We start from the raw sequence: 45,482 nt of genomic DNA, 5'->3' as shown, positions 1-45,482 counted from the left end.
CAATCTTGGCTCATCAATTTTCTGACAAATTCTCTCAAATAAACTTCGAGTAATTTAAACCAATCAATCAATGATAATATTTCGATCAATCAACCAGTAAAAATCCACACAAGTTGTTCTTCATAATCTCTTAATGATCTTTCTAATACCTCGTCAGTATTAGATGCTGGACTTCGACAATCCCAAACAACTCAACGCTTCGCGCTTCGTTCGTTCCGGTTATCTCGTCGGTATGAGGCTCATTATAGGGCAATTTCTTACACGTGCAAGTGCTTTTAACTCACAAGATTCACGACTGTTTTATTTTTATGCACCAAATTGGTTCACTTTCCCACCAATATTTACATAAACTTATAATATTAAACAAAAAATATGAACAAAATATTTCTATTTAGTTTTATAGTTATTTGTTCACGCTTGGTGTTTTAATCGTCACACTTTTAATTTGTACTGCTGTAACTGGTACATTCTGATGCATTCCATAATTACGGGTCGGGACTTTGGCAATTTTATCTACAATTTCCATACCCTTCGTTACTCGCCCAAACACCGTATAGCCTGCATTCATGGCTGAACGATCCAGAAAGCTATTATCAACCAAGTTTATAAAGAACTGAGCTTTTGCAGAGTCAGGCTGATTGGTACGTGCCATAGCCAAGCTACCGCGTTTATTTTGCAAACCATTATAGGATTCATTTTTAATCGCCGCTTTAGCATTTGGCTTTTCTTGCATCGCTGCATCGAAACCACCACCCTGAATCATAAAGCCAGGAATCACACGGTGAAAAATAGTGCCGGTATAAAAGTTGCTTTTGACATAGTCTTCAAAGTTTTTGCTTGAGATCGGTGCCTTGTCATTAAAGAGTTCAATTTCGATATTGCCAGATGAAGTCTGCATCTCAATCAGGGTATTTGCAGCAAAGCCCGGTAAGCTAATGGCAGCTAGTACGATGGCAGACAATGATTTTTTTAACATTTTTTAACTCATCCTTTATATAGATCCGCTTTGGAATGACGGTATATTAAGCTTTTATGTCCAATAATAGCAGTTGTCTGCCAATCAAATACAAGAGAATAATAATGAATTATGCATTTGCACAGGAACAAAATATCAATCAGTTCCCACCTTGGCATTTGCAAGGTGAAGGTTTTATTTTAAATTACTGGCTGACGCCCAGTTTTATCCAGCAGGCCAAAGCGTTTCGAGTTGCGCCTTCAGCATTGGGCCGCGTTGTTCAGGTCCTCTTAATACGTTACCAGAGTTCACCGGTGGGTCCTTATGATGAGCTGCTGATTTTAGATCATCCTCTAATCAGTAAGCGGCGCTTAAGCTCCATTCCCAAAATCTATGTATCTACTCATGAATCTGTAGCACATGGTCAGGCTTTATGGGGGATTCCTAAAGAATATGCTGAATTTGAGTGGGAGGAGCATCATCAGGACACGATTTGCCGTATCAGCCACCAAGGTCACCAGATGAGCCTCTCTATTCGCAAAACCCGCTCACCGCGCCAGTTCTATATAAATAGTCATCATATCCCTGCCTCAATGCTGAGAATCCAGCAGGCCTGGGAAGGGCAGCGTTTTGACTTTAGCCCTCAGTTCCGCGGTTATCTCAGCAAAGTTTTACAGGTAGAATGGCATAATACCGGAGATATTTTTCCCGACTTTTCCAAAGCCAAATATTTACAAAGCTTTTATATCCCGAAATTTAATTTAATTTTCCCTGAAGCTCAAATCTCTTCCAAATAAACAGTATTCATAAGCAGAATAATGATCTCAAAATATAAAAGGTGTTTTAGCAAACACCTTTTAAAATTGGCCCAGCCTAATTGCGTTTATCCCAAAATTTTCGAAAATCCCGAGCGATCTCGATCACATATTTTTTGGCCCGTTTAGAAATCGGGCTTAAATTAATAAACCCATGCGTCTGATCGACATAGTTTTTATGATAGACCCGTACACCATGCTGGCGCAATTTATGAGCATAAATAGAGGCTTCATCATGTAATAGATCATGCTGTGCGGTAATAACATAAGTCGGCGGCAGCTGTTTTAAATTACCATAAGTCGGTGAGACCAGTGGATCATCAAGCGCCATCTGGTGGTTTTCCACATATAGTCGGCTAACCAGATTAACATCCTCTTCAGACAAGACCAGCCCCTCTTTATAGGCATAAAAAGAAGGATGACGGCTCTTGAAATCGAGCACAGGATATAATAGTAATTGCGCCCGTGCTGCATAGCTCTTGCCAACACTGTGCTGTGCTACAACAGTTGCCAGATTACCACCGGCACTATCCCCCGCAACCGCGATCCGGTTTTTATAGATTTTGAGAGTTTTACTGTTCTGATGTGCCCAGGCCAGTGCATCTTCACAGACCTGCACGATTTGTAGCGGGCTATATTCCGGAGTTAAAGGATAGGCCACACTGAGTACCTGTACTTTGGCATGCACAGCCAGTAAACGGCAGAACTCGTCATGGGTATCCAGACTGCCGACCATAAAGGCGCCACCATGATAAAACATGATCATAGGCAGCTTTTTCTGCGGCGCAGGATGATAGTGCCGAGCCATAATGGTTCCGCTATGTAAGGGCAGACGGATATCTTCAACCATTTTCAGTGAAGTCGGCTTGCCCTGAATCGCTTTCATCTGCTGAATAAAATCGACCCGTGCCTTAGCTACATCCTCATGAATAAAACTGGACTTTCCCTGCTTGAGCTGAATAGCCATTAAACATTTAACAAATGGGTCCAGATCCGGATAGATATAAGGATAGTCCAATGCCTTGGCTAGAGCCTCCTGTGCCATACCAGGCATATGGTTCAGCATCCGTGCGCCGAATCCTTGTCCCTTTTCTTGTACATATTTCATTACCGGGTGAGTTTGACTCATGCTTTTCTGCCCCTTTTCTCTTAATTCTTCATATTTTCTACATGATCAGAAGTTTAGTGACCATTCTGTTATAGAAACCTTAATATCTAGGTACACAGAGGTTCTATGCAATACGCTAACCTGCTTTATAAAAGATGTCATTGACAATTTTCTTAAGATTTCTGATGTTTTTTGCGAGCTTAATTGTATTTTAAAGAAGGAAGCCTATGGCCACTAAAGTAATCACGCTAGCTCTTGCAACTGCATTTTTAGCTGTAGGTTGTGTGGCATTTCCGGAAAATGACCATTATGACGGCCGTTATGATCGGCGTGGTTATGACTATCACTATGATCAGGATCATCGTTATAACCGGCAGCGTTGGCAATATGAACAGCAACGCAAGCGTCTGGAAATGGAGCGGCGCAGACAAGAAGTTCGACACCGTCATTGGGAACAGGAGCAGCAACAGGATCTGAAACAGCAGCGCAAAAGTATATCAGCACAACGTCAGAAACAGACTGAAGCGCAACGCAAACGTCGCCAGGCAGCTGAGCAGCAACGTAAAAAAGCCCAGCAGAACCATTCTGGGCATCGAAGCTGGAATGATCGCCATCGCCCGCAACAGCAGTCTCACCGCGGGCATCGCCGCGATTGAAGATTCAAGCGCAAAAACTCAATATCAGCTATGCAATTTAAAACAGACGAAAAAAAGGCTTATCCAGAGATAGATAAGCCAGAAAAACAAGAAACTACAGCGGTAAAATCTGAGTTAGATCCTATTCATTTAAGGCTGAATTGTGAAATACTTTATTGATTGGTTATTAATCTTTTTTAAGTATAAAAAACCAGCAACCCAAAACCAAGCTTGAATAATTTTTCAATTAAAACAGCCAGCTATAATCTAAGCTAAAAGTGACTTTATTCGGCTCTCTCTTCGGAGTAAAGTCACTATTGACAAGGCAATCATACATTTTCCTTCAGCCTATTGGAAACAGATAAAATTTATCCTCTTCATCTAAAATTACGATTGAGCAATAGAATTTGTAATGAGGCAATGCATAGAAAATCCGGATTTAAGCCCACATCATTCGACTAAAGTCTACAATTGTTTAAAAAACCTCGGGTTTGTTAAAAATAACTTAAACTTAAGGATAAATTACGGTGCTTTTATTCTTGGCGCTGAGCTGTACTCAAGAGCTACTAGACGATAAAAGCTGTGCGACTTTTATGAATTTTTCAGACTTTGCTATAAATCCTAAAATTAATCCGTACTTGCGCTTGAATTTTTTGGGCCTGCCCCTATTTCTAAAGTAATTCAGTATTTCAATCATGGCAGTTCAGCATTAACTTGGTTAACACTGATGCCCAAAGGACTGTACATGTTTAAAAACCCATTTAAACGGAGTAAATCAATGGCAACTGAGCAAAACCAGCAGGCTCAAGAACTTGAGCAAGAGCAAGTGGAACAAGACACAGCACAAACTCAAGCAGATACTGAGCAGGCGGAGGTTTCCGTTGAAGCTTTAGAAGAGAAAATTGCCCAGCTTGAAGGCGATCTGAAACTAGAAAAAGCCCGTACGGCCAATGCAGTCTATGAAGCACAAAAAAGTGTGGAACGGATTCAACGCGAATCTGAAAAGCATAAAGATACGGTGCTGGAAAAATTTGCCAAAGAGCTACTGGAAACCGTTGATAACCTTGAACGCGCAATTGCCGCAGTGGGCGAGGAAAAGACTGCTTTTTCTGAAGGAGTTGAGCTTACCCTAAAATCTTTACTGACAACTTTGGAAAAATTTGGTGTGGTGGTGGTGGATACCGCCAATGGCTTTAATGCAGACCTGCATCAGGCAGTAGGTATCGATCCAAATGCCAAAACCAATGAAATTGGCAATGTGCTGCAAAAAGGCTATACGCTGAATAGTCGTTTATTACGTCCAGCAATGGTCATGGTTGGCGCCTAAAGCTAAGTATTTCGGGAGTTTGTGAAATTTTTTCTAAAAATTAACTTGAAAAAATTTGAATGGCTCTCATATCGGATAACAAGTGTAAATCACAAAAAAATTATTGAGGAAACCTCCAAATGGCTAAAATCATTGGTATTGACTTAGGTACAACTAACTCTTGCGTAGCTGTACTTGAAGGCGACAAAGTTAAAGTAATTGAAAACGCGGAAGGTGCGCGTACCACCCCATCTATTATTGCGTATAAAGATGGCGAAATTCTGGTAGGTCAGTCTGCAAAACGTCAGGCGGTAACTAACCCGAAAAATACCCTGTTCGCAATCAAGCGTCTGATTGGTCGTCGTTATGAAGATCAGGCCGTACAAAAAGATATCGGTCTTGTACCTTATAAAATCATTAAAGCAGACAATGGCGATGCTTGGGTTGAAGTAAACGATAAGAAACTTGCTCCACAGCAAATCTCTGCAGAAGTTCTGAAAAAAATGAAGAAAACTGCGGAAGATTATTTAGGTGAAACAGTGACTGAAGCTGTGGTAACCGTGCCTGCTTATTTTAACGATGCACAACGTCAAGCAACGAAAGATGCCGGTAAAATTGCTGGTTTAGATGTGAAACGTATCATCAACGAACCAACGGCAGCTGCCTTGGCATTCGGTATGGACAAGAAAGAAGGCGACCGTAAAGTGGCTGTCTATGACTTGGGTGGTGGTACTTTCGACGTTTCAATTATTGAAATTGCCGACCTGGATGGTGACCAGCAAATCGAAGTATTGTCGACCAATGGTGATACATTCCTGGGTGGTGAAGACTTCGACAATACCCTGATCGACTATCTGGTTGAAGAGTTCAAGAAAGAACAAAATGTGAATCTGAAAAATGATCCACTGGCATTACAACGTCTGAAAGAAGCAGCAGAAAAAGCCAAAATCGAGCTTTCTTCTTCTAACGCAACTGAGATCAACCTGCCATATATCACGGCTGATGCGACTGGTCCTAAGCACTTGGTCATCAATATTACCCGTGCAAAACTGGAAGGTCTGGTAGCTGATCTGGTTGATCGTACGATTGAGCCTTGCCGTATCGCCCTGAAAGATGCCGGTCTGTCAGCTTCTGATATTTCTGACGTGATTTTGGTAGGTGGTCAGTCGCGTATGCCACTTGTACAACAAAAAGTACAGGAATTCTTTGGCCGTGAACCACGTAAAGACGTGAACCCGGATGAAGCAGTTGCAATGGGTGCAGCGATTCAAGGTGCCGTGCTTTCAGGTGACAAGACTGATGTTCTGCTGCTTGACGTCACTCCGTTGACACTGGGTATTGAGACCATGGGCGGTGTGTTAACTCCAATCATCGAGAAAAACACCACCATTCCGGCGAAAAAATCTCAAGTATTCTCTACTGCTGCGGATAACCAGCCTGCTGTAGACATTTCGGTTTACCAAGGTGAACGTAAAATGGCTCAACAAAACAAATTGTTGGGTAACTTCCAGTTAGGCGACATTCCACCAGCGCCACGTGGTGTGCCGCAAATTGAAGTATCGTTCGACATTAACGCTGACGGTATCTTGAAAGTATCTGCAAAAGACAAGAGCACAGGTAAAGAGCAATCAATTCAAATTAAAGCAAACTCAGGTTTGAGTGATGCTGAAATTGAAGCGATGATCAAGGATGCGGAAGCGAATGCAGAAGAAGACCGTAAGTTTGAAGAGCTTGCCAAAGCACGTAACGAAGCAGACGCACTGGTTTCTTCTGCTCAAAAAGCAGTGAAAGATCTGGGCGAACAAGTGACTGCGGATGAGAAAACTGCGGTAGAAACAGCGGTTTCAGAGCTTGAAACGGCTACGCGTGAAAATGATGTAGAAGAGATCAAGGCGAAAACTGAAGCGCTGCAAAACATCATCATGCCGATCACGCAACGTGCTTATGAAGCAGCTCAAGGCCAAGCTGGTGCACAAGGTTTCGACCCGAATGCATTCCAGGGTGGTGAGGCTGGTCAATCACAAAAAGCGGACGATGGCGTTGTAGATGCTGAGTTCACTGAAGTAAAAGATGACAAAAAATAATTTGTCAGCTGACACCTAAAAAACCGCGCGCAAGCGCGGTTTTTTATTCCCTGCATTTTATAAAAAGAAAATGTCCATATTGATCATATTTTTTAGCTCGTCCGTTGAGTGTCTGCGACGACTTAAAGGCAGATAGATAAAACCAGACTTGTCGCTGCTATGCCTTTCAAAGTGCAGTTCTTTTGGAAAAATTAAAATAGTCAGCTAGATTATGTATAAACAATAATTTTAAAATCAAAGACCTATTCTGATTTTCTAAGTATTTTAGGCAGGAGACTCAGTATTGCAGGCTATGTAGACCCCGCCAATCCCATCCACCATTACCCTATAACTCGCTTAGTGAGCGGCTGACTCACTTCCTGGATACCCGTTTGCATTGAGTCCAGCTATTTGCATCACGAGAACAATTTAACCGCCTCACAAAGCTATCTTGCAGATCAGCAACGTTATCTGATCAGTCAGAAAAGCCAGATTGAAACGGAGTTTCCGGCATTGTCATAACGCAAAAATCAGCCTGATTTATTTGAACATGAACGTGAAAAAATTGCGACAGAGTCTCAAGATCTAGAGGTACAGGCAACCCGTTTTCAGTAAGAATACCCGTCTTTGCAGCAGCAACAGCAGACTGACTTTAATCTGCAACTGCCTGCCCATCAAAACGGCTTATAGCAGCAAAATATTCTGCACGCCCAGTAGCGTTCTCCTCCACGCGAATTTGATAAAGGCGTATGTACGGCCAGCCAGATGCAGATTTATCAGTTGGAAGCACAAGATGTTGGACGGCTGACCCTGGCACATGGACTGGGCCATGCTTTGGGACTTCTGCCTCCTCATGGTCTGAAAGCCCTGAGGTATCCGGTTTTGGGTTAGCAAACAAGGTAGGATTTTCAACTGCGACCTGCCGATAAAACCCTACTCTATCGCCGTTAATCTGGCTGAGCCAGAGGATATATTTATCGGCAGATGGACAATTAAGCAGCAGATAAAGGCATTTCATGCTATGGTGAAGGGTAGTATAGTGTTTTAAGCCATCTCTGGAGATTCGTGTGAGTTACTACCATATTTTAATTGAAGTAAAGGATCACATTAGTACGATTGATGAAACCCGTGATGTTGAAATCTTCGATATCAAGGAACTTCAACCTTATCTCCATTCGATTTTATTACCTTATTTTAATGAACAGTTAATTGAACTGGATGATGAAAATCTGGAATACAAAGATATTCTGCATCTAGAAATCAAACAGACCATTTTACCGATCAATGATCTCATTGAAGAAGAACAGCGACTATTACCTAGCGATACTGATATTACCATCAGTGCTTATGAGATTTTTAATAACCGTGACCTCAGCCAGGATGTCACTTCGGTTATTTTCGATCTGCTGGAAGCGGTCAAACTAGAAAACTAGGTTTAAGCGGGTATAAAAAAGTCCTCTAGATGAGGACTTTTTTATTATTACGAAACTTAGATCGAGAATGAAGAACCACAGCCACAGGTTGTGGTTGCATTCGGGTTTTGTACCACAAAGCGTGATCCTTCTAGACCTTCGATATAATCTACGACCGAACCTACCAGATACTGATAGCTGAGTGCATCCACCAGAACTTTCACGTCGCCATTTACAAATTCTGCATCATCTTCATTCTGGCTATCTGCAAAGTTAAAGCCATAAGAAAAGCCTGAACAGCCGCCACCAGTGACATAAACACGGAGCATTAAGTCTTGGTTACCTTCACTGTCACGCAACTGGCGTACTTTATTTGCGGCATTGTCGGTGAGCACAAGCGCTTGAGCATTCATGGCAGATCCTCTATTGAATAGTATGTCTTTAAAAAGAAAAGACCATATTTCAAGTATAACACTCAATATATGGTCAGTCTCTTGAGATTAAAAGTCAAATCTGACTTATTTTATCAGGATTATTTATAGTTCTCATCCTGTAAGGCACATTCGAAATTTTTTGGGTTCTGCTTACAGCGGAACTGCCAGAGCAATTTCATCATGCGTTTGTCATAAATCCCGCGCTTGGTCAGGTCAATTCGGGCATCACGCATCATTTTCTGATAGCCCGGCTTGTCAGCAGCAGGAATATCCATCCAGTATTTTTGCGGAATATCCGCCTTCATCTTACCTAAAATACCAAAAGCACGCGGCAACTGGCCCTTGACCCATTCACGTGATTTTTGTCCATAACCTGCCGGGAATTTGTCCGGGCGAATAATAATATTGCCGGTCACCTGCAAAATTGGGTAATTGACGATTGCACCTTTATTTCCTAGGCCTTTATGCAGCTCAAGTGGCTTAAAAGCAGCAGCTGGTGCTCCAATAATATCGACTTGACCATTATTAAACATGCTGGCAAAGTTGCTGATTTCAGCACTTACGGCTTGCGCACCGACCTGCTGTACCATAATTTTCTGTGCTTCATCATAGCTCAGTACCGCAATTTTTTTACCTGCTGCTTTGGCCACGGTATTGATACTGCGATCATTGACCAGCAGATAAGCGTCCCCGACCGGAATCACGCCGGCAATTTCATATTTCCCCTGTAGCATATGCTTGGCAAAGGTCGGGCTGGCCAGCCCCTGCATGACTTTAACGGCCAGCTTCAGGTCAGTGATGGCACCAATTGCATCCAGAGAACCAGTGAAATTATTAAACTGGCGGCCACGCATTCCGGTAACACTGATTGCATCACATTTACCCGCTTTAAAGTCTTCGGCCACCACGGCCTCATTGGTATTCACGCGCAGCTCAATATCGCCTCCCCAGTTTTTAGCAGCCAGCTGATAGTCTTTCATTAGGCTATATACATCGCCATTTTTACCGACCAGGTCAAATACACATACTACCTGTTTGGCCTGCGTCAGTCCCGAAATCCCGAGCAGGGCCGTACCCAGCATGAGCGCCTTCCATCCTTTTTTCATTCTGCTGTTTTCCTTATCAGATTGTTTTTATTTTTTCATATTGCATGTTCTTGTTTTTAGAGGAACATGTGGGGTGTCTCCTCTTCAGTCTAACGATTTTTTAATAATCTGCAATCGTATAACTGACGGCGATGCTACAAAAAAAGCCTAGACGAATCTAAGCTTTTTTTTCTTCCAGAAGCAGATTATTCACCCGATAATGAACATTCAAAGTTGGCCTTATCTATAGAGCAGCGTGCACGTTTCAGAACAGACATCATGCCAGCATCATAAATACCCCGCTTGGTCATATCCATACGTCCATCGCGTAACAGTCTTTGATACTTGGTTTTGTCTTCTGCGCTGAGGTTCATTTTGTATTTTGCCGGAATACCGGCTTCCAGACGGTTAATCATTGCAATACTTTTTGGCAGATTTTTCACAAACCAGTCACGGGATTTCTGGCCAAAGCCGGCCGGGAATTTCTCTGGACGAATCACTAAATCTGCACTTACCTGCAAGACCGGGAAGTTAAACATAGCACCATTACTGCCCAGGCCCTTATAAATCTCCAGCGGCTTATAGGCATAAGCCGGCGCACCGACCATGTCGACCTGACCATTGTTGAATTTCGCCACAAAGTTCGACACATCTGAAATAACAGCTTGAGCCCCAACACGCTGAACCATGATTTTCTGGGCATCGTCATAGCCCAGCACGGCGAATTTTTTACCGGCCGCTTTTTCAATCGAATTAATATTTTTATCACGCACGAAAATAAACGCTGAACCGAGTGGGGCGATACCGGCTATTTCATATTTTTTGCCCCCCAGATTACTGACCATTTTAGCTGCATTACGTTTGTCGAGCGCAAAAGTAATGGCACGCTGGGCAATGGTATTGCTTGGAGCACCGCCCAAGGCATCAATGGAGCCAGCAAATTTATTATATTGACGGGCACGCATCGCAGTCATAAATACAGCATCACACTTTCCTGCCTTAAAGTCATTATCCGCAACGGCCTCGTCCTGACGTGCAATCAGATTCACCTCAGCGCCCCAGCCTTTTGCAGCCAGTGCCCATTCCTGTGCCATCTGATAAGACTCTCCAGACTTACCCAGTAAGTCAAAGATACACACATCCACTTTTTCCGCAGCAGCCGTACCCGCAAAACCAAATGCAGAAAGTGCAACCAACGATAAAACTGCTTTTTTCATTCTATTCATCCTTTTGAAATCTTGTTGTTAACTGAGTGTCCATACACATCATAAATCTTAGCAAGTTTATTAAAAAAATAGAGCAATTACTCAAATATGGCATGTCATTTCAGGAAATTTATATGTCTTTTCATGCATATATTTTTTTATTACCCATTTAAGTTATTTAATTTCAAATACTTATATTATATAAATTCATCTATATTTTTATATATCTGAAAAGACAATTACAAAATAAAACATACTGTTTTTATTCACCGCTAATTGAACACTCAAAATTGGTTCTTTCCACCGTACAGCGCGCCCGCTTGAGCACGGTCATCATCATCGGGTCATAAATCCCCTGCCTGGTCAGATCCATACGGCCGTCACGAAGAATCTTTTGATAATTCAGCTGCTCCTCCCGGCTCAGGTTCAGAATATATTTGCTCGGAATCTCTGCTTCCATACGTTTTACCATAGCAAAACTGCGCGGCAGCTGCTTGATAAACCATTCCCGAGATTGAGCCGCAAATTGAGGCGGAAATTTTTCCGGACGGATAATCAGATCTGCTGTGACATTAACCACGGGAAAATTAATCATGGCTCCTTTGCTGCCCAAACCTTTGGACATTTCCAAGGGTTTAAAGGCATAAGCCGGCGCAGCGACGATGTCGACTTCACCCTGATTAAATTTACGGATAAAGTTAGAAATGTCCGATTTCACCGGAATGGCTTCAATACGTTTGACCATGCTGGTTTGGGCATGATCATAGTGCAGCACCGCAAACTTTTTATCTTTGATATGTTCCAGCTGATTCATGCTGCGGTCACGGACAAAAATATAGGCCGGTCCAATCTGGCCAATGCCTGCGACTTCAAATTTTTCCTTGCCATTTTGGCTGACAAGCCGTTTGCTATTACGCTTGTCCAGTACATAACTGATGGCCTTCATTGCAATATCATTGCTCGGTACACCACCTAGCGCATCAATCGAACCGGCAAATTTGTTATAGGTTCGGGCGCGCATGGAGGTCATGTAAAACGCATCGCATTTTCCAGATCTGACGTCCTGATCCACTTTGGCTTCATCCTGATAGCCACGTAGCTGAACGCCCGCCCCCCACTGTTTACTGGCCAGCGCCCATTCTTCAATCAGCTTGTAAGATTCGCCCGACTTTCCGAGCAGATCAAATACGCAAACTTGCTGCGGCGTGGCAGAAGCAGTTGAGGCCAGTATTGTCATGAGCGATAAAATCAAAAATTGTTTTTTCATTTTTATTGAACTCGCTGTAATCCGTTCATTAAAATAAACAGCAATCTATTATTTTTAAAAAATTAGAGTAATTATTCTAATTATTTCTATCATAACCAAATTTAAAGTTTTTAAAAGACAGGTCATCTGCAAATTGCGATGGAAGTCTTTTTTGTTTTCAGCGAGCTTTCTATTAGAATAGCGCTATTATTTTTTGCCCGTGTTAGTAAGTTCAATGATTCAGTTTGACCAAGTTTCCTTACGCCGTGGTGGGCGAGTATTATTTCAAAAAGCGTCCATGCAGCTGCATCCTGGCTGGAAAATTGGTTTAACCGGAGTCAATGGCGCAGGCAAGTCCACCCTGTTTGCCGCGCTACTCGGAGAGCTGGGAGCTGATGAAGGTTCACTGAGCCGTCCATCAATATGGACCGTAGCGCATATGGCACAAGAAATTAAAGCGCTGGACATGCCAGCCATTGATTTTGTGCTGTCAGGAGATGAAGAATACTGGCATATCCAGCAGCAGCTGGCACAGCCTGAACAGCTTTCTGATACGGAGCTGGCCCAGCTACATGGCCGTTTTGACGAGATTCATGGTTATTCGGCACCGGCCAAGGCGGCACAACTGATGGCTGGCCTCGGTTTTATGGATCACCAGCTTGGTCTAGCGGTGTCCAGTTTTTCTGGTGGCTGGCGGATGCGCCTGAATCTGGCACGGACCCTGATGAGCCGTTCAGATTTACTATTACTCGATGAGCCGACCAACCATTTGGACCTAGATGCGATTCTGTGGCTAGAAGACTGGTTAAAAGCTTATGAAGGGACTTTGGTACTGATTTCGCATGACCGCGATTTTCTGGATGCGGTGATTGATCATATTCTGCATATCGAGAATCAGGAACTGACGCTTTATACCGGTAATTACTCGACCTTTGAAGTGACCCGCAGTGAACGCCTATCCCAGCAGCAACAGGCCTTTGAAAAGCAGCAGGAAACACGCGCTCATCTGCAAAAATTTATTGACCGTTTCAAGGCGAAAGCAACCAAGGCCCGCCAGGCCCAAAGCCGGATCAAAATGCTGGAGCGTATGCAGGAGCTGGCACCTGCCCATATCGATACGCCATTTACCTTCAGTTTCCGTGAGCCGACAAAAATGAGTTCGCCACTGCTGACGCTGGAGCAGGCAGAAATTGGCTATGGTGATAAGTCCATTGCCCAGAACATCAATCTGCAAATCACACCAAATTCCCGGATTGGTCTGCTCGGTATGAATGGTGCGGGTAAATCGACCCTGATCAAGTCTCTTGTCGGTGATTTACCTCTGTTAAATGGTCAGCGTAAGGCCTCTGAACTCCTGAATATCGGGTATTTTGCCCAGCACCAGATGGATGCCTTAGATGGCCAAGCCAGTCCAATGCTGCAACTGGCACGTCTTGCTGATCCAAAAATCAGCGAAGCCCGCTTAAGGGCTTTCCTGGGTAGTTTCGGCTTTAGTGGCGAACGGATGGATACATCTTGTGAAAGCTTCTCTGGTGGTGAGCGTGCGCGTCTGGCGCTGGCGCTGATTGTCTGGCAACGTCCAAATGTGCTGATTCTGGATGAGCCCACCAACCATTTAGATCTCGATATGCGTCATGCCCTGACCATGGCCTTACAAGACTTTGAGGGTGCTGTGGTACTGGTATCGCATGAGCGACAACTCATCGCTACGGTCTGTGACGAGTTGCTGCTGGTACATGGCGGGCGCTGTACAGAGTTTGAGGGAGATTTGCAGGACTATGCCAAATGGTTACGCGAAGCACGCCAGCAGCAGATCAATGCGCAAAATAGCTTAGTTAAGGCTCAAGCAGTTACAGAGACGAAGCCGGCTGCACAGAAAGTCGATAAGGAAGCCCAACGTAAACTGGCAGCCCAGCGCCGCGAGCAGACCCGTCCCATCCGCAAGAATATTGAAAAGTATGAAACCCAGATTGAAAAGCTGCAACGGCGTCTGGGTGAGATTGAAGACTTACTGGCCAATAGCGCTTTATATGAGGCATCACGCAAAGATGACCTGCTAAAGCTGATGAATGAGCAGACCGAACTCAAACAGAAGCTGGAACAGGCCGAAGAACATATGCTGGAACTTATGATGGAGCTGGAAACGCTGGAGCAGTCATTTCTGGACAGCTGAGCTCTGACCACTTTTTTATCTTAAAGAGCTGAGGCGCGGTGGACAATTCGCCTATGTCTGCAACATGAGAGCTATATTTCGCAAGAGTTTTTATGCTGATATGAGGCAGGAAATTCAGTCCTTCTAAAGGAATGAGTCATAACCAGCTAGCAGTAAAAAATATGCTTATCCTGAACGTCTGGCGCTAAAATTTTTCCAGATTTTGTTATGAAACTTGGCAATAGTCTCGCTATTGCCAAGTTTCCTGCCTCATCTGCTCAGGTTTAGCTTATCACGCAATCTATTTACACAATGATCAACAGCCCCTCACTGTTTATCTAGTTAACCTCTTTTTTTAACACTCAAATTCATCTATTTGATTCAAAATTTTTTCTTTCCTCCAGTTTAAAAAGTTTCAAGCTGTTTTAGCAGGGAATTACGCAAGGCCTCTATAAGTTTATTTTTTAAACAGTTGGATATCCTATTTCATACATTAATTTACAGCGCTTCCTCGCTTTCTCGGGCTCTAATAAAAAAGGTTTTTAATTTCTGGCAGTCTTGAGATGAGTCTGTTGAATATTGAACGAGAGAGGAGATCCGCATGCGTGCTCTTAGCTATCATGGTATTCGAGATGTACGAGTTGAATCTGTTCCAGATCCGGTTATTCAGGAACCAGATGATGTCATTTTAAGGGTGACTGCCACCGCGATCTGTGGTTCAGATTTGCATCTTTATCGAGGAAAAATTCCGGCCACAGAACAGGGTGATATTTTCGGGCATGAGTTTATGGGCATCGTGGAAGACGTCGGCCCGGAAGTCAGCTCGGTCAAAAAAGGAGACCGGGTTATTATTCCCTTTGTGATCGCATGTGGTCACTGTTTTTTCTGCGAACATGAATTGATGGCTGCCTGTGAAAATACCAACAGCGGTCACGGGGCGATCCTGAATAAAAAACAGATTCCACCCGGTGCAGCCCTGTTTGGTTATAGCCATCTGTATGGTGGCGTTCCTGGGGGGCAGGCTGAATATGTGCGGGTTCCCAAAGGCAATGTCGGGCCTTTTAAAGTCCCCGGCTCATTACCAGATGAAAAAGTCCTGTTCTTGACGGATATTCTGCCCACCGCTTGGCAAGCCGTGAGCAATGCGCAGGTCGGTCGCGGTTCCAGTCTTGCGATTTATGGAGCGGGTCCGGTCGGTCTGCTTGCTGCCGCCTGTGCCCGTATGCTGGGTGCCGAGCAAATTTTTATGGTCGATCATCATCCTTATCGCCTGCGTTTTGCCCATCAGACCTATGGAGCGATTCCGGTTAATTTTGATGAGGTCGATGCGGCAGAATTTATCATCCAGAATACTGCCGGTCATCGGGGTGTAGATGCCGTGATTGATGCGGTTGGTTTTGAAGCCAAAGGCAGCCTGGTAGAAACCGTGATGACCAATCTGAAAATTGAAGGTTCCAGTGGTTTTGCCCTACGCCAATGTATCGCCGCAGTACGTCGTGGTGGGGTGGTGAGTGTCCCGGGAGTTTATGCCGGACCAATTCATGGCTTCCTGTTTGGGGACGCTTTTGATAAAGGCTTGACCTTTAAAATGGGACAAACCCATGTGCATAAATTCCTGCCCGAATTGCTGGAGCATATTGAAAATGGCAATCTTTCGCCAGACGTGATTATTACCCACCGCATGAAGCTGGAAGAAGCGGCGGAAGCCTATCGTATTTTTGATCAACGTGAACAGGATTGTCGTAAAATTATTCTGACGCCATAAAGACCGCTTCATCCAGCAAGCAAAAAGCGCCCCGAAAGGCGCTCTTTTAGTCTGAGCTTTATCCTGAGTAATCAGGTATCAATATCGGCATTCAGGGCATTTTCTTCAATAAAGGCACGACGTGGTTCAACATCATCGCCCATTAAACAAGAGAACATACGGTCCGCTTCAATCGCATCCTGTACCGTCACCTGTAACATGTGGCGGTTTTCAGGGTCCATCGTGGTTTCCCAGAGTTGATCGGCATTCATCTCGCCCAGACCTTTATAACGCTGGATCATCATACCGCGGCGTGAGTCTTGCAGAATATGCTGCCAGACCTGATGGAAATTACTGACCTGAATTTTGCGCTCACCTTTTTGTAAATAAGCCCCCTCTTCCAGCAGGCTAAACCAGCTTTTCGAGTTTTTCAATAAGCGCGCATACTCACTTGAACCGAGCAAACCAGCATCAATCAGATAATGATGCGGCAAGTTATGCACATAAATAGTGATTCGAGGTAACCAGCTCGCCACTGTTTGATCATTCAGTTCTTTTTCAAAGCGTTCCAGGCTCAGTTCAGGACGTAAGCCAGGCTGAATGCGCTCAATTGCTGCACGCAGCTGTTCACCCCAGCGGGTAACATAGTCCTGATCTTCAAGCTGATCTAGCTTAAAGGCCTCGATTGAAATCAGGGCATCCAGCAGGCTGGCAGGATAACGCTGGGTCAAACGTGCCAAACTCTTTTGCGAGGTTTGGTAGTCTGCAATGACATTCGCCAGTGCTTCACCGCGAATGGCAGGGGCTTCTGCGCTAACATGCAGTTCCAGTTCATCAATGGCATTGGAAATCAGATAAGTTTCCAGAGCATCATTGTCCTTGATGTACTGTTCCTGCTTGCCTTTTTTCAGCTTGTACAGCGGTGGCTGGGCAATATAGATATGGCCACGCTCAACCAGTTCCGGCATTTGACGGAAGAAGAAGGTTAAGAGCAGTGTACGGATGTGCGAACCATCGACATCAGCATCGGTCATGATAATAATTTTGTGATAACGCAGCTTATCCGGATTATATTCTTCACGGCCAATCCCACAGCCAAGTGCAGTAATCAGGGTGCCCACTTCAGCAGATGAAATCATCTTGTCAAAGCGTGCACGTTCCACGTTCAGGATTTTACCTTTAAGCGGCAAAATCGCCTGCATCTTACGGTTACGGCCCTGCTTGGCCGAACCACCGGCAGAGTCACCCTCGACCAGGTAGAGTTCAGATAAAGCCGGATCTTTTTCCTGACAATCTGCCAGTTTACCCGGCAGGCCTGCGATATCCAGGGCGCTTTTACGGCGCGTCATTTCCCGGGCTTTACGTGCCGCATCACGGGCACGTGCGGCATCAATAATCTTGCCTGCAATTGATTTGGCCGCTTGCGGATTTTCCAGCAGATATTCCGCAAAAGCCTTATTCATGGCCTGCTCAACCGCAGACTTCACTTCACTAGACACCAGTTTTTCTTTGGTTTGTGAGGAAAATTTCGGATCGGGTACTTTTACCGACACAATCGCGGTCAGACCTTCACGTGCATCATCACCCGAGACTACCACTTTTTCCTTTTTCAGGATATTTTCGCTGTCCATGTAGTTATTTAAACCACGGGTCAAAGCAGCACGGAAACCGGCTAAATGTGTACCACCATCTTTTTGTGGAATATTGTTGGTGAAGCAGCGGACATTTTCCTGATAAGAATCATTCCATTGCAGGGCTACTTCGACGCCAATGCCATTTTCAGCCATGGTCGTAAAGTGGAAGATATCATTCAGATGGGTCTTGCCTTCATTAATATATTTAACAAATTCAGACAATCCGCCTTCGAAATCAAACACATGCTCTGCATGAATACGCTCGTCACGCAACACAATGCGTACACCGGCATTCAAAAAAGAAAGTTCACGCAAGCGACGTGCCAGAATGTCTACATTAAAAATGGTCTGGCTAAAGGTTTCTGTACTTGGCCAGAAACGCACATGCGTTCCGCTCTTGTCGGTCTCGCCGACCACCATTAAGGGGAACTGCGGGTTACCGTGACGGTATTCCTGCTGATGAATTTTACCCGCACGCTGGATGGTCAACTCCAGCTTGCTGGACAAAGCATTCACTACCGACACGCCTACACCATGCAAACCGCCGGAAACTTTATAGCTATTGTCATCAAACTTACCACCAGCATGCAGAATGGTCAGAATTACTTCGGCAGCGGACACCCCTTCTTCTGGATGGATATCCGTTGGAATACCACGGCCATTATCAGAAACCGAGACAGATTCATCTTCGTGAATAGTCACGATAATTTCATCACAATGACCGGCCAGTGCTTCATCAATCGAGTTATCGACTACCTCGAAAACCATATGATGCAGGCCGGTACCATCGTCTGTATCACCAATGTACATGCCCGGACGCTTACGGACAGCATCTAAACCACGTAGTACCTTGATGCTAGAGGAATCATAAGCCTTTTCAATGGTTTGTTCTGTTTGAGAAGCAGCTTGATCTTCTGAACTCATGGTTTCTCCCTAGTAAAGTATAGGTTTATACAAAGATGGGTAAAATTAAAAAAATTATCGCACAACAACTTCAACTGTATCGTTTTCAACCCGGAATAACTGATACGAAATAGACAGATCATGGAGGTGCTTTTGTACTGATTCATGGTCTAAGGTGGTAATAAAAACTTGACTACCTAGCTGGCTCAATCGTTCAATTAAACGTTGTTGTGCAGTTAAATCTAATTCTGCTGTCACATCATCTAATAATACCACAGTTTCCTTGTTACTAGCATGCAGCATTGCGATTTGCGACAGTTTTAGCGCCATCATCAACAGTTTCTTCTGGCCGCGTGACAGAATCACATCCGCCTCCCCCAAGGGGGTCTTGAGCCGTAAATCGGCACGATGTGGACCATATTCGGTATAGCGCCGTTCACAGTCTTTTTCATGATAATGGGTCAGGTCATTCAGCAGACCAGTCTCACTATGAAAGCCTGGGCTGTATTCCAGACGAATCTCCAGATCAGGCAATAACTGCCTTAAATCTTCCTGAAAAAAGCCTTTCCACTGTTCCACGACCGTCACCCGCTGCGCATGTAAGATCTCGCCATATTCACTCAGCATCAGGTTCCACGGTTCCAGCTCAGACAGGCTTAAGAAACGCTTGGACTTGAGCAGACTGTTACGCTGCTTCAGGGCCCGGGCATAATATTGCCAGGTATGATAAAACTCCGGTTCCACGTGGAACATCAACCAGTCCAGTAGCTGGCGACGCGGCTTGGCACCATGGTCAATAATATCTGTACTTTGCGGATCAATCAGTTGCAGCGGGAGCAGTTTGGCCAGCTGGCCTTGGGTTGCCACCGGATCACCATTGACCTTGATCAGCTGTTCACCACTGGCCATTTTCTGCATGCCGATTTTTTCAGTCTCGGACTGGGCAAACACGATTGCATCCTGAGCACCGTACTGGATGTAGTTTTTAGGAATATGGGTACGAAAAGAGCGGCCACTAGCCAGTAAATGAATGGCTTCCAGTACTGAGGTCTTGCCAGAGCCATTCTGGCCATAAAAAACGTTAAACGGCTGCAATCCGTAGAGAGCAACCGTCTTCAAGTTTCGTACACGCTCAATATGTAAACGCGTAATATGCATTGTGTGGACTTATTTCTTCCAAAAGGTTTAGACGCGCATTGGCATCACGACATAGGTCTGGTCAGTCTGCGATGGGTCCTGAACCAGGACTGACTGGTTGGCCTCAGTCATGGTCATAGTGACATCTTCGCCATCCAATACCCCCAATACTTCAAGCAGATATTGGACATTGAATGACATTTCCATCGGCGCATCTGCATATTGAATCGCCAGATCTTCAATCGCTTCATCCTGCTCCGGGTTATTGGCACGTAATTGCAGGGAATCAGCATTAAAGTTTAGAAAGACGCCACGTAGTTTTTCATTACTGAGAATGGCAACACGTTGTAAAGACTGCTTGAACACATCATGAGCAATAATGACACGTTTATCACCACCACGCGGAATAACACGGCGATAATCAGGGAATTTGCCATCAATCAGTTTCGTAGTGAAACGTACTGTGATATCGCCCTGTTCTTTATCCCGACTCGCTACTGTAATGGTGACATTTAATAACTCACGACCAATCAGTAGGGATAACTGGTCATCTTCTACACTGAGCAAACGTTGTAATTCAGCCACCGCCTTACGTGGCACAATGGCCTGGATCGGCTGGGTCGTAGTCGCTTGCGCCACTGTCTCACACAGGGCCAGACGGTGGCCATCGGTAGTCACTGCACGCAATTGATTGGCATCAATTTCCAGCAAGGTACCGGTCAAATAGAAACGCACATCCTGTACTGCCATGGCAAAAGCAGTTTTTTCAAACAGGCGTTTCAGTTCACGTTGGGTGACGGTAACTTGGGTACCTTGTGTATTTTCAGTGCTTAAAAGCGGATAATCATCGGCAGGCAAAGTCCCGAGTACAAAACGGCTATTGCCTGATTTTAAAATACAGCGCTGATCATCAGTAATTTGCAGGTCAATTAATGCCGCAGAAGGTAAAGACTTACAGATATCAATCAGTTTGCGTGCCGGAACCGTGGTTTCCCCTGCCTGCAGGCAAGCGCCTTCGGCCAATGGAGTGCTGGCCACCAGCTCTACTTCCAGATCTGAGCCTGTCACCGTCAAGGCTTCAGCAGTGACCTGGATTTTCAGGTTGGACAGAATATTTAAGGTATGGCGACGTTCAACCGCTCCTACGACATGTGATAGAACATTCAGTAAGCTCTCTTTCGCGATTTTTAAACGCACGGTACATTCCTCTAACAACTGAAGATTAAGATAAATTTTGATTTTTTAGCAGTGTACTATGCGGCAAAATAAGCCGCATAGCAAGAACAGAATTTGAGCGTTTCCGGTTAACTTTGCAACAGGCGTTGCAGGTTTTTATAGTCCTCATTAAAGATCGGATCTTGCTCACGCAGACTTTGTACTTTCTCACAGGCATGCATCACGGTACTGTGATCGCGACCGCCAAAAGCCATGCCAATTTCCGGAAAACTGTCACCAGTCAATTCACGTGCCAGGCCCATGGCCAATTGACGTGGGCGGGCATAAATCCGGGTACGTTTGGGACCGACCAGCTCCTTTAAAGGAATACGGAAATATTCACTGACGACACGCTGGATATTTTCGGTGCTGATGGTCCTCGCACGAATTGCCAATACATCTTTCAGGGATTCACGAACAACATCCAGGTCAATCGGTGTTCCTTTAAAACGGGAAATGGCCACGACCTTATTCAGTGCACCTTCCAGCTCACGTACATTGGCCACCACCTGTTGGGCAATGAACAGCGCACAGTTACGCGGTAAGTCCACACCGGTGTTTTCGGCCTTTTTCAGCAAGATTTCAATTCGGGTTTCAATATCGGGCGGTTCCACCCCCACAGACAGACCCCAGGAAAAGCGGGAGACCAGACGCGGATCCAGTTCGGTCAATTCCTTAGGATAACGGTCCGAGGTCAGGATGATCTGCTTGGACTCATCCAGAAGTGCGTTAAAGGTATAGAAGAATTCCACCAGACTGGCTTCCTTACCGGCCAGCAAATGAATATCATCGACCAGTAACAGATCCAGAGAGCGGCAATTTTTCTTAAATTCTTCGACTTTCCCCTGCTGCAAAGAGCTGACAAAGTCCCGTACAAAGCTTTCTGCGGTCATATACATGACCCGCGCATTCGGCTTGGCCTGTAAAAGTGCATTACCGACTGCCTGCATCAGGTGAGTTTTACCCAAGCCGGTAGGCCCATATAAAAATAAAGGATTATGTTGTGATGCGCCCAACTGGGTTAATACCTTGCGACAAGTTTCAGCGGCCATCTGGTTAGAGCGGCCTTCCACAAACAAAGAAAAGGTAAATAAAGGGTTCAATTGACGCTTACGGTTATTTTTCGCAGTGTCTTCTTTTTCTCTTTTTGGTTTGGCCACCGGCGCAGGCATCGAAGCCAACGCTGCTGTAGTGGTCGCCGGCTGTTCACTGGCAGACAGGATGACACCCGGACGGGAATCCACCAGAATTTCAACTTTACGTACCCGGCCTTCTGACAACTGTTCGGCCAGAATTGAAATCAGCTCCAGATGATGCTCTTGAATGTAACGTGTCCAATAAGGATTCGGAGCATAGAGACGCAAAGTATCATCTAACTCTTCCGCCACTAATGGGCGAATCCACATTGTAAAGACATTTCCAGAGAGCTCTTGTCGCAAGCGATTTAAGCAGTCTGTCCAAAGCATGTGAATCCCCTATTCATTCCATTGTTTATTTAAAAGATGGCGACGGCCAAAGCGGGCCGCCATTCTAACCAAGTTATCCACATCTGTCATGGCTATTTCCGCAGATTTTGTGCAAAAACAGTCCAAAATGGATAAATTTAAATTTAAAAGGCTGGTGTGGATAAGTTTATCCGCAAGCTGTGGATAAAATATATCACAAAGTTATCCACAAAGTATAAAATTAATAAAAACAGTTTTACCCACAACCTAAGCTTATGTTTATTTAGAATAAAATCGACTTTTCCACAGAAAAACCCCTCCCTAATAGTAATAAATTTAAATTTATAAATTTGAATTTATATATAAGATTCGACTTTTCTGTGGATAAACATAATTCAGTTAAATTTAAATTCAAAACCACAATCCAAATTTAAACCTGTTACAACATTGTGGATAACCATGTTGATATAAATGTTAATAACTTATATTCAAATGAATAACAATAACTTAATTTGTGTATAACTTTTAAGCAAGGGATTTTTTTAATCTATGAGATTCCTCAAAGCGATTTAGCATTGAGAACTTATTTGAAAAGAAAACCTGTTTTACATTGACAGCTTAAGCAATGAGCACTAAAATCGCGGACCTTCATAGAAAGATCTTTTTGGGAGTTTCGAGATGAAACGTACATTCCAACCATCTGAATTAAAGCGTAAACGCGTTCATGGTTTCCGTGCTCGTATGGCTACTAAAGCTGGTCGTCAAGTATTAGCTCGCCGTCGTGCAAAAGGCCGTCACAGCTTAACTGTTTAATCAGTTAGGCTTTGCCGACTTTGGGTGTTATGACAGCACTTTATGGTTTTGGCACAGAGTTACGATTACGCTGTGCTGCCGATTATAAAGGTGTCTTTGATGGTGCGCTTTTTAAAGTGCATCAACCCCATTTCTTATTTCTTGCAAAACCGTCCGAACAGCCGAACAGCCGTTTGGGTTTAGTTGTTGCTAAGAAAAAAGTGCGCCGTGCGCATGAACGAAATCGAGTAAAACGACTCGCTCGCGAAAGTTTTCGCCTGCATCAGCAGCAACTCAGTGATTTGGATATTGTGGTGATGCCTAAAATGGGGATCGATAGCGTACCGAATGCTGAACTGCATCAGCAATTACAATTTGCTTGGCAAAAACTGAACCGTCTTGCCAAAAAGCATACAAAAACAGCTCCCTCCCCACAAAAGTAGAGCGCGCCAATGGTACGTTTACTGCATTGGTTAATCCGTTTCTATCAGATTGCGATTAGTCCTTTACTGGGACCACGCTGTCGCTATATTCCTACATGTTCGCAATATTCTCTGGAAGCAGTCCATCGACATGGTGCTGGACGTGGTGTGTGGTTGGCGACTAAACGTATTTGTCGTTGTCACCCCTGGGGTGGATCAGGATATGATCCTGTGCCTTTGAAAGCGATTCGTTTTATTTCATTTCAGCAAATAGATTCTCAAACGCTTCACGTTGCTGTACCCTTTCGTGATCGTTTAATGAACCAAAATCACTCTAACCACTTGGGGTAATACATATGCAACAATGGGCCAGGATTGCAATTCTAGGAGCCATGTTTGTTGTCGCATATTTGCTCATTTTGGCTTGGCAAAAAGATTATGGAAATGCAGAAACCCAACCGAAGCAGGAAACTGTGGTGGTTTCGCAGGAAGTATCAGCAGATTTGCCAAATAATCAGGTTGCTAGTGCAACCTCTGATGTGCCACAAGCAAATGTACCAGCGCAGCAAGCTACGGATGCTACAGCACCTGTAAGTCAGCAGCTTATTTCAGTACAAACTGACCTTTATCATCTTTGGATCAATCCAAAAGGTGGTGATATTGTTCGTGTTGAATTACTCAATCATGACAAAAACAAAGACAGTGATGAGCCTTTCGTCATGCTGGAAAGCGATGCGAAACGGACTTATGTTGCTCAGTCAGGTCTGATCGGCCTGAATGGGCCGGATAGCAGCCGCAATGGCCGTCCAATGTATGAGCTGGAAAAAACCACTTATACCTTGGCAGATGCCAAAGCCAGAAAAAATAAAGCCGGCGAAACGGTCAAAGTCTTGTCTGTACCGATGGTCTTTAAAACGGCTGATGGTGTAGAAATTATCAAGACCTTTAACTTTATCGAAGGTGAATACCCAGTCGTGGTGAATCACAAGGTGATTAACCGTAGCGGTCAAGCCTGGCAAGGTCAGATGTTTGGTCAGATCAAGCGTGATAATTCAGAAGATCCAGGCAAGTCGGATCAGGGGATTTTCACTCTGGGGACTTTCTTGGGCGGTGCCTGGGGAACACCAGATGAGCAGTATAACAAGTTAAAATTTGACAACTTTACTGAAGAAAAGCTCAGCACTGAAGCCAAGGGTGGTTGGGTTGCAATGGTACAGCACTATTTTGTAAGTGCATGGGTACCGGGTAACTTGAAACTGACTCAAGCCAATGGCGAAGCCTATAGCGCGAAACTTGAATCACGCAAGTCTACTGATGACATGAATATCATCGGTTTTACTTCACCAACTTTCACGGTGCCGGCGGGTACGGTTGCTGAAATTGATGCGACCTTCTATTCCGGTCCAAAAATCCAGTCAGAACTGAAAGACCTGGCTACGGGTCTGAATCAGACTGTAGATTATGGCTGGTTATGGCCAATTGCCAAACTGCTGTTTGTCGGACTTGAATTCTTCCACGGTCTGGTGGGGAACTGGGGCTGGGCGATCATTTTATTAACCATCTTGGTCAAATTGATCTTGTGGCCTTTATCGTCGAAGAGCTATCGCTCCATGGCGAAAATGCGTGTGATTGCACCAGAAATGCAACGTATGAAAGAAGAATTCGGTGAAGACCGGATGCGCTTCTCTCAGGAAATGATGGCGCTGTACAAGCGTGAGCAGGTCAACCCGCTGGCGGGCTGTTTACCACTGTTACTGCAGATGCCAATTTTTCTGGCTTTGTACTGGGTTCTGATGGAATCTGTGGAGCTGCGCCATGCCCCATGGCTGCTCTGGATTCAGGATTTATCTGCGATGGATCCATGGTTCATCCTGCCATTAATCATGGGAACCACAATGTATATTCAGCAAATGCTGAATCCACAGCCCACTGATCCAATGCAGGCGAAAGTGTTTAAAATCATGCCGATCATTTTCACTGTATTCTTGCTGTTCTTCCCGGCAGGTCTGGTTCTGTACTGGATTGTGAACAACCTGATCACGATCTTGCAGCAGTCCTTGATCAATAAAGCCGTGGCCAAAGAGCGTGCCAAACGCGATGAGGCAACGCCAGTCAACTAAGTTGTACTGACGGGCTGAATAAATCCGCTTAAGATGGTAATCTTAGGCGGATTTTTTTTGGCTGTACTTTTGAGTCCTTGCAGGTGAATTTTATGCTTAACCCAACCACAACGATTGCTGCAATTGCAACTCCCCCAGGGCGTGGCGGTGTGGGGGTAATTCGCCTGTCAGGTCCAAAATCCTATGCGATTGCGCAGGCCTTAACCCAGAAAGACTTACCCAATGCCCGTTTTGCCGGTTTTCGCCAGTTTTATGATGCTGCCGGTGAGGTGATGGATGAGGGACTGGTGCTTTGCTTTCCTAACCCGAGTTCCTTTACCGGTGAGGATGTGGTCGAGTTACAAGGTCATGGCGGTCCGGTGATCCAGAATGCCCTGCTGGGCCGTTTGCTGGAGCTGGGCGCAACAGCTGCCAAAGCCGGTGAATTTTCCATGCGTGCCTTTGAAAATGGCAAACTGGATTTGGTTCAGGCCGAGGCGATTGCAGACCTGATTGATGCCACCTCACAGGCAGCCGCACGTTCTGCGGTACGTTCCTTACAGGGCGCTTTTTCCACCAAAGTCAATGCAGTACTGGAACAGCTGATCCATTTGCGCTTGCATGTGGAAGCGGCGATTGATTTTCCGGAAGAGGAAATTGATTTTCTGGCAGATGGCAAAATTTTAAACTTGCTGGATGGGGTCTCAACTGCCGTGACGCAGGTACAGCAGTCTGCACGTCAGGGACAGTTGCTGCGTGAAGGTCTGCAGGTGGTGATTGCCGGCAAGCCCAATGCCGGTAAATCTTCTTTACTGAATGCCTTGGCCGGAATTGAACGTGCCATTGTGACCGATATTGCCGGCACTACACGTGATGTTCTGCACGAGAAAATTACTTTAAATGGACTACCGATTACTTTGACTGATACCGCCGGTTTACGGGAAACAGGTGATATTGTGGAAAAAGAAGGGATTCGCCGTGCCATTAAAGAGATTGAACAGGCAGATTTACTGCTGCTGGTCTATGACTTGAGCCAAGGTGAAGATCCGCTTCAACTGGCTCAAGAATATTTTGCAGAGTATATCGAACCGAAACGTTTAATCCTGATTGGCAATAAAGCCGACTTAACCGGTACAGAGGCAAAAATCGGAGATTTAAAAGGCTTCCGCCATATTACCGTGTCTGCCAAGCAGGAAACAGGCGTACAGTCGCTGATAGAGGCGATTACAGAGCATGCAGGCTTCCAGCCGGAAGAGGATACCTTTATTGCCCGTACCCGCCATTTAGATGCAATGAAGCGTACCCAGCACTATCTTGCTGAAGCGCGTGAGCAACTGGTGGTTTATAACGCAGGTGAACTGGTCGCGGAGTCACTGCGACTGGCACAAAATGCCTTGGGGGAAATTACCGGTGACTTTAGCGCAGATGATTTGCTGGGAAAAATATTTGGGTCATTCTGTATCGGGAAATAATGTCAGCTTTGCCAGGCAATGAAATATTGCGCAGATCAAAACAGCCGAATCAGGCTGTTTTTTTGTATTGTCTTAAAGCGTATAAGATTTAGATGAGAAAGATGCTCTTCCTAAGCTGGTGCTGGTCTCCTTCATTTTCTACTTTTAGCAGCCAGATATTAAAAATATACACCTTCAATAATTTTTTAAAATTCATCCAGTTCCGGTGGAGGAGGATTGGCCTGTTCACCAAGTGCATGATGGTATCAATGAAATTGATTAATTCATTTATTAAACCATTCACTGTCCCTTGAATGGCTACTCCCTATTGTAAAACATTAATACTGGATGGGTCTGCCGCTAATGCAAAACTTGTTTAATAGTAAGAATATTGAATTTTAAGTTTTTGATAAAATTGATAACTTTATTTTCTTGAAGGGATTCACCACAATCCTCTAAAAAATAAATATCCGGTGGAGGGAATATATTTAAACCCTAGGATGAAGAATGTGCAAAAAGTCCGACTGACCTGAATACAGGCACATCAGTGTGATGAAGATAATTCACTGGTACAAAAAACGTATGTTACTGGCCAACATTTTAATGACAGTCATCATGCTATTAGAAGTTCGGTGGCTGGATTTACAATTCTATGGCTTTACTTGCAGAGGGTTGGTTGATGAGTGGGCATTGGGGCTGGCATATTTTGTTTACCGTTGCGCTCGATATGATGCGCAAGATCACCGTTTTAGTTTTGGCAGCTGGAAAATTGAAATTTCGGCTACTGATCGGAGTGCCGTCTTCTTGCTGGTTGTGGCACTATTTATGGCTTTTCAATCTGTAAATGACTGTTTAAACCGATTGCTATTCAGGATACTAAGGCCATGCCAATAGTGATTTGAGGTTTAGCGAGAGAACCTGGGGAAACCGTATGGGATGCAGAAATCGAGCATCCAAGAATGGAGAAAACTCGAGAAATGATTGCAGAGTTTTTAGTGGGAAAAATTACCGCTTTTGATATGTCCGGGAAATGGGAAAGGCAAATTTTCCTGTAGTTGACTCTAGCCATCAATAACCGTCTCAATGTCGATCAGGCACGGGAGGAGCTGGTGATTGATGCGGAAATTGTACAGATTTCGGTAGAAATCAATTCTCTTTAATGAAACCGATGTTCCACGTGAAACGTGAAGTGGGAAATCTGTAGACTTTAGCTAAGAGCCATTGCAATGGTCAGAATTTTGGTATGGTTTTTAAGTAGAATGAGTTGGAAAAAATTTTAGAGCAATGAGCAAAAATATGATTAAAACAACCTTGGTATTGGCCCTGTTCAGTTTGGCTTCAACTTTCACTATGGCAAATGTAGAGACAGTGAAAAAAAACCTCAGCCAACAACATCCAAAACTGAAAATTGAAAATATCCAGCCGACTGAAATGCAGGGTATTTACAGTGGTTCCATGCAGGGTCAGATTGTCTATTTGAATCAGGATGCCCAGCATCTGATTGCAGGCTCAATGTTGCGTATTCAGGATCAGCATAATCTGAGCCGGGATCTGTTGGTCCAGCAAAACAGTATAGACTGGAAAAAATTGCCCTTACAGGATGCTTTAAAAAGTGTAAGAGGGACGGGTAAACGTCAGATTGCGATCTTTTCTGACCCCTATTGCCCGTATTGTAAACAGCTGGAGGTAGAACTGAAAAAGTTGAAAGATGTTACGATTTATACTTTTATTCTGCCGTTAAAGCCGCAGTCGATCCTGCCATCCAAGCAGCTATATTGTGAAAACCATCCTGTGCAAGCTTGGGAAGACTTGATTTTTAAAGGCATCACGCCTAAAAGTAAAAAAAGTTGCGCTAATCCGGTCGAGCGCAATATCCAACTGGCGCAGATGCTTGGCATTCATGGGACACCCGCCATTATTTTTTCCAATGGTTTTAAGGTGATGGGGGCTTATCCGGCCGAGCAGATTGAACAGATTTTTAAGGAATTTACTTTATAAGTTTCTGTAACAGACTCTAGATACAGACCATAAAAAAGCACCAGATTTGGTGCTTTTTTACCTAGTTTTGGGCGATGTCCGTGTGGATTTACACCGTTTTGCGTTTCGTGACCATATTATAAATAAACAGAATAATCACAGCACCGATAATGGACGCAATCAGACCTGCCGCAGAGTCGGCTGAATACAGCCCCAACATACGTCCACCGAAGGTCGCCAGTAAAGAGCCGGCAATACCCAATAAAGTGGTGACGATAAAACCTGCTTTATCATCTCCGGGATGAATTGCCCGTGCAATCAGGCCCGCAACAAAACCAATCACAACAGCAACGATAAGTGTCCACATGAGGAAGCTCCTTATTATCATGTCTTTGTTTTTACATCATGTATTCATCATACTGAGGTAAACAAAAAACAGAAAAAAGTTGAGTCCTGCAACAGGGTGTAGTGTTTTTGTGCCTGTATGGACTGAATCCTACCGCACAAAAAGTGGCAATCGCCACTTTGGGCAAGCAATCCTAGAGACCGATTTCACCAATAAACGGTAAATGACGGTATTTCTGGTTATAGTCCAGACCGTAGCCGACAATGAATTTATCTTCCACTTCAAAACCGAGGAACTGGACGTCTAGGTCAATTTCACGACGTGAAGGTTTGCTGACCAGAGTACAAAGCTGGATTGAATTCGGTTCACGTGTTTGCAGGATGTCGAGTACCTTGCTCAGGGTATTGCCTGAGTCAATAATGTCTTCCACCACCAGCACATCTTTAGCACGGATTTCGCCGTCCAGATCTTTTAAAATTTTCACATCATGTGTTGAAATTGTACCGCCACCGTAGCTGGATACAGTCATAAAATCCAGTTCATGGGGTTTGGAAATCGCGCGACATAAGTCCGCCATGAAAATTACTGAGCCACGTAATAAACCGATGAGCACAAGTTCTTTGTCACTATTGGCATAGTGTGCATCGATTTGAGCACCAAGCTCTTTGACTTTAGCTTGAATTTCTTCAGCGGAAATCATTACGCTCATTTGAACGGTCATGGGTAGATACCTGAAAATTGAAAATTGAAAAATAAAAAAGGTGTTGACTTGCAACACCTGAATATTCACTAATTTTAATACATCCAAACCTGAGATGCACCTGTTTCATCGGCTGTAAATGTAATCAGGTTTTGGTGGAAGCCGTATCCCTTTTTAAGAGTGTTGCACAGCCTACGCTGATCACTGACCAGAGCAGCAGCCTGCGACGGCGCGATTTTCCAGCAGCGGTATCCGCTCTAGGCTTTGACATAGCGGGCTTGTCCATAGATATAGGTTGCTGCAATATTACGGTCATCCCCCAGCATGGTCAGGGCAAAGAATGTATCTTCAATACTTTGCGCCTTGCTTTGGCGTAGTGCTTGAAGCGCAGTGGCATTCAGTTCCAGTACCACAAAATCGGCTTCTTTACCGATATTAAAGTTGCCCAATCGATCCTCCAGGCTCAGGGCCTTGGCTCCGCCTAAGGTGGCATGATATAAGGCTTCGAAAGCTGGAAGCTGCTCGCCCTGTAGCTGCTGGACCTTATAAGCTTCGTTCAGGCTTTGCAGCTGGTTAAATGAAGTCCCTGCCCCGATGTCGGTCCCTAGTCCGACTTTCACCTCTTTGTCCCACGTCTTTTTCAAGGGAAACAGGCCGCTGCCAAGGAACAGGTTGGAGCTGGGACAGAAGGCAATTGCTGAATCGGTCTGATGCAGACAATCCCATTCGGATTCTTCAAGATGTACACAATGCGCAAATACCGATTTTGACCCGGTCAGGTCATAATGGTGATAGACATCCAGATACCCTTCACGTTCCGGAAACAGGTCTTTGACCCAGGCAATCTCATTGTGATTTTCACTGAGATGGGTGTGAACATAGACATCCGGATATTCTGCTTTCAACTGCCCTGCTTTTTCCAGCTGTTCGGGAGTCGAGGTTGGGGCAAAGCGCGGGGTAATCGCATACAGGTTCCGTCCCCGCCCATGCCACTTTTCAATCAGCGCTTTAGAGTCTGTATAAGCTGTTTCTGCTGTATCTGTCAGTGCTTCTGGTGCATGACGATCCATCAGTACCTTACCGGCAATCAGGCGCATATTCTGTGCCGTAGCGGCTTCAAAGAGCGCATCTACAGATTGCGGATGTACGGTACAGAAAACCAGTGCCGTGGTGGTTCCATTTTTTAATAATTCCTGAACAAAAAAATCAGCAATTTTCTTTGCATAGGCCGGGTTCTGAAACTGGATTTCGGTAGGAAAAGTATAGGTGTTCAGCCATTCCAGCAGCTGTTCGCCATAAGCACCCATCATTTCGGTTTGCGGAAAGTGAATATGGGTATCGATAAAGCCCGGTACAATCAATTGCTCCGGATAATGGCTGACTTCTAACCCGTCTGGCAGATAATGCTGGCCTTTTTCCCAGTGGCCAAACCATCGGATCTGGCCATTTTCACTGATGAGCAAGCCATCTTCTAGATAACGCACCTGATCGTGAATTTCACGTGCTTGGGCAACGGTATTCTGGATGTCGAGGAAGCGACCGCGAACCGCTGTGGTTGCAATGCGAGAAGACATATTAACACCTGTGTTTTTACTTTTTTCAACAGATTGTAACCTACTTCAGATGATTTATAACGTGACCCTGTGGACTGCGTTTATCAAGCTTAAGCCGAAGCTGTGATCAGGTCATCTGAAAATAAAAAAGCCTGCTGATGCAGGCTTTTTTTGAGGATTGTTTTTATAGCGTGGTTTCGTTGTATTTCTTGCTGTGACGAATCGACAGGATCGCAGTGATCGTCAAGACAAGCACAATAAAGCTCAGTGAAATCCAGATTGGCATATGGAATACATCGAGCATCAGCATTTTAAAGCCGATAAAGACCAGAATAATTCCGAGACCATAAGGCAGATAATGCATCTTGGATGCTGCACCCGATAACAGGAAGAACATCGCACGCAGACCCAAAATCGCCATCAGGTTGGCAGTAAGGACAATGAAGGGATCGGTCGTGACAGCAAAAATTGCCGGAATAGAATCGACCGCAAAGATCACATCCGAGGCTTCGACCAGAAGCAAGACCAGGAACAACGGCGTTGCCCACAGTAAATTATCTTTATGGATAAAAAATTTTTCGCCCTCAAGCTGCGGGGTGATGCGCATATGTTTACGCAGCCATTTCAGAATCGCCATATCTTCAATATTGCTTTCTTCTTCACCCTGACCACGCAGGAATTTAAAGCCGGTATACACCAGGAAAGCACCGAAGATATATAAAATCCATGAGAATTCCTGCACGAACCAGGCGCCAATAAAAATGAAGATGGTTCTGAGGACAATCGCACCGAGTACGCCGTAGAGCAGCAATTTACGCTGCAGCGCGGGTGGAATGGCGAAAGCCGCGAAAATCACCAGCCAGACAAAGACGTTATCAATTGCCAGAGATTTTTCCAGCAGATAACCGGCGAAGTATTCCATGACCTTGGCATTGGCAATTGCCGTACCTGCAGTCTGTTCCAGATACAGCCATAAACCGCCACCAAATAAGGTCGCGACACTGACCCAGGCAATACTCCAGTAGGCCGCAGTCCGGACTTTTACCTCCTGACCTTGTTTTTGTTTGAAGCCTAGAAAATCAATAAACAGCATCACCAGAACGATGCCGAAAAAAGCCAGATACAGCCAGAGCGTACCAATTGTTTCCATGTGAATCCTCCACATCTGACAATTGGCCATAAAAAAACCTTGACCTGTTGTCAGATGAAAAACATCTATACCAACATGATCAAGGTCTTGCCTACATCTTACCGTTACACTTCCCATTAAAAGTGTGGCAGCAAGATGCTCAGATACCGACTTTTTGCAAAGTGTAATGACGATATTCTGACACGTTTTACAAGTTGAACCGCAATTGTTAAACGTTTGGAGGAGGCTACTCCCCTTGTTCTACTCAATTCTATTTTGGATCAACTCCAAAGAGAGTGAAGAATCTCATATTTATTGAAATTACGCAAATTTTATCTGGAGACTGGGGGATGAATAAAATCCGTTTGTCGCACCAAAATAAGCGCCAGTAAGAGAGCCAAAGCCGCAAGCAGGCCGCCGGCCAGTCCAATATACTCCAGCCCAATGCTTGCACTAACCCAGCCTCCGAGTAAGGCACCGCCGCCAATACCGACATTATATAAACCTGAGTAAATGGCCATGGCTACATCGGTGGCATCTGAGGCCAAGTTAAGGGTTTTTGCTTGCAGGGCTAGACTAAAACCAATGATGCTCATGCCCCATAAGAGCGACAGCAGGTTCAGTCCCCAGACTGTAGTGGATAAAGGCAATAACAGCAGCATGGACAGCATGAGCCCGAAGCTGAAAAATGGAATGGTCATTTTTGGAAATTGGGGAGCATAGCGGCCAAATAGATAAGAGCCTAAAAAGCCTGCACCGCCATACATCAACAATAAAGTCGTGGTCTGTGCCGAGCTGAACTGGGCAACAGTCAGGGAAAAAGGCTCAATATAACTATAAGCGGTAAATTGTGCCGTGATAACTATCACGGTGAGTGCAAAGACAAGCATCAGGCTCGGGCGTCTGGCCAGAATTTTTAAACTGTTTAAAGAACCAGAATTCACACTGGGCAGTAAAGGCAAGGTTTTGGCCAGAATCAGGCAAATGACGGTGGCAGCGATGCCAATTAGAGCAAAACTGTTGCGCCAGCCATAAGCTTCCCCAATCATGCGGCCAAATGGAATACCGAGTACCATCGCCATCGCTGTGCCGGTGGCCAGCAAACCCAGTGCCTGAAATTCTTTACCTTTGGGCGCCACCCGAACCGCAAGCGAGGCGGTAATGGACCAGAACAAAGCATGGGCCACCGCAATACCTATCCGGCTCATGACCAGTATTTCAAAGCTCCAGGCAAAATAAGACAGCACATGACTGAGAATAAACACCACGAATAATGTGCTGAGCAGCAAGCGCCGTTCAATCTGTTTGGTCAGCAGCATAATCGGTAACGATAACAGAGCCACGATCCAGGCATAAATGGTCAGCATCAGTCCCACTTGGGTAGGAGACATTGAAAAACTTTGACCGATATCACTGAGCAAGGCGACAGGAATAAATTCGGTGGTGTTAAAAATGAACGCAGCACAGGCTAAAGCAATGACACATACCCATTGGCGGGTAGGATTTGCCGAAATTTCAGAAGATGACATAGGACGTGACGATGAGTATTGAGCTTAAATTTTAGGGGGAACGAGGCCACTTGTTAAGTTGAAAGCCTGAAAAAAAATGTTTCTAAGTTCAAATCAGTAAAATCCAGCTGCCCTACTTGCCTGTTTGAAGCTCTGATGATTGACCATGCTTAATTCTTCCCTATTGCCTATCTGGTGATCTGTAAAGTGGCAATTGACATATCATCTATGATTGAAATACAGACAACATAGAGCCCGAAGTAGCAGCAGATGCAGTTTTAAGTTTTTATAAAGTCAGTTTTTGCTGCCTATTCACCTTTAGATAATATTGAAATCAGGGATTTTAAAGTATGCTGATAGCGGTTTAATTAAAAAAAATGAGGGTAAGCGATGCAGTTTCAACATAGCGATAATGGCCAGCAAGGTGAATTTTTTCATTTGAATGAGGCGGGTCAACCGATTGCCAAAATCAGTTATATTTGGCGAGGAGAACATCAAATTATTGCCAATCATACCTGGGTCGATGAGTGTTTACGCGGTCAAGGGGTAGCGCGTCAACTGCTGGATGTATTGGTAGAGTTTGCCCGTAACCGACAACTGAAAATTGTACCGACCTGTTCTTATGTCGAGGTGATGTTTAAACGTGAGAAAAGTTTTGAGGATGTCGCCGCCTAAAAACCCTTAAAAATAAAAAAGCCCGCAAAGCGGGCTTTTCAAATCTGTTTATCCGGCTTTTAAGGCATTAATCAATTTCTGATGTAAGCCGCCAAAACCCCCATTCGACATAATTACTACGGCGTCTCCCTCGCCTGCTTCAGTGAGCACAGTTTGGATAATATCCTCCAGGCTACCTACGACTTTGGCTTTGTTGGGTGCAGCCTCGATTACCGGTTGTAAATCCCAGTCCAGACCTTCAGGTTGATACCAGATGACTTCATCCGCCAGACGGGCTGAATGTGCCAGTCCCTCTTTATGGCTGCCCATACGCATGGTATTTGAACGCGGTTCAATAATCGCCCACAGCTTGCGTTTCCCCAGACTTTTGCGCGCACCCTCTAAAGTGGTTTCAATGGCCGTCGGATGATGAGCAAAGTCATCATAGACTTCAATTCCTTTTACGGTATCCAGTAATTCCATCCGGCGTTTCACGCCGCCAAAATTCGACAAGGCCTGGCAGGCGCTGTCAATAGAAACTCCCACATGTTCTGCCGCAGCAATGGCGGCCAAGGCATTCGCCACACTATGCTGTCCGGTCATGTTCCATTTCACTTCACCTTTTACCACGCCGTGTTGCAGCACGTTAAAGTGTGAGCCATCTGCGACCAATTGTTCAGCATAGAGCTCTGCTGTGTCATTGGCAGTTAAAGCGGTGCGCACCACTGGAGTCCAGCAGCCCATTTCCAGCACTTCATCAATATGGGTTTCAGTGATAGGGGCAATGATGCGGCCTTCACTGGGAATGGTACGTACCAAATGATGGAATTGTTTTTGGATGGCAGCCAGATCATCGAAAATATCGGCATGGTCAAATTCAAGATTATTTAAAATCACCGTTTTAGGGTGGTAATGCACAAACTTGGAACGCTTGTCGAAGAAGGCGGAATCATATTCATCTGCTTCGACACAGAAATATTTGCCGCCCCCTAAACGTGCACTTTCGCTAAAACCTAAAGGTACGCCGCCAATCAGGAAACCCGGATTTAAACCGGCTTGATCCAGTATCCAGGCCAACATGGTGGTGGTGGTGGTTTTACCGTGTGTCCCGGCAACGCCTAACACATGTTTGCCTTGTAGCACATGATCTGCCAGAAACTGGGGACCTGAAATATATGGCAAGCCTTCATTCAGCATATATTCTACTGCATCAATGCCGCGCTTCATGGCATTGCCGACAATCACCAGATCCGGATGCGGTTGTAAATGGCTACGGTCATAGCCCTGCATCAAGCTGATCCCTGCATTTTCCAGTTGGGTAGACATGGGTGGATAGACATTCGCATCTGAACCCGTCACTTGATGTCCTAAATCGCGGGCCAATAGTGCTAGTGAACCCATAAAGGTGCCACAAATACCCAAAATATGCAGATGCATCTACTTCACTCCATTCTTGCCTGACACATCACGTTGTAGAGGTGCTGTTGCCATGATTTATTCGATTTGCAAGCAACGATAGCAAGGCTTAGACTGAAAAGATAGTCAAAGTTCAAGCATTCCTGTGGGATTTTTTTAATCCGGTTTTACCGACAAAGTCAGGAAAAATTTCAAGTTTCCCCGCCTACCTTTGGGCTCAATAAACCGTAAAATAAGCTGGATCGTTTTACAGGGTGCGTGCAGATGCTACCAACTCTCTTTCTATTGGTGATTGCCAACTGTTTTATGACTTTGGCCTGGTATGGTCATCTTAAATTTTTGCCGCATGATGCGCCACTCTGGCAAGCGATCCTGTTGAGCTGGATCATTGCCCTATTCGAATATAGCCTGATGATTCCGGCAACCAGATTGCTGGCGCAACAGGGGCTGGCTGTGGGACAAATGAAAATCACTCAGGAAGTCGTGACTCTGCTGGTTTTTGTGCCTTTTATGATTTTTCTGTTCAAGCAGCCCTTTAAGCTGGACTATCTATGGGCGGCGGTATGTCTGTGTGGCTGTATCTATTTTGTATTTCGTAGTGCCTAACTATTAAAACGGTTTTTATGATCTGAATATCAGTCAGTCCATAGTTTACTCAGATTTTTTTATATAGCCTTCCAATAGGAGCTGATAAGGGCTTCAGCCTGAAGTCCTTCTATATATTAAAATATTCAAAACTTACCTTTATTTGGTCCATCTTTAAAGCTTTCGCCCTGCGGCTTGGCCTGATCCAGTTGTGTTGCTTTCCGCTCAGTATTGGCTTGAATGCTAAAATCTAAAATCTAAAATCTATATTTTCTTTATGGCTCTTATTTAGCGTAAAGAAGAAAGCGCCAGGTGCTCTACCCGACTGATCAGGCCGGCGCCTGTTGTAAATAGGGGCGGCAAAATGATTCTGAGCTTAAACAGTCTATTTTTTGCAAGTACTCCACTTAATCCTCTGTATGAATCCATCAAAACCCTACTCTACAATGACAAAAAAATCAGGATTTATTTTTACAAGCCCTATTTGGCCGGGACTCCCCTGCTCGGCGATTTTCTGTCAGTTGTTTTAAATCTGATGAAAACCATCAAAATCGCGTCTTAGTTTGACCGTTAAATTTTATGAAGTTGAAATTTCGGTCTATAATAGTGAGTTCTTATTAAAGCTTGGCTCTCGTCGAGATTTATCTCTCTTAATTATCTCTGGAAACATTGCAATGAATGCGGCCGCTTCACAAGACACTCCTCTCGTTGGAATTATCATGGGTTCTCAGTCAGACTGGGCTACCCTCGAACACACTGCCAATATGTTAAAACAACTTGGCGTCCCATTTGAAGCGGAAGTGGTGTCTGCGCATCGTACCCCAGACCGTTTATTTGAATATGCGGAAACAGCACGAGAACGCGGTATCCAGGTGATTATTGCAGGTGCGGGTGGTGCAGCACATTTACCAGGTATGTGTGCTGCGAAAACCGATCTGCCGGTGCTCGGCGTACCGGTAAAATCTTCAATTTTAAACGGTGTAGATTCATTACTTTCTATCGTGCAAATGCCAGCGGGTATTGCGGTAGGTACATTGGCAATTGGTCCTGCCGGTGCAACCAATGCGGCCATTATGGCGGCGCAGATTTTAGGTTTAACCCGTGCTGACATCGCCAAAAATGTCGCAGATTTCCGTGCGGCACAGACTGAGAAAGTCGCAAGCAACAATATTCCAGGTCAAATGTAAGCCAGGCTGAACACGGGACAACACACATGGATAAAACCATCGGTATTTTTGGTGGCGGCCAGCTGGGCCGGATGATGGCGCAAGCAGCCCTGCCACTAAATATTCAATGTACCTTCTTTGAAGCATCTGCCGACTGCCCATCGAAAGCGTTGGGTCGGGTGATTTCAACTCAAGCCGATAACGCTTTACAGGACTTCATCAACAGTGCAGATGTTTTCAGTCTGGAGTTTGAAAATACTCCCCTGGCAGATGTCGATATACTGGTTCAAAACAAAGACCTGCATCCGCCACGTCAGGCTCTCGCCATTGCACAGAACCGTCTGTCTGAAAAAGCCCTGTTTGATGAGCTGAGCATTCCGGTCGCGCCGTATAAAGCGGTGAATTCACTGGACAGCCTGAAAGCTGCGGTTGCTGAACTCGGTCTGCCAATTGTATTGAAAACAGCTACAGGCGGTTATGATGGCAAAGGCCAGTTTGTATTGCGTAACGCGGAACAAATTGATCAGGCCTGGGCTGAACTTGGCCCTGCGGGTTCTCTGATTGCAGAAAGTTTTGTGACCTTCTCGCGTGAAGTGTCGATTATCGCGGTGCGCGGTCAAAATGGTGAGGTCAAAACCTGGCCACTGGCAGAAAATCATCATCACAATGGCATTCTGTCGCACTCGATTGTTCCTGCACCCCACAGTGCCGACTTGCAACCTGTCGCGCAAGACTACATCACTCGCCTGCTGAATCATTTGAATTATGTTGGCGTGTTGACGCTTGAGCTGTTTGTGACAGACAAAGGCTTATATGCAAATGAGATGGCGCCACGTGTGCATAACTCAGGCCACTGGTCGATCGAAGGTGCAGTCTGCTCGCAATTTGAAAACCATATCCGTGCAGTAGCTGGCTTGCCTTTGGGTTCTACTGAAGTGATACGTCCAACGGTGATGGTAAATATCATTGGACAGCATCCAAAATCAGCAGAAGTACTGGCTTTGGACGGTGCGCATTTGCATCTGTACAACAAGTCAGAGCGTGAAGGCCGCAAGATTGGCCATATCACCTTAATGCCCACTGACAGCAGTCAACTGACCGGGTTATGCCGCCAATTGGCGAAAATTTTACCGAATCCGTTAGCATTGAGCGAAGATATGACCATCTAAACTTTAACTTGCTGATAAAAAAAGCGATCACATCTGTGGTCGCTTTTTTATTTGTCTGGTTTCAGGCATGATTGCGCCTCTTTTCAATCCCCCTGCTATTGCTTGGATTACTTTTTAACTTAATTGCTTATAAACCGAGCAATTGAATAGACCGGCAATAATTAAATTGAACTCTGCTCGATGTTCATCTTTTGAGATTGTGCTGTGGATAAGTCTAAGGCTGAGGGGAATTTAAAACCGGTCTTGTGCTTTGAATTTAAATTCAAAACAATAAATTTAAAACTGTAGTTTGAATTCAAACCTGGTTTTAAATTCAAAAAATATGAATTCAAATTTAAGTAGCTGTGAATGAATTTAAAGTTTTGAATTTAAAGCAGCCTGATCGCTGTAAAATGAATTTAAAAATAAAAAGTTAGATATTTAAAGACTTAAGAGATACAGGGCTTTGTTTATTAATGTGATTTATCCGCAATATCTTTTGAATTTAAAAATATTTTTAGAATTTCAGTTTTGAATTCAAAGAATGTTGGTGGTTTGAATTTAAAGTCTGCTTGTGGATAAGTGGTTTTAAATTTAAAAACTACAAAATGAATTTAAAAGTGGAGAAAATATGAATTTAAATTTACCTATTGTCGCTTTAAATTTAAAGATGAGCTGCTAAGGTAGAAGTAATAATTCGAAATTTAAATATTCAGGGGTTTTATGCAACGGCTTGCACTTTCGATAGGTTCTCTGCTTTTGGCTGCCTCCCAGGCCCAGGCCGAACTGGTGATTAATGGACAACGTGTCGCGCCGACTGATTTGTCTTCTGCTTCGACAGTTATTTCAAATAATCCAGTAAATTATGCAGCTCAAAATGATTTTCAACGCTGTTTGGCGAATTTGCGCGGCCGGGCGATTGCTCAGGGGGTGAGTGGCGCAAGTTATGACCGTTATACGCAACATTTAAGCCCAGATTATTCGGTCATTGAAAAGCTGAATTATCAGCCTGAATTTTCAACCCCAATTTGGGACTATTTATCTGGCTTGGTAGATGAAGAACGAGTTCAGCTCGGCCGACAAAAGCTACAACAGCATCGTGATGTGCTAAACCGGGTGAGTGCAGTTTATGGTGTACCAGCGGAAACTATTGTAGCGGTCTGGGGAGTAGAAAGTAATTTTGGTGATATTTCCGGGAAATATCCTTTATTGCAGTCTTTGGGCACATTGAGTTGTGAAGGTCGTCGCCAAGGGTATTTCCAGGGTGAATTTTTTACCACCATGAAGCTGTTACAGCGTGGTGATGTGCGCGAAGAGCAGCTTAAGGGGTCTTGGGCGGGTGCTTTTGGTCATACTCAGTTTATGCCATCGACTTATAATGAGCTTGCAGTTGATTTTGATGGTGATGGTCGTCGTGATCTGGTGTCAAGTATTCCCGATGCCTTGGCCTCAACCGCCAACTTTTTAAGCAAGCGGGGCTGGCAGACCGGTCAGCCATGGGGTTTTGAGGTGAAAATTCCGCAAAACATGTCAATCTCTGGTGAAGGCCGGCGTAATAAAAAATCACTTGGCAGTTGGGTAAACCGTGGTCTTGTACGTGCCGATGGTACAGCTTTAGTGCAGGGCAATCTATCGGAGGCTTCACAGGCTGGCCTGTTAGCACCGGCAGGTCCAAATGGTCCGATATTTTTAGTATTTAAGAATTTTGATGCGATTTATAGTTATAACGCGGCCGAAAGCTATGCACTGGCTATTGCACATTTATCTGATCGTTTGCAGGGCAAAGGTGGTCTGCTGACTGCCTGGCCAACAGATGATCCGGGCACTTCACGTATGGAGCGCCGTGAAATTCAGCAATTCCTGTTAAATCGTGGTCATGATATTGGTACAGTCGATGGGTTAATTGGCGATAAAACCCGGCAGGCTATTCGTCAGGAGCAAATCCGTTTGGGTCTCAATCCGACAGGACGAGCTGGCCAGCAGATTTTACGTGCCTTCCGCAATGAAAATGCCAAGTTGATGATGCGTTAAGCAGGATCTTAATTTGTGGTGAGTTTTCCCTTTCCTTGCAGGAGACTTGCGAAGCATGCTTCTCAGGGAGAGGGGTTTATAAACACTTTCCCTCATCCTCACCTTCTCCTAAAGGGAGAAGGGCCTGTTAATCCTTATAAATTTAGGTGGATGTAATTGTACCCAGGACACGATACCCCGTGGCTCCGGTAACAGCAGGTAAATTTCCACTCAGTTGTTTTATAAAACGCATGGCCAGCCAGGCAAACGCTGTGGCTTCTACCCAGGTCGGACTGAGGCCTAAATCAGCCGTGGTTTGTACACTCCATTCATGTTTGCGCAAGCGCCAGCGTAACTGTTCCAGCAGGTGTGAGTTATAGGCACCCCCACCACAGACATAGACTTCACCAGTCTCCAGTCCCGAACGGTAAATCGCTTTTTTAATTGCACGTGTGGTCAATTTCATTAGCGTGGCCTGAATATTTTCCGGTGTATCTTCCAGCTCGTCGTAGTCCAGGTCACTGCGCCAGTCCAGAATCTGCTCATCCAGCCATTCCAGATTAAAGTCTTCACGTCCGGTGCTTTTGGGCGGTTCTTTAGAAAAATAGTTATGTGACTGTAAACGGTCAAGCAGGCTACGGATCGGGGTGCCATAAGCAGCCCAGTTGCCATTTTCATCATAAGGCTGGCCGGTATAACGCTGGCACCAGGCATCCATCAGGATGTTGGCGGGGCCGGTATCAAAGCCATATACTTTCTCAGGTTGTCCGGCAGGCAGCATACTGACATTGGCAATCCCGCCCAGATTTAAAATCACCCGGTGAATGGTGTCATGCTGAAAAAGATCCTGGTGAAAGGCTGGTACCAGGGGAGCACCCTGACCGCCTGCGGCCAGATCGCGACGACGAAAATCAGAAATCACCGGAATCTGGGTAATTTCAGTAATAATATTTGGATCGCCAATTTGCAGGGTAAAACCATGCTCGGGGCGATGGCGAATGGTCTGACCATGCGAACCAATTGCCTTAATCCGGGCTTTGTCCAAATTATTTTTTTCAATCAGGGTGTTAATGCCATGACCAATCATCTGGGCTAACGCCACATCTGCTTTGCCCATCCGGTCAATTTCGTTGTCATCCGGTAAGGTTAGGGCCATCAGCTCATCCCGCAGGTCGGGATCAAATGCTAAAGTAAGGGTGGCATGAAGCTGAAGAGGATCAAAAGAAGCAGCAACAATATCGACACCATCCATGCTTGTGCCGGTCATTACCCCAATATAGATCGCTGTCATGGTTATTCTTAAGCCTGCAATATGCTGAAAAAGTGATAGTATATCGTACAAATTGAATAACTGATGTATTTGGATTTTGTGATGTCAAATTTCCTACCTGCTGAAGAACAACTTGCTCTCATTCAGCGAGGCACCCATGAAATTATTTCTGAAGAAGATCTGCTTAAGAAATTAAAGCAGAATCGTCCTTTAAAAATTAAAGCGGGTTTTGACCCGACTGCGCCCGACCTGCATTTGGGGCATACAGTTCTGATCAATAAGTTAAAAGTGTTTCAGGACCTGGGGCATGAGGTGTTTTTCCTGATTGGCGACTATACCGCGATGATTGGCGACCCAAGTGGAAAAAGTGCAACACGTCCGCCACTGTCACGTGAGCAAGTATTAGAAAACGCAAAAACCTATCAGGAACAAGTGTTTAAGATCCTTGATCCAAACAAAACCAAGGTGGTGTTTAACTCTGAGTGGTTTGAGCAAAGAACTGCGGCAGACCTGATTCAACTGGCTTCACAGCAAACTGTGGCACGTATGCTGGAACGTGATGACTTTACCAAGCGTTATAATAGCCACCAGCCAATCGCTATTCATGAGTTTCTGTATCCGCTGGTACAAGGTTATGACTCGATTGCGCTTGAAGCTGATGTGGAAATGGGCGGGACCGATCAAACCTTTAACCTGTTGATGGGGCGTACTTTACAAGGTCGTTATAATCAAGAGCCACAGGTATGTATTACAGTGCCTATCCTTGAAGGTTTGGACGGTGTCAATAAAATGTCTAAATCTCTGGGCAACTATATTGGTGTATTTGATGCACCAGGTGCCATGTATCAAAAAGTGCTGTCCATGCCGGATGCGCTGATCGAACGTTATTTCGATCTACTGAGCTTTAAAACGATTGAAGAGATTCAGCAGCTGTTAAAAGAAGTGGCTGAAGGCCGTAATCCGCAAGAAGTGAAGAAAATTCTGGCACTTGAGCTGGTAGAGCGTTTCCACGGGGCGGAAGCGGCTGCCAATGCCCATAAAGGTGCGGGCAACTTGATTACGGAAGGTGAGCTGCCTGAAGGTACGCCTGAAATTACTGTTTCTCGTTCTGAGTTTGGGGGTGAAATCTTTATTGCTTCCATACTGCGTGCAGCGGGTCTGGTAAAAAATGCTGCTCAAGCCAAAGATGCGGTGGCACGTGGTGCAGTTAAAGTCGACTGGAAAGAAGTGGATGCTTCGTATTCAGTAAAAGAAAATGTGACTTTAATTGTTCAGGCCAGCAAAAAAGCGATTGCCAAAGTGATTTTTACGGACTGATGCAATTTATAAGTGATTGAAAATAAAAGCAGGCTTCGGTCTGCTTTTTTGTTGTCCGCTATATCTAAAATTCAAATAAGCAAATTCAAAAAAACCTTATAAAAACAAGAATTAAATTTTTCCAAACCGCTTGCGTTTGAATATTTTTGTGTATAAGATTTATTCGTCTAGAGAATTGGTTTACAGCGCATCTAGAGGGTAATGGGGCATAAATCACCCCATAACTTGGAAAGCCTCTTGTATAGGGTTCTTTTTAAGCAATTAGCGAATAACAATAACAATGACATACTGGATCGGGTAAAGATTCAATTCAAGGAAGAGGTTTTGGGAGAGATCTCTTCCTTTTTTATTTTCTTAAATCTCATTTCTGAGCTTATATAGAGTTAGCGTGTCTTGAAATCGCCAGCCGTTAATTGACTGGCTGATTGGACCCGTCAAAATACCAAAAATAGCTTTCAACTGGAAAACTCAGAAAAGCAGCATGTTTTTAAGCCTCCCCAAAAACTAAGAGTGCATATCCTGCTGAAGATGTTTTTTTGATGAAAAATATGTTCCGGGGCTAAAATTTTTCTTTACGTAAATTTGTATTAAAGAATAGTTATTCTACTTTTAAAGTGATATTGACTCTATTTTAAAGAATACAGCTGTTTTTTTTTATCGCTTCTTTATAACAGTTTTAACTAGGGGCGCATAAGGCGTATCAAGGCAGGATTTATGGAAATGGGAGTAGATAGCATAGGTAGAGAAAATTTCACTCATTTAGCTGAATGAAAAGAGTTATAAAAATAAAATCCACACGCGGAAGAGTATTTAAGAGTTAGGCAGATTTCTTCTAGAGCACTACAGAAAAAAGCTCTGAATATAAAGCCTCATCAGGAAATTCAAGAGGCAGACTATTTTTAAAGTGAATAGAGAGCTTATTTTTCAAATAAATAAATTTATTTTTGAAGTGATGCTGGAAAACTGCTCACTCAAGGGTGAGATTCCGGATAAAAAGCCGGAGGGCGAGAATTTTTGATCGTAATTAGCTCTAAGTAAATAGGGTGAAAATAAAAACAAAGCTTGTGTTAGTGGGTTTATAGGCAAGAAAATGCTTAAAATTTAGATAAAAAACCAATTTTTATATCGTTTTCGTAGAAAAAAGAAACATACGTGAAAAATATATTGAATAGGGGCTTGCAAAGCTTTAGAAATCCTCTAGAATGCACCCCATACCGACGAGATAGCCGGAACGAACGAAGCGCGAAGCGTTGAGTTGTTTGGGATTGTCGAAGTCCAGCATCTAATACTGACGAGGTATTAGAAAGATCATTAAGAGATTATGAAGAACAACTTGTGTGGATTTTTACTGGTTGATTGATCGAAATATTATCATTGATTGATTGGTTTAAATTACTCGAAGTTTATTTGAGAGAATTTGTCAGAAAATTGATGAGCCAAGATTG

General features: G+C 44.5%; 37 protein-coding genes and 1 pseudogene. 21 read left to right on the top strand and 17 right to left on the bottom strand.

Annotation, left to right across the window (positions count from 1 at the left end; translation table 11 throughout):
- Positions 1-403 precede the first annotated feature (403 nt).
- Positions 404-976 (bottom strand): peptidylprolyl isomerase, encoded by a 573-nt coding sequence (locus E2K74_RS12795; RefSeq protein ID WP_151208065.1) that lies wholly within the window; start codon positions 974-976, stop codon positions 404-406.
- A 104-nt stretch (positions 977-1,080) separates the two neighbouring features.
- Here E2K74_RS12795 and E2K74_RS12790 point away from each other — a divergent pair, with 104 nt between their 5' ends.
- Entirely contained in the window at positions 1,081-1,752 is a 672-nt protein-coding gene (locus E2K74_RS12790; protein ID WP_151208063.1) for an acetoacetate decarboxylase family protein, read from the top strand.
- Positions 1,753-1,828: 76 nt separating this feature from the next.
- Here E2K74_RS12790 and E2K74_RS12785 read toward each other — a convergent pair whose 3' ends face one another.
- The gene (locus E2K74_RS12785) at positions 1,829-2,899 is read right to left on the bottom strand and encodes an alpha/beta hydrolase (RefSeq protein ID WP_151208061.1); all 1,071 of its coding nucleotides are present in this window, start codon (positions 2,897-2,899) and stop codon (positions 1,829-1,831) included.
- Between the two features lie 206 nt (positions 2,900-3,105).
- Between E2K74_RS12785 and E2K74_RS12780 the strand changes: the two genes are divergently transcribed.
- The 5 genes from E2K74_RS12780 (at position 3,106) to E2K74_RS12765 (ending at position 8,315) form a co-directional block, all read left to right on the top strand.
- On the top strand, positions 3,106-3,534 hold the full coding sequence (locus E2K74_RS12780) for a hypothetical protein (RefSeq protein WP_151208059.1): 429 nt from the start codon (positions 3,106-3,108) through the stop codon (positions 3,532-3,534).
- Positions 3,535-4,291: 757 nt separating this feature from the next.
- Complete coding sequence (grpE, locus tag E2K74_RS12775; protein WP_151208057.1) at positions 4,292-4,840, top strand: nucleotide exchange factor GrpE; 549 nt, start codon at positions 4,292-4,294, stop codon at positions 4,838-4,840.
- 119 nt (positions 4,841-4,959) lie between these two features.
- Positions 4,960-6,903, top strand: coding sequence for a molecular chaperone DnaK (gene dnaK, locus E2K74_RS12770; protein WP_151208055.1), 1,944 nt, complete (start codon positions 4,960-4,962; stop codon positions 6,901-6,903).
- 744 nt (positions 6,904-7,647) lie between these two features.
- Positions 7,648-7,773, top strand: a complete 126-nt coding sequence (locus E2K74_RS15025) for a hypothetical protein (RefSeq protein WP_258170045.1) — start codon at positions 7,648-7,650, stop codon at positions 7,771-7,773.
- 164 nt (positions 7,774-7,937) lie between these two features.
- The gene (locus tag E2K74_RS12765; protein WP_162850573.1) at positions 7,938-8,315 is read left to right on the top strand and encodes a hypothetical protein; all 378 of its coding nucleotides are present in this window, start codon (positions 7,938-7,940) and stop codon (positions 8,313-8,315) included.
- 56 nt (positions 8,316-8,371) lie between these two features.
- On the opposite strand, the gene erpA is transcribed toward E2K74_RS12765, so the two are convergent.
- The 4 genes from erpA to E2K74_RS12745 all read right to left on the bottom strand — a co-directional run bounded on the left by erpA (position 8,372) and on the right by E2K74_RS12745 (position 12,285).
- Positions 8,372-8,707 (bottom strand): iron-sulfur cluster insertion protein ErpA, encoded by a 336-nt coding sequence (gene erpA, locus E2K74_RS12760; RefSeq protein ID WP_151205216.1) that lies wholly within the window; start codon positions 8,705-8,707, stop codon positions 8,372-8,374.
- 119 nt (positions 8,708-8,826) lie between these two features.
- The gene (locus tag E2K74_RS12755) at positions 8,827-9,810 is read right to left on the bottom strand and encodes a putative solute-binding protein (RefSeq protein WP_161982805.1); all 984 of its coding nucleotides are present in this window, start codon (positions 9,808-9,810) and stop codon (positions 8,827-8,829) included.
- 209 nt (positions 9,811-10,019) lie between these two features.
- The gene (locus E2K74_RS12750; RefSeq protein WP_151205214.1) at positions 10,020-11,030 is read right to left on the bottom strand and encodes a putative solute-binding protein; all 1,011 of its coding nucleotides are present in this window, start codon (positions 11,028-11,030) and stop codon (positions 10,020-10,022) included.
- 250 nt (positions 11,031-11,280) lie between these two features.
- A complete protein-coding gene (locus E2K74_RS12745; RefSeq protein ID WP_151208049.1) occupies positions 11,281-12,285 on the bottom strand; it encodes a putative solute-binding protein in 1,005 nt (334 codons plus the stop codon).
- 214 nt (positions 12,286-12,499) lie between these two features.
- Here E2K74_RS12745 and E2K74_RS12740 point away from each other — a divergent pair, with 214 nt between their 5' ends.
- Entirely contained in the window at positions 12,500-14,437 is a 1,938-nt protein-coding gene (locus E2K74_RS12740; protein WP_151208047.1) for an ATP-binding cassette domain-containing protein, read from the top strand.
- Positions 14,438-15,017: 580 nt separating this feature from the next.
- On the top strand, positions 15,018-16,181 hold the full coding sequence (locus tag E2K74_RS12735) for a zinc-dependent alcohol dehydrogenase (RefSeq protein WP_151208045.1): 1,164 nt from the start codon (positions 15,018-15,020) through the stop codon (positions 16,179-16,181).
- Positions 16,182-16,252: 71 nt separating this feature from the next.
- Here the strand turns inward: E2K74_RS12735 and gyrB are convergent, their stop codons facing one another.
- From gyrB to dnaA, 4 genes are all read right to left on the bottom strand, one after another.
- Positions 16,253-18,718, bottom strand: coding sequence for a DNA topoisomerase (ATP-hydrolyzing) subunit B (gyrB, locus tag E2K74_RS12730; RefSeq protein ID WP_151208043.1), 2,466 nt, complete (start codon positions 18,716-18,718; stop codon positions 16,253-16,255).
- 54 nt (positions 18,719-18,772) lie between these two features.
- Positions 18,773-19,855: a DNA replication/repair protein RecF gene (gene recF, locus E2K74_RS12725; protein WP_151208041.1), complete on the bottom strand. Its 1,083-nt coding sequence runs from the start codon at positions 19,853-19,855 to the stop codon at positions 18,773-18,775.
- Between the two features lie 27 nt (positions 19,856-19,882).
- The gene (gene dnaN, locus E2K74_RS12720) at positions 19,883-21,031 is read right to left on the bottom strand and encodes a DNA polymerase III subunit beta (RefSeq protein ID WP_151205257.1); all 1,149 of its coding nucleotides are present in this window, start codon (positions 21,029-21,031) and stop codon (positions 19,883-19,885) included.
- Positions 21,032-21,138: 107 nt separating this feature from the next.
- On the bottom strand, positions 21,139-22,515 hold the full coding sequence (gene dnaA, locus E2K74_RS12715) for a chromosomal replication initiator protein DnaA (protein ID WP_151208039.1): 1,377 nt from the start codon (positions 22,513-22,515) through the stop codon (positions 21,139-21,141).
- Positions 22,516-23,172: 657 nt separating this feature from the next.
- Between dnaA and rpmH the strand changes: the two genes are divergently transcribed.
- The 7 genes and pseudogenes from rpmH (at position 23,173) to E2K74_RS12680 (ending at position 29,256) form a co-directional block, all read left to right on the top strand.
- Entirely contained in the window at positions 23,173-23,307 is a 135-nt protein-coding gene (gene rpmH / locus E2K74_RS12710; RefSeq protein WP_000831329.1) for a 50S ribosomal protein L34, read from the top strand.
- 29 nt (positions 23,308-23,336) lie between these two features.
- Positions 23,337-23,729: a ribonuclease P protein component gene (gene rnpA / locus E2K74_RS12705; RefSeq protein WP_151205259.1), complete on the top strand. Its 393-nt coding sequence runs from the start codon at positions 23,337-23,339 to the stop codon at positions 23,727-23,729.
- A 9-nt stretch (positions 23,730-23,738) separates the two neighbouring features.
- The gene (gene yidD, locus E2K74_RS12700) at positions 23,739-24,059 is read left to right on the top strand and encodes a membrane protein insertion efficiency factor YidD (RefSeq protein WP_151208037.1); all 321 of its coding nucleotides are present in this window, start codon (positions 23,739-23,741) and stop codon (positions 24,057-24,059) included.
- Positions 24,060-24,064: 5 nt separating this feature from the next.
- On the top strand, positions 24,065-25,828 hold the full coding sequence (yidC, locus tag E2K74_RS12695; RefSeq protein WP_151208035.1) for a membrane protein insertase YidC: 1,764 nt from the start codon (positions 24,065-24,067) through the stop codon (positions 25,826-25,828).
- A gap of 92 nt (positions 25,829-25,920) precedes the next feature.
- Positions 25,921-27,279 carry a tRNA uridine-5-carboxymethylaminomethyl(34) synthesis GTPase MnmE gene (gene mnmE / locus E2K74_RS12690; RefSeq protein ID WP_151208032.1) on the top strand — a complete coding sequence of 453 codons (1,359 nt, stop codon included), beginning with the start codon at positions 25,921-25,923 and terminating at the stop codon, positions 27,277-27,279.
- A 512-nt stretch (positions 27,280-27,791) separates the two neighbouring features.
- Positions 27,792-28,157, top strand: a pseudogene (locus E2K74_RS15145) (cation transporter); the annotation flags it as partial.
- A gap of 397 nt (positions 28,158-28,554) precedes the next feature.
- Positions 28,555-29,256 carry a DsbC family protein gene (locus E2K74_RS12680; protein ID WP_151208030.1) on the top strand — a complete coding sequence of 234 codons (702 nt, stop codon included), beginning with the start codon at positions 28,555-28,557 and terminating at the stop codon, positions 29,254-29,256.
- Positions 29,257-29,344: 88 nt separating this feature from the next.
- On the opposite strand, the gene E2K74_RS12675 is transcribed toward E2K74_RS12680, so the two are convergent.
- From E2K74_RS12675 to E2K74_RS12655, 5 genes are all read right to left on the bottom strand, one after another.
- Complete coding sequence (locus tag E2K74_RS12675) at positions 29,345-29,602, bottom strand: GlsB/YeaQ/YmgE family stress response membrane protein (RefSeq protein ID WP_151208028.1); 258 nt, start codon at positions 29,600-29,602, stop codon at positions 29,345-29,347.
- A 172-nt stretch (positions 29,603-29,774) separates the two neighbouring features.
- Positions 29,775-30,302: a hypoxanthine phosphoribosyltransferase gene (gene hpt, locus E2K74_RS12670; RefSeq protein ID WP_151204850.1), complete on the bottom strand. Its 528-nt coding sequence runs from the start codon at positions 30,300-30,302 to the stop codon at positions 29,775-29,777.
- A gap of 236 nt (positions 30,303-30,538) precedes the next feature.
- Positions 30,539-31,855 (bottom strand): guanine deaminase, encoded by a 1,317-nt coding sequence (gene guaD, locus E2K74_RS12665; protein WP_151208026.1) that lies wholly within the window; start codon positions 31,853-31,855, stop codon positions 30,539-30,541.
- Positions 31,856-32,018: 163 nt separating this feature from the next.
- Positions 32,019-32,984 (bottom strand): TerC family protein, encoded by a 966-nt coding sequence (locus E2K74_RS12660; protein WP_151208024.1) that lies wholly within the window; start codon positions 32,982-32,984, stop codon positions 32,019-32,021.
- Between the two features lie 311 nt (positions 32,985-33,295).
- Complete coding sequence (locus tag E2K74_RS12655) at positions 33,296-34,492, bottom strand: sugar transporter (RefSeq protein ID WP_151208022.1); 1,197 nt, start codon at positions 34,490-34,492, stop codon at positions 33,296-33,298.
- Between the two features lie 369 nt (positions 34,493-34,861).
- Between E2K74_RS12655 and E2K74_RS12650 the strand changes: the two genes are divergently transcribed.
- Positions 34,862-35,146 carry a GNAT family N-acetyltransferase gene (locus tag E2K74_RS12650; protein WP_151204846.1) on the top strand — a complete coding sequence of 95 codons (285 nt, stop codon included), beginning with the start codon at positions 34,862-34,864 and terminating at the stop codon, positions 35,144-35,146.
- A gap of 48 nt (positions 35,147-35,194) precedes the next feature.
- On the opposite strand, the gene mpl is transcribed toward E2K74_RS12650, so the two are convergent.
- Positions 35,195-36,562 (bottom strand): UDP-N-acetylmuramate:L-alanyl-gamma-D-glutamyl-meso-diaminopimelate ligase, encoded by a 1,368-nt coding sequence (gene mpl, locus E2K74_RS12645; protein WP_151208020.1) that lies wholly within the window; start codon positions 36,560-36,562, stop codon positions 35,195-35,197.
- 243 nt (positions 36,563-36,805) lie between these two features.
- Between mpl and E2K74_RS12640 the strand changes: the two genes are divergently transcribed.
- The 4 genes from E2K74_RS12640 to E2K74_RS12625 all read left to right on the top strand — a co-directional run bounded on the left by E2K74_RS12640 (position 36,806) and on the right by E2K74_RS12625 (position 41,471).
- Positions 36,806-37,147: a DMT family protein gene (locus tag E2K74_RS12640; protein WP_151204844.1), complete on the top strand. Its 342-nt coding sequence runs from the start codon at positions 36,806-36,808 to the stop codon at positions 37,145-37,147.
- A gap of 653 nt (positions 37,148-37,800) precedes the next feature.
- Entirely contained in the window at positions 37,801-38,313 is a 513-nt protein-coding gene (gene purE / locus E2K74_RS12635; RefSeq protein ID WP_151204843.1) for a 5-(carboxyamino)imidazole ribonucleotide mutase, read from the top strand.
- A gap of 26 nt (positions 38,314-38,339) precedes the next feature.
- The gene (locus E2K74_RS12630) at positions 38,340-39,461 is read left to right on the top strand and encodes a 5-(carboxyamino)imidazole ribonucleotide synthase (RefSeq protein ID WP_151208018.1); all 1,122 of its coding nucleotides are present in this window, start codon (positions 38,340-38,342) and stop codon (positions 39,459-39,461) included.
- A 702-nt stretch (positions 39,462-40,163) separates the two neighbouring features.
- On the top strand, positions 40,164-41,471 hold the full coding sequence (locus E2K74_RS12625; RefSeq protein WP_151208016.1) for a lytic murein transglycosylase: 1,308 nt from the start codon (positions 40,164-40,166) through the stop codon (positions 41,469-41,471).
- A gap of 142 nt (positions 41,472-41,613) precedes the next feature.
- Here E2K74_RS12625 and E2K74_RS12620 read toward each other — a convergent pair whose 3' ends face one another.
- On the bottom strand, positions 41,614-42,741 hold the full coding sequence (locus E2K74_RS12620; protein ID WP_151208014.1) for an anhydro-N-acetylmuramic acid kinase: 1,128 nt from the start codon (positions 42,739-42,741) through the stop codon (positions 41,614-41,616).
- Positions 42,742-42,804: 63 nt separating this feature from the next.
- Here E2K74_RS12620 and tyrS point away from each other — a divergent pair, with 63 nt between their 5' ends.
- On the top strand, positions 42,805-44,037 hold the full coding sequence (gene tyrS, locus E2K74_RS12615; RefSeq protein ID WP_161981134.1) for a tyrosine--tRNA ligase: 1,233 nt from the start codon (positions 42,805-42,807) through the stop codon (positions 44,035-44,037).
- Positions 44,038-45,482: the final 1,445 nt, after the last annotated feature.

The sequence above is a fragment of the Acinetobacter sp. RF15B genome, from assembly GCF_007558235.1.
In the GTDB taxonomy this organism is placed as follows: Bacteria; Pseudomonadota; Gammaproteobacteria; order Pseudomonadales; family Moraxellaceae; genus Acinetobacter; species Acinetobacter lwoffii_C.
The sequence above is the reverse complement of the archived record's forward strand: the minus strand, read 5'-3'. Positions and strand labels throughout refer to the sequence as shown.

What these genes read in the sequence shown, in the direction of transcription:
- E2K74_RS12795 (WP_151208065.1), bottom strand. Translation starts at nt 976, where the DNA reads ATGTTAAAAAAATCATTGTCTGCCATCGTACTAGCTGCCATTAGCTTA.
- E2K74_RS12790 (WP_151208063.1), top strand. Translation starts at nt 1,081, where the DNA reads ATGAATTATGCATTTGCACAGGAACAAAATATCAATCAGTTCCCACCT.
- E2K74_RS12785 (WP_151208061.1), bottom strand. Translation starts at nt 2,899, where the DNA reads ATGAGTCAAACTCACCCGGTAATGAAATATGTACAAGAAAAGGGACAA.
- E2K74_RS12780 (WP_151208059.1), top strand. Translation starts at nt 3,106, where the DNA reads ATGGCCACTAAAGTAATCACGCTAGCTCTTGCAACTGCATTTTTAGCT.
- grpE (WP_151208057.1), top strand. Translation starts at nt 4,292, where the DNA reads ATGGCAACTGAGCAAAACCAGCAGGCTCAAGAACTTGAGCAAGAGCAA.
- dnaK (WP_151208055.1), top strand. Translation starts at nt 4,960, where the DNA reads ATGGCTAAAATCATTGGTATTGACTTAGGTACAACTAACTCTTGCGTA.
- E2K74_RS15025 (WP_258170045.1), top strand. Translation starts at nt 7,648, where the DNA reads ATGCAGATTTATCAGTTGGAAGCACAAGATGTTGGACGGCTGACCCTG.
- erpA (WP_151205216.1), bottom strand. Translation starts at nt 8,707, where the DNA reads ATGAATGCTCAAGCGCTTGTGCTCACCGACAATGCCGCAAATAAAGTA.
- E2K74_RS12755 (WP_161982805.1), bottom strand. Translation starts at nt 9,810, where the DNA reads ATGCTGGGTACGGCCCTGCTCGGGATTTCGGGACTGACGCAGGCCAAA.
- E2K74_RS12750 (WP_151205214.1), bottom strand. Translation starts at nt 11,030, where the DNA reads ATGAAAAAAGCAGTTTTATCGTTGGTTGCACTTTCTGCATTTGGTTTT.
- E2K74_RS12745 (WP_151208049.1), bottom strand. Translation starts at nt 12,285, where the DNA reads ATGAAAAAACAATTTTTGATTTTATCGCTCATGACAATACTGGCCTCA.
- E2K74_RS12740 (WP_151208047.1), top strand. Translation starts at nt 12,500, where the DNA reads ATGATTCAGTTTGACCAAGTTTCCTTACGCCGTGGTGGGCGAGTATTA.
- E2K74_RS12735 (WP_151208045.1), top strand. Translation starts at nt 15,018, where the DNA reads ATGCGTGCTCTTAGCTATCATGGTATTCGAGATGTACGAGTTGAATCT.
- gyrB (WP_151208043.1), bottom strand. Translation starts at nt 18,718, where the DNA reads ATGAGTTCAGAAGATCAAGCTGCTTCTCAAACAGAACAAACCATTGAA.
- recF (WP_151208041.1), bottom strand. Translation starts at nt 19,855, where the DNA reads ATGCATATTACGCGTTTACATATTGAGCGTGTACGAAACTTGAAGACG.
- dnaA (WP_151208039.1), bottom strand. Translation starts at nt 22,515, where the DNA reads ATGCTTTGGACAGACTGCTTAAATCGCTTGCGACAAGAGCTCTCTGGA.
- rpmH (WP_000831329.1), top strand. Translation starts at nt 23,173, where the DNA reads ATGAAACGTACATTCCAACCATCTGAATTAAAGCGTAAACGCGTTCAT.
- rnpA (WP_151205259.1), top strand. Translation starts at nt 23,337, where the DNA reads ATGACAGCACTTTATGGTTTTGGCACAGAGTTACGATTACGCTGTGCT.
- yidD (WP_151208037.1), top strand. Translation starts at nt 23,739, where the DNA reads ATGGTACGTTTACTGCATTGGTTAATCCGTTTCTATCAGATTGCGATT.
- yidC (WP_151208035.1), top strand. Translation starts at nt 24,065, where the DNA reads ATGCAACAATGGGCCAGGATTGCAATTCTAGGAGCCATGTTTGTTGTC.
- mnmE (WP_151208032.1), top strand. Translation starts at nt 25,921, where the DNA reads ATGCTTAACCCAACCACAACGATTGCTGCAATTGCAACTCCCCCAGGG.
- E2K74_RS12680 (WP_151208030.1), top strand. Translation starts at nt 28,555, where the DNA reads ATGATTAAAACAACCTTGGTATTGGCCCTGTTCAGTTTGGCTTCAACT.
- E2K74_RS12675 (WP_151208028.1), bottom strand. Translation starts at nt 29,602, where the DNA reads ATGTGGACACTTATCGTTGCTGTTGTGATTGGTTTTGTTGCGGGCCTG.
- hpt (WP_151204850.1), bottom strand. Translation starts at nt 30,302, where the DNA reads ATGACCGTTCAAATGAGCGTAATGATTTCCGCTGAAGAAATTCAAGCT.
- guaD (WP_151208026.1), bottom strand. Translation starts at nt 31,855, where the DNA reads ATGTCTTCTCGCATTGCAACCACAGCGGTTCGCGGTCGCTTCCTCGAC.
- E2K74_RS12660 (WP_151208024.1), bottom strand. Translation starts at nt 32,984, where the DNA reads ATGGAAACAATTGGTACGCTCTGGCTGTATCTGGCTTTTTTCGGCATC.
- E2K74_RS12655 (WP_151208022.1), bottom strand. Translation starts at nt 34,492, where the DNA reads ATGTCATCTTCTGAAATTTCGGCAAATCCTACCCGCCAATGGGTATGT.
- E2K74_RS12650 (WP_151204846.1), top strand. Translation starts at nt 34,862, where the DNA reads ATGCAGTTTCAACATAGCGATAATGGCCAGCAAGGTGAATTTTTTCAT.
- mpl (WP_151208020.1), bottom strand. Translation starts at nt 36,562, where the DNA reads ATGCATCTGCATATTTTGGGTATTTGTGGCACCTTTATGGGTTCACTA.
- E2K74_RS12640 (WP_151204844.1), top strand. Translation starts at nt 36,806, where the DNA reads ATGCTACCAACTCTCTTTCTATTGGTGATTGCCAACTGTTTTATGACT.
- purE (WP_151204843.1), top strand. Translation starts at nt 37,801, where the DNA reads ATGAATGCGGCCGCTTCACAAGACACTCCTCTCGTTGGAATTATCATG.
- E2K74_RS12630 (WP_151208018.1), top strand. Translation starts at nt 38,340, where the DNA reads ATGGATAAAACCATCGGTATTTTTGGTGGCGGCCAGCTGGGCCGGATG.
- E2K74_RS12625 (WP_151208016.1), top strand. Translation starts at nt 40,164, where the DNA reads ATGCAACGGCTTGCACTTTCGATAGGTTCTCTGCTTTTGGCTGCCTCC.
- E2K74_RS12620 (WP_151208014.1), bottom strand. Translation starts at nt 42,741, where the DNA reads ATGACAGCGATCTATATTGGGGTAATGACCGGCACAAGCATGGATGGT.
- tyrS (WP_161981134.1), top strand. Translation starts at nt 42,805, where the DNA reads ATGTATTTGGATTTTGTGATGTCAAATTTCCTACCTGCTGAAGAACAA.